This is a genomic window from Chryseolinea soli, from assembly GCF_003589925.1.
Taxonomy (GTDB): Bacteria; Bacteroidota; Bacteroidia; order Cytophagales; family Cyclobacteriaceae; genus Chryseolinea; species Chryseolinea soli.
In genome coordinates, this window is record NZ_CP032382.1 from 5,878,588 (window position 1) to 5,936,258 (window position 57,671).

Annotated in this window: 39 protein-coding genes (2 of these 39 only partly in view); 27 read left to right on the plus strand and 12 right to left on the minus strand. The window is 46.7% G+C overall.

The features are described from left to right. From D4L85_RS24700 to D4L85_RS24775, 16 genes are all read left to right on the plus strand, one after another. A protein-coding gene (locus D4L85_RS24700) for a hybrid sensor histidine kinase/response regulator transcription factor (RefSeq protein WP_160143980.1) crosses the window boundary here: on the plus strand, positions 1 to 550 show its end. It extends 3,614 nt beyond the left edge of the window; only the last 550 of its 4,164 coding nucleotides appear in the window; the start codon falls outside the window, past its left edge; it ends in the stop codon at positions 548 to 550. A 546-nt stretch (positions 551 to 1,096) separates the two neighbouring features. Then, a complete protein-coding gene (locus D4L85_RS24705) occupies positions 1,097 to 4,309 on the plus strand; it encodes a SusC/RagA family TonB-linked outer membrane protein (protein WP_119756822.1) in 3,213 nt (1,070 codons plus the stop codon). An 11-nt stretch (positions 4,310 to 4,320) separates the two neighbouring features. Next, positions 4,321 to 5,895: a RagB/SusD family nutrient uptake outer membrane protein gene (locus tag D4L85_RS24710; protein ID WP_119758932.1), complete on the plus strand. Its 1,575-nt coding sequence runs from the start codon at positions 4,321 to 4,323 to the stop codon at positions 5,893 to 5,895. 82 nt (positions 5,896 to 5,977) lie between these two features. Beyond that, positions 5,978 to 9,304, plus strand: coding sequence for a VCBS repeat-containing protein (locus D4L85_RS24715; protein ID WP_119756823.1), 3,327 nt, complete (start codon positions 5,978 to 5,980; stop codon positions 9,302 to 9,304). A gap of 151 nt (positions 9,305 to 9,455) precedes the next feature. Beyond that, the gene (locus D4L85_RS24720; RefSeq protein ID WP_228450960.1) at positions 9,456 to 10,376 is read left to right on the plus strand and encodes an alpha/beta hydrolase; all 921 of its coding nucleotides are present in this window, start codon (positions 9,456 to 9,458) and stop codon (positions 10,374 to 10,376) included. Positions 10,377 to 10,615: 239 nt separating this feature from the next. After that, positions 10,616 to 11,224, plus strand: a complete 609-nt coding sequence (locus D4L85_RS24725; RefSeq protein ID WP_236849088.1) for an NUDIX hydrolase — start codon at positions 10,616 to 10,618, stop codon at positions 11,222 to 11,224. 40 nt (positions 11,225 to 11,264) lie between these two features. Further along, entirely contained in the window at positions 11,265 to 13,814 is a 2,550-nt protein-coding gene (locus tag D4L85_RS24730) for a cellulase N-terminal Ig-like domain-containing protein (RefSeq protein WP_119758933.1), read from the plus strand. A 375-nt stretch (positions 13,815 to 14,189) separates the two neighbouring features. Further along, complete coding sequence (locus D4L85_RS24735; RefSeq protein WP_119756826.1) at positions 14,190 to 17,969, plus strand: InlB B-repeat-containing protein; 3,780 nt, start codon at positions 14,190 to 14,192, stop codon at positions 17,967 to 17,969. Further along, a complete protein-coding gene (locus D4L85_RS24740) occupies positions 17,966 to 19,378 on the plus strand; it encodes a PorP/SprF family type IX secretion system membrane protein (RefSeq protein WP_119756827.1) in 1,413 nt (470 codons plus the stop codon). Before D4L85_RS24735 ends, D4L85_RS24740 begins: the two co-directional genes overlap by 4 nt. Before the next feature lie 201 nt (positions 19,379 to 19,579). Continuing rightward, positions 19,580 to 23,713, plus strand: a complete 4,134-nt coding sequence (locus D4L85_RS24745; RefSeq protein WP_119756828.1) for a hybrid sensor histidine kinase/response regulator transcription factor — start codon at positions 19,580 to 19,582, stop codon at positions 23,711 to 23,713. A gap of 466 nt (positions 23,714 to 24,179) precedes the next feature. Further along, the gene (locus D4L85_RS24750) at positions 24,180 to 27,338 is read left to right on the plus strand and encodes a SusC/RagA family TonB-linked outer membrane protein (RefSeq protein WP_119756829.1); all 3,159 of its coding nucleotides are present in this window, start codon (positions 24,180 to 24,182) and stop codon (positions 27,336 to 27,338) included. 88 nt (positions 27,339 to 27,426) lie between these two features. Next, positions 27,427 to 28,995, plus strand: a complete 1,569-nt coding sequence (locus D4L85_RS24755) for a RagB/SusD family nutrient uptake outer membrane protein (RefSeq protein ID WP_119756830.1) — start codon at positions 27,427 to 27,429, stop codon at positions 28,993 to 28,995. A 32-nt stretch (positions 28,996 to 29,027) separates the two neighbouring features. After that, a complete protein-coding gene (locus D4L85_RS24760) occupies positions 29,028 to 30,230 on the plus strand; it encodes a glycan-binding surface protein (RefSeq protein ID WP_119756831.1) in 1,203 nt (400 codons plus the stop codon). Positions 30,231 to 30,360: 130 nt separating this feature from the next. Next, positions 30,361 to 31,800 carry a cellulase family glycosylhydrolase gene (locus D4L85_RS24765; RefSeq protein ID WP_119758934.1) on the plus strand — a complete coding sequence of 480 codons (1,440 nt, stop codon included), beginning with the start codon at positions 30,361 to 30,363 and terminating at the stop codon, positions 31,798 to 31,800. Between the two features lie 28 nt (positions 31,801 to 31,828). After that, complete coding sequence (locus D4L85_RS24770) at positions 31,829 to 33,406, plus strand: GH39 family glycosyl hydrolase (protein ID WP_119756832.1); 1,578 nt, start codon at positions 31,829 to 31,831, stop codon at positions 33,404 to 33,406. 96 nt (positions 33,407 to 33,502) lie between these two features. Next, positions 33,503 to 35,143 carry an alpha-L-fucosidase gene (locus tag D4L85_RS24775; RefSeq protein WP_119756833.1) on the plus strand — a complete coding sequence of 547 codons (1,641 nt, stop codon included), beginning with the start codon at positions 33,503 to 33,505 and terminating at the stop codon, positions 35,141 to 35,143. A gap of 68 nt (positions 35,144 to 35,211) precedes the next feature. Here the strand turns inward: D4L85_RS24775 and D4L85_RS24780 are convergent, their stop codons facing one another. Then, positions 35,212 to 38,430 carry a sensor histidine kinase gene (locus D4L85_RS24780; RefSeq protein WP_160143981.1) on the minus strand — a complete coding sequence of 1,073 codons (3,219 nt, stop codon included), beginning with the start codon at positions 38,428 to 38,430 and terminating at the stop codon, positions 35,212 to 35,214. Positions 38,431 to 39,320: 890 nt separating this feature from the next. On the opposite strand from D4L85_RS24780, the gene D4L85_RS24785 reads away from it, so the two are divergent. Together D4L85_RS24785 and D4L85_RS24790 are read left to right on the plus strand one after the other, a co-directional pair. Next, positions 39,321 to 40,190 (plus strand): helix-turn-helix domain-containing protein, encoded by an 870-nt coding sequence (locus tag D4L85_RS24785; RefSeq protein WP_119756835.1) that lies wholly within the window; start codon positions 39,321 to 39,323, stop codon positions 40,188 to 40,190. 200 nt (positions 40,191 to 40,390) lie between these two features. After that, positions 40,391 to 41,509: an epoxide hydrolase family protein gene (locus D4L85_RS24790; RefSeq protein WP_119758935.1), complete on the plus strand. Its 1,119-nt coding sequence runs from the start codon at positions 40,391 to 40,393 to the stop codon at positions 41,507 to 41,509. A gap of 263 nt (positions 41,510 to 41,772) precedes the next feature. Here D4L85_RS24790 and D4L85_RS24800 read toward each other — a convergent pair whose 3' ends face one another. Continuing rightward, positions 41,773 to 42,351, minus strand: coding sequence for a YdeI/OmpD-associated family protein (locus D4L85_RS24800; protein WP_119756836.1), 579 nt, complete (start codon positions 42,349 to 42,351; stop codon positions 41,773 to 41,775). Between the two features lie 260 nt (positions 42,352 to 42,611). On the opposite strand from D4L85_RS24800, the gene D4L85_RS24805 reads away from it, so the two are divergent. From D4L85_RS24805 to D4L85_RS24815, 3 genes are read left to right on the plus strand one after another with little or no spacing between them, the layout of a single operon-like run. Continuing rightward, positions 42,612 to 42,938: an ArsR/SmtB family transcription factor gene (locus D4L85_RS24805; protein ID WP_119756837.1), complete on the plus strand. Its 327-nt coding sequence runs from the start codon at positions 42,612 to 42,614 to the stop codon at positions 42,936 to 42,938. Further along, positions 42,935 to 43,423, plus strand: a complete 489-nt coding sequence (locus tag D4L85_RS24810; RefSeq protein ID WP_119756838.1) for an SRPBCC family protein — start codon at positions 42,935 to 42,937, stop codon at positions 43,421 to 43,423. The genes D4L85_RS24805 and D4L85_RS24810 overlap by 4 nt, the downstream gene beginning before the upstream one ends. After that, on the plus strand, positions 43,420 to 44,091 hold the full coding sequence (locus D4L85_RS24815; RefSeq protein WP_119756839.1) for a DUF998 domain-containing protein: 672 nt from the start codon (positions 43,420 to 43,422) through the stop codon (positions 44,089 to 44,091). The genes D4L85_RS24810 and D4L85_RS24815 overlap by 4 nt, the downstream gene beginning before the upstream one ends. 129 nt (positions 44,092 to 44,220) lie before the next feature. On the opposite strand, the gene D4L85_RS24820 is transcribed toward D4L85_RS24815, so the two are convergent. The 4 genes from D4L85_RS24820 to D4L85_RS24835 form a co-directional block, all read right to left on the minus strand. Further along, positions 44,221 to 45,150, minus strand: a complete 930-nt coding sequence (locus D4L85_RS24820) for a hypothetical protein (protein WP_119756840.1) — start codon at positions 45,148 to 45,150, stop codon at positions 44,221 to 44,223. Positions 45,151 to 45,449: 299 nt separating this feature from the next. Then, positions 45,450 to 45,875 carry a VOC family protein gene (locus D4L85_RS24825; protein WP_119756841.1) on the minus strand — a complete coding sequence of 142 codons (426 nt, stop codon included), beginning with the start codon at positions 45,873 to 45,875 and terminating at the stop codon, positions 45,450 to 45,452. Positions 45,876 to 45,948: 73 nt separating this feature from the next. Then, on the minus strand, positions 45,949 to 46,464 hold the full coding sequence (locus tag D4L85_RS24830; protein WP_119756842.1) for an SRPBCC family protein: 516 nt from the start codon (positions 46,462 to 46,464) through the stop codon (positions 45,949 to 45,951). Continuing rightward, positions 46,461 to 46,781 carry an ArsR/SmtB family transcription factor gene (locus D4L85_RS24835; protein WP_119756843.1) on the minus strand — a complete coding sequence of 107 codons (321 nt, stop codon included), beginning with the start codon at positions 46,779 to 46,781 and terminating at the stop codon, positions 46,461 to 46,463. Before D4L85_RS24835 ends, D4L85_RS24830 begins: the two co-directional genes overlap by 4 nt. Before the next feature lie 166 nt (positions 46,782 to 46,947). Here D4L85_RS24835 and D4L85_RS24840 point away from each other — a divergent pair, with 166 nt between their 5' ends. Further along, complete coding sequence (locus D4L85_RS24840) at positions 46,948 to 47,292, plus strand: ribose-5-phosphate isomerase (protein ID WP_119756844.1); 345 nt, start codon at positions 46,948 to 46,950, stop codon at positions 47,290 to 47,292. Here the strand turns inward: D4L85_RS24840 and D4L85_RS24845 are convergent. The 4 genes from D4L85_RS24845 to D4L85_RS24860 form a co-directional block, all read right to left on the minus strand. Then, complete coding sequence (locus D4L85_RS24845) at positions 47,289 to 47,879, minus strand: Crp/Fnr family transcriptional regulator (RefSeq protein ID WP_119756845.1); 591 nt, start codon at positions 47,877 to 47,879, stop codon at positions 47,289 to 47,291. The genes D4L85_RS24840 and D4L85_RS24845 overlap by 4 nt on opposite strands. Before the next feature lie 229 nt (positions 47,880 to 48,108). Beyond that, on the minus strand, positions 48,109 to 48,906 hold the full coding sequence (locus D4L85_RS24850; RefSeq protein WP_119756846.1) for an alpha/beta fold hydrolase: 798 nt from the start codon (positions 48,904 to 48,906) through the stop codon (positions 48,109 to 48,111). A 24-nt stretch (positions 48,907 to 48,930) separates the two neighbouring features. Beyond that, the gene (locus D4L85_RS24855; RefSeq protein ID WP_119756847.1) at positions 48,931 to 49,746 is read right to left on the minus strand and encodes an alpha/beta fold hydrolase; all 816 of its coding nucleotides are present in this window, start codon (positions 49,744 to 49,746) and stop codon (positions 48,931 to 48,933) included. A gap of 18 nt (positions 49,747 to 49,764) precedes the next feature. After that, a complete protein-coding gene (locus D4L85_RS24860; RefSeq protein WP_119756848.1) occupies positions 49,765 to 50,541 on the minus strand; it encodes an alpha/beta fold hydrolase in 777 nt (258 codons plus the stop codon). 296 nt (positions 50,542 to 50,837) lie between these two features. On the opposite strand from D4L85_RS24860, the gene D4L85_RS24865 reads away from it, so the two are divergent. The 5 genes from D4L85_RS24865 (at position 50,838) to D4L85_RS24885 (ending at position 55,425) form a co-directional block, all read left to right on the plus strand. Continuing rightward, positions 50,838 to 51,845: a family 43 glycosylhydrolase gene (locus tag D4L85_RS24865; protein WP_119756849.1), complete on the plus strand. Its 1,008-nt coding sequence runs from the start codon at positions 50,838 to 50,840 to the stop codon at positions 51,843 to 51,845. Positions 51,846 to 52,144: 299 nt separating this feature from the next. After that, positions 52,145 to 52,591 (plus strand): protein-disulfide reductase DsbD domain-containing protein, encoded by a 447-nt coding sequence (locus D4L85_RS24870; protein WP_119756850.1) that lies wholly within the window; start codon positions 52,145 to 52,147, stop codon positions 52,589 to 52,591. Between the two features lie 227 nt (positions 52,592 to 52,818). After that, positions 52,819 to 53,181 (plus strand): VOC family protein, encoded by a 363-nt coding sequence (locus D4L85_RS24875; protein WP_119756851.1) that lies wholly within the window; start codon positions 52,819 to 52,821, stop codon positions 53,179 to 53,181. A 114-nt stretch (positions 53,182 to 53,295) separates the two neighbouring features. Beyond that, complete coding sequence (locus D4L85_RS24880; RefSeq protein ID WP_160143982.1) at positions 53,296 to 54,750, plus strand: polysaccharide deacetylase family protein; 1,455 nt, start codon at positions 53,296 to 53,298, stop codon at positions 54,748 to 54,750. A 171-nt stretch (positions 54,751 to 54,921) separates the two neighbouring features. Continuing rightward, a complete protein-coding gene (locus tag D4L85_RS24885) occupies positions 54,922 to 55,425 on the plus strand; it encodes an RNA polymerase sigma factor (protein ID WP_119758936.1) in 504 nt (167 codons plus the stop codon). A gap of 679 nt (positions 55,426 to 56,104) precedes the next feature. Here D4L85_RS24885 and D4L85_RS24895 read toward each other — a convergent pair. Both D4L85_RS24895 and D4L85_RS24900 read right to left on the minus strand, forming a co-directional pair. After that, positions 56,105 to 56,674 (minus strand): major capsid protein, encoded by a 570-nt coding sequence (locus D4L85_RS24895; RefSeq protein ID WP_119756854.1) that lies wholly within the window; start codon positions 56,672 to 56,674, stop codon positions 56,105 to 56,107. Between the two features lie 188 nt (positions 56,675 to 56,862). After that, on the minus strand, positions 56,863 to 57,671 hold the 3' end of the coding sequence (locus D4L85_RS24900; RefSeq protein WP_160143983.1) for a hypothetical protein. 1,003 nt of this gene lie beyond the right edge of the window; only the last 809 of its 1,812 coding nucleotides appear in the window; its start codon lies off the right edge, out of view; it ends in the stop codon at positions 56,863 to 56,865.

A 57,671-nucleotide genomic window follows, 5' to 3' on the forward strand; every position in this document is an offset into this window, starting at 1 on the left:
CGACTTGAACACGAGCCATATTCCTTTTGTCCTCCTTACCGCAAAAGCAACCATAGAAGACCAGATCAACGGGATAAAGAACGGAGCTGATTTGTACTTGTCAAAGCCATTCAACATGCGGTGCCTGATCGAACACGTCCGCCAGATGATCAACTCCCGGCGAAAGTTGTATGCGCGATTCAGTCACGACGTTTATTTGACCCCCGGAAAAGCGACGACGAATTCTTTAGACCAGGCATTTCTGCAAAAGGCTATTGACTATGTCGCGGGCAACTTGCAGGATTCGCAACTCAGCGTCGATTCCATGGCGGCTGTTTTCAACTTGAGCAGGATGCAGGTTTACAGGAAAATCAAAGCGCTGACCGGAAAGTCTATCGTTGAATTCATCAAAATGGTACGAATGAAACAGGCCATCAAACTGATGGATGGACATAAACTCACCTTATCAGAAATTGCCTTTGAAGTGGGATTCAATTCAGCGTCTTATTTCACGCGTTGTTTTAAGGAGGAATACGGCAAAACTCCGTCAGAATATCTCGACCACGCTTAGATCAAGCAATTTCTGTATCTACTTTATTGTTTGCGCACACACATTATTGTCAGGCGCTTATCGCTTGTTGATTGCGGTCAAGTGATGTATCCAGTCACTCGTAACGCGTCACGATTCTCTTCTTAGCACAACCCAATTCATATTTTTTAAGGCAGGTCCACGCATTCGCTTTCTTGGATAAATGCGCCTATGCTGAGATCAGATTCCTTAATCTGTCAATTCCTCGCAATTATCGCTCAAAAACCGGCTCCGTTTCAAAGTTTCAAGCGAATGTTCATTTTTTGATACGTATGAGTGGGGCTCAAATCGGACTTTAGCAAACGTGTGCGGTGAATCTTGAAAACCTGATCCATGCGTTCAAGCTTGCAACATTCCCAGTCACGCATATAACGTGAAAAAATTTAAAACCCTAAACCTTAAAAAGCCAGAAGGAAGATCCATGTAGCACTGAACCGGGATCGTACTTCCCGGTTCAAACTCATGCAGTAACAGTTATTGGATGAGCGTTTCAACGAAACCTATTCTTAATCAACCCAAAAGAAAGTTATGAGTGAAATCTACTCGAATTTTTCAAGCCTCAGGCGACTGCTAAGGCTAAAGTTTAAGCTCTTGCCGCTTTTATCCGCGGTAGTTATACTGTGTCATGTTAACGTAAACACAGTTGAAGCAAAGTCCTCCTTGGTATTTCAGGAATTGAGTGTATCAGGACAGGTACTTGACGACACAAACGCTCCCATTCCTGGAGTAAATGTCGTGGTAAAGGGCACAACGAACGGAGCGACCACCGACGCCGACGGTAAGTACCGCATTACCCTGGCCAGTGGCAATGCCACACTGATCTTCAGCTTTATTGGATATGTTACGCAGGAGATCGCCGTAGGGGACCGGACCGCAATAAACGTTTCCCTGGTACCAGACGTGTCTACGCTGACGGAAATTGTTGTGGTGGGTTATGGTACGCAGACGAAGTCTTCGGTGACGGGGGCGATTTCTTCCGTCAATTCGAAAGAAATCTCAGCATTGCCTGTTCCCAGCGTTTCTGCGGCATTGCAAGGACGGGTTCCAGGCGTTATGGTTACCAATAACGGAGGTCCTGGTACCAGCGCAATCGTCCGGATACGCGGAATTGGTTCGATCACGCAAAATGCGGATCCTCTCTACGTTGTGGATGGTTTTCCCGCGCCAAACTTCAACCTGAATAGTGTGGATACAAAGGATATTGAGTCGGTTGAAATCTTAAAGGATGCGGCTGCAACGGCAGTCTATGGATCACGTGCGGCGAATGGTGTCGTTATTATTACCACCAAGAGCGGATCGAAGGATCAGAAAGTCCATGTAGATATTGAAGCCTACACGGGAACGCAAAGCGCCTGGAAGAAATTGGATCTGCTAAATCGCGATCAATACCTTGCTTATGGCACGGCGCTGGCAACGGGCGCAGGAGGCAACCCGCCTTCACGATTCTCCAGTATGGATCAGCCAATTTATGCAGGAACAACCCAAACATTTGCGCAAACGAACACCGATTGGCAAAATGAGATGTTCCGTGCGGCGCCTATTTCGCAAGTTCAGGCTTCTGTTTCAGGGTCAACCGAAAAGACGAAGATGTACTTATCGTTCGGGAGGTTCAAACAAGACGGCATCATGCTGGGAACTTCTTTTGACAGATACAATGGAAGACTTAGCGTGGAGACAAAGATCAGCAACCGATTCACGATTGGCGAGAACTTACAGGTTACGCAAAGCAACAATCAAAATCAGTTGGAGAGTGGTGGAAGAACGATGGTGATGCACATGCTCCGCTCCGTTCCCTATATCACGGTCCACAATCCGAATAATCCGGGTGGTTATAATGGAACTACATCGGCTGACGGTTCCGACCCGGAAAACCCTGTTCGGTTGGCACAGATGGATCTAAGAAAGAATCATAATCTTTACATCCTGAGTAATACATTCCTGCAGTTTAAGATCACCGATGCACTTAAATACAAGTTCACGTTCGGTGTGAATTCCTCGCAAGACCGCGCTTTACAAAATGATCCAATTTTCAGCGACGGCGGGTATCAGGGCAGAACTACGCACAATTTGACAGACAATAGGAACAGCTATTATTCTCTCTATTACTCCAACCAGTTGACGTATGATAAAACATTCGGTGCCCATGGTATAAATGCGGTTGTCGTTGCCGAGAGACAGGATGAGAAGAACAATTACCTGAATACCAGTGGAAAACTAGCGACAAATGACATCAATAATTTGACCGGAGGAACGAACCTGACGGTCGATAATCAAAGCTGGGAAATGTATTTGCTTTCCTTCCTGGGTCGTGTGAATTATGATTTCAAAGGAAAATATCTGCTGAGTGTTTCCATGCGCCGGGATGGTTTTTCAGGATTTGCGCCCGATCATAAATGGGGCAACTTCCCTGGAGCATCTGTGGGTTGGAAGCTGAGCGAAGAAGGTTTCATGCAAGGCATCCCCCAAGTCAGCGATCTTAAATTGAGAGCAAGTTATGGCAAGGTTGGAGCTAAACCTAACTCGGCATACAGTTATGTTTCCCCGATCTACACCAATACGTTTTATCCGTTTAATAATGTTCTCCAACAGGGATCATACTATGACAAACTCCCGAATCCTAATTATGGATGGGAAATCTCGACGATGAAAAACATCGGGCTTGATCTGGGAATGTTCAATAATCAATTCACGTTTACAGCCGAGTATTTCATAAAGGATACGGATCACCTGATTTTGGGCACCTCACCTCCGATTTCGACGGGCATTCTGGTTCCTACAGACTTGAACGCCGCAAAAATGAAAAATTCGGGAGTTGAATTAACACTCGGTTACAACAAGGTGGCGAAGGATTTCACCTTTAATGCTTCCGGAAATGTTTCTATCATTAAAAATGAGATACAAGCACTCTATACTGCGAATCAAGCATTCTTCGCCGGAGGTAGCCAGGATTATGGAGCAGGTAACATTACCCGAACGATCGCAGGATCCAGCATCCAGCATTTTTACCTTTCTGAAACGAATGGCATATTCCAAAATGAGGGAGAGATTGTCAACGGGGAAGGCAAACCCACACAAGACAACCTGGTCCTCCCGATAATGGCCGATGGCACCGTAGATCTTGCCACGTGGAGAGATCCGGCTAACTCGGGCAAATACACCCGGCCTGGAGATATCCGGTTTACAGGCAAAATGAAGGACATGGGAAGCTTTCTGCCGAAGTTTACGTACGGATTAAACCTGTCCGCTACGTTCAAAGGCTTTGATTTGACGATGTTTATTCAAGGTGTTCATGGCAACAAAATCTATAACGGTACCAGAGTAATAACCGAGGGTATGCAAAGGTTGTTCAATTCGGGTACTGAAGTAATGAATGCCTGGACGCCTTCTAATACCAACACAAATATTCCAAGAGCCGTAAGCGGTGATCCAAATTCAAACGCCAGACCAAGCGATCGATTCCTGGAGGACGGTTCATACCTTCGTATCAAGAATCTGAACCTTGGTTACACCTTACCTGCTTCGCTTTTAGGTTTCACGAACGGAGCGATCAAGAGATTCAGGATTTACGTCACCGCTCAGAATTTGGTGACGGTAACGAAGTACAAAGGATACGATCCTGAAGTGGGTAACCGAAACATCAACAATTTTGGTGACAATAACCGCTTCTTAGTCAATGGTATTGATTATGGACAGTTCCCGCAGCCGAGAACGTTCATAGGTGGTGTACAATTAGGATTTTAATCCATATGAATATGAAAAAGGTTTTAATATTAACCATTGTTTTAGTGTCGACGATTGTCATTTCATGCAATGAGAAATTGTTGGACACCAAAAATCCGAATCAGATCACGAACGATGTTTTCTATAAATCATTAGATCAGGTCGGGACTTCTGTGAATGCGATATATGCGGTGTTGCAAGGCAACCAAATGGTAGGAAGAGAATACTTCTTTGTTCATGATCTCAGATCAGATGAAATGAAAGCTGGTGGCGGACAATTGGAAGTTCCAAGAGCGCAGTTGCTGAATGGATCTCACACCTATACAAATTCGGTAATGACGGATGTCTATAAAGGTCTGTTCACCATCGTGCACCGGGCTAATGCTGTGATCACAAATGGCGGGTTGCTAAAAGTGTCGGCAGGCGACCAACCTTTATTAGACAGGTATATTGGCGAGGCCAAGTTTTTGAGAGGCTTTGCTTATTATACGTTGGGTGCTTTGTGGGGTGGCGTTCCGCTTTATGACCATCCTGCAGCGAATTTCGGTGATGCCTTGCCAAGGTCAACGCAAGCTGAAACATTCGATTTTGCCCTCGCAGACGCAAATGCAGCAAGTGCTGTTTTGCCCGCGACTTACGCCACTGCTGACTTGGGACGTGCATCGAAAGGTGCAGCACTAACCTTAGCCGGAAAAATTAATCTTTGCAAAGGCGACTACACAGCAGCAAAAACCGCTCTGGAGGCTGTAAAGAACCTCGGTATTTATAGCCTTGTTACCAATTACTTCGACAATTTCAAGGACGAAACGGAGTATAACAGCGAGTCGGTCTTTGAAGTTGGATTTTTGGATACAGGCTACGGCTGGGATGCATCAGGTAACGGCACGACAAATGACAGTTGGGTTCGTTCCCAGGAATATTCTGCAGTCGGGTGGGCAAACCTGATTCCATCAGACAAACTGATCGCCGAATATGAAGATGATGATCCCAGACTCACGGACTCTTTCTGGTTCCCGGGAGATACGTATGCCGGTGGATCCAGGACGTTGGTAACCAGTGGCGGTGATGGCAAGACCACCATTAACATTGCGGGTGACAATACGACTCTTTACGAGGGAAATCAATTGAAGGTCAGATGGAAAAAGTACTCCATCATGTATAAGGCTGACCCAGGCGGCTTCAATGTAAACGATGGTATTAACTACAGACTCTGGAGATATGCCGATGTGTTGATGTTGCTCGCGGAGTGCGAGAACGAACTCGGCACATCAGCAGGTGCTATCGGCTACCTTAACCAGATTAGAAACCGTGCCAGCGTGAGCATGCCGAATTATGGCACAGCCACTATGGATAATGCCGGATTTCCGGTGACGAACAAAGATGAGATCCTTAAGGCTATTCAGCACGAAAGATTCGTAGAGTTCGCTGGAGAGGAGATCAGAAATATTGATATTCTTCGTTGGAGAGCAAATGGAAAGATCAAGGGACCAGACCCTATTAGCTATTTTCAAGCAAATAAATATGAGCTCCTCCCCATTCCTCAAGACGAATTCAACACTAACCCCAAATTCACATCAGCATCTCAAAACCCTGGATACACGAATTAATTTAAGATAGACCCCATCTAATTTGATAATCCCGGAATGTTTCAATTCCGGGATTACTTTTTTGACAAACATGTCCTCATAAATGAAAATATTCGCACTTACCACGGTTGTCGCCGTTTTATTTCTATTCAATGGATGCGGACAAGATCGTAAACTATTTCAATTGGTCGAACCGGATGATTCAGGTATACACTTTTCAAATGTGTTACGGGAGAATGATACGTTGAATGCCCTGAAGTTCGAATACCTGTATAATGGTGCAGGTTTAGGTGTGGCAGATTTTAACAACGATGGCCGCGCAGATATCTTCTTTGCCGGGAACATCAATAGTTCTGCCCTTTATCTGAATAAGGGCAATTTGACTTTCGAGGATGTATCCGATGCTGCTGGCGTCAAGACAAGCCTTTGGTGTACAGGCGTCTCCATTGTTGATATTAACCAGGACGGGCTACTGGATATTTATGTTTCCACGGTTCATCCAAACAAGGACAAAAAAGTGCCCAATATCTTTTTTGTCAACCAAGGATTGGATGAAAAAGGGATTCCCCAGTTTAAAGATCTGGCTGCGCCGCTTGGACTTGCTGATTCAAGCTATTCAACGCAAGCGGTGTTTTTTGATTACGATCTGGACAGCGATCTGGATATGTTCCTGCTGACGAATTCCCTGGAGTCTTACCATCGTAATTCACCCATTGGCCAGCGCACCGATGGAAGTGGCAAAAGTGTTGATAAACTGTGCCGGCAAGATACGCTTGAAGACGGAACCGTTCACTTTACCGATGTATCGGCGAAGGCAGGTATTCTTGAAGAGGGGTGGGGCCTTGGAGTCATCGTAAACGATTTTAATCAGGACGGTTGGCCCGACATCTATTGTGCAAATGATTTTCTCTCATCCGATCAATTATACGTGAATCAACAAGATGGAACGTTCAGAAACGAAATTTCAACCTGGATGAATCACCAGGAGTTTAACGGAATGGGTACGGATATGGCCGACCTCAACAATGACGCGCTGAATGACTTGGTGGTGGTAGACATGATGCCCGACGATAACCTCAGGCAAAAGACGATGTTCTCCTGGATGGGTTATGAGCGCTTTATGAAGAGTTTGAAGTTGAATTATCGCCCTCAGTATATTCGAAATGTACTCCAGCGCAATAATGGAAATAACACCTTTAGTGATATCGGGTATCAAAGTGGAATTTATGCCACCGATTGGAGTTGGTCACCGCTTATCGCCGATTTTGACAATGATGGCCTTCGCGACATTTTTATCTCCAATGGCTATCTGAAAGATATTACGGACCTCGACTTTGTAACGTATAATCAGGATGTAACCATGTTTGGGACAGATTCTTTAAAGGTGAAAAATGCGGCGAAAGCCCTTAAGGAACTTGGTGGCGTATTTAAACCTGATTTTCTATTCCGGAACAAAGGTGACTTTCAATTTGAAAGTGTGGGAGACTTCTGGGGTCTTTCCGACCCCACGTATTCCAATGGGGCAGCTTACTCGGACTTTGACAATGATGGAGACCTTGATCTGATACTCAATAACCTTAACGGAGTGGCCCGGTTATACCAGAACACGATTGCCGACAATACCCGGGTTGACGCAAAATTCTTGCAACTACAATTGAAGGGGCCCCAGGGAAATCTTCAGGGAATTGGCACCCGGATCTGGGTGTATGGGGATGGACAACTCAGTTACGGTGAACAACAGTTGCAACGGGGTTATCTCTCCAGCGTCGATCCCGTAATGCACTTTGGGTTAGGATCGAAAAAAGTTGACTCCGTTATCGTCGTGTGGCCGAGAGGGCAAATGCAGGTCATGCGAAATGTAAGCGCCAATACACGTATTACGGCCTCCCACGATCAAGCTGGATTGACGTATCAACGTCCGAAGCCTAATTCAACGTGGTTGGAAAAAGAAGAATCTGCGATCGCCACGGTGATGCCTGAAGAGGCTTACGCAGACTACAAATTTGGGCAGGCTACGTTACCCCACAAATTCTCTCAACAAGGTCCACAACTTGCCGTGGGAGATATTAGCGGTGACGGCCTGGATGATTTTATCGTGGGTGGTACCGCTCATCATAGCGCCATGATCTATCAACAGGAGGCCGATGGGAAGTTTCATGTCGATTCGCTTGCCGTGAAAGCGTCAGAAGATGTTGGTATCCTACTATTTGATGCAGACAAGGATGGTGATCTGGATTTGTATTGTGTGAGCGGGAGCAGCGAGTTCGGTAAAGATGCATCCAAGTATCAGGACAGGCTATACAAGAATAATGGAAAAGGCAAGTTCCAGTTGGATAAAGACGCTTTGCCAAAAATAGAAAGTAGTGGAAGTTGTGTGACGGCGGCAGACGTAGATCATGATGGCGACCTTGACTTGTTTGTTGGAGGGCGTGTCGTGCCAGTCTCATATCCCTCCACGCCGAGGAGTTATCTCATGCGAAATAATGGTCAAGGAAAATTTGAGGATGTGACCAGGAGCATAGGGAGCGGGCTGGATTCGGTGGGTATGGTGACCGACGCATTGTTCACTGATTTTGATAATGATGGATGGCAGGATCTGATCGTCGTTGGTGAGTGGATGCCTGTGACCGTATTTGGCAATGACAAGGGGGTCTTTAAAAAAGTTACAGAACTTAAGACGGGGTGGTGGAGCAGCATAGCAGAAGGTGATTTCGATAACGATGGAGATCCCGATTACATCTTAGGTAATCTTGGCAAAAATTCAGTGCTCCGCGCAAGCGAGCAGGAACCCGTATCCATATACGCAAAAGACTTTGATGCAAATGGTTCAATGGACCCATTCATTTCACGCTATATACAAGGAAAGGAATATCCGGTACACTATCGTGAAACGATGACCGAACAGATCCCGGGATTGCGTCGCATGCTCCGGTCTTATTCGAAATACGGAAAGACGGAGATGAGTGAAATACTTAAATACTTGGGCGAACAGGACATGATCGTGAAGCGCGCGACATGTTTTGAGTCCTCGTACTTGGAAAACCAAGGTAAGGGAAAGTTTTCACTGCATGCCCTGCCCCTAAGTATTCAGGTTAGTCCCATGAATAGCATCACCGTCTGCCACCTCAACGACGATCCTTATCTCGATTTTCTTGCAGTCGGAAATTCGTTTGCAGAGGAAACTTTGTCGGGTTATCTCGATGCCGGTATCGGGGTGTATGCTTTGGGCAATGGTGATGGAACGTTTCAAATTATTCCTCCCTATCAAAGTGGCTTTTGTGTGATGACGGATGCCAAGGCGATCGGGGAGATAAAAATTGACAATAAACGCAAATGGATCGTCACATCTAATCAGGCGCCGTTGATGTGGTTTAGATATGCCGAGCGGGATAGTGCAATGCTATTAGCGTTGTCTCGTCAAAAACATTGAATTAGGCTAGGGACTGGAGCGGTTGAGTTTCTCGCAATGGGACTCATCGACCAATACTTGAAGCAAGATGACTCATGATCAATACAACGATAACCACTTATAAAACAAAGCTACGATGCTGAAATCTTTGACCAAACTGACAAAAATCTTCATGCTCGCCACGTTACTCTTTGAGGTGACCTTGGCAACAGCACAAGACGGAACAATCTATCCACTCGCAACGCCTGCGGAACCGAATGCAATCCCTCTCGGCACTGGCGGTGTCGAAGCACAACCTTCTGCTGAAACCTGGTTCAGGCAGTGGGGCGATCCAATGGCACGGAATATTTCAAAGGCGACCCTTACACCATTCTTGCCTAAACCCGGTAAAGCCAATGGCGCAGCAGTAATCGTGGCGCCAGGCGGAGGTTTCCGCTGGTTGTCTATGGGTAACGAAGGATGGGAAGTTGCTCAAGCGCTTGCCGATCAGGGCATCGCTGCCTTTGTACTTAAATATCGTCTCTTTCCCACGCCGGAGTCACTCGATGGTTTCAAGGAGTCCATGAATAGAACTTTCGCCGCAGCAACACCTCCCGCGGATGGTAAGAAGGATACACCTCCTCCTGCAGGTCCACCTCGCATGGATCTGTCCAACCAACTCGCGGATGCAGAAGCTGCTTATACGATGATTGTCAACCGGGCAAAGGAATGGGGCGTCGATACCAGTCGACTGGGAATGATTGGCTTCTCCGCCGGTGCCGGTCTCACGATGCACACCACACTGAACTCAAAAGTCGTGCAACTCGACTTTATTGGCCCAATATATGGCGGCATGGGACCGGTTGAGGTACCGAAGAACGCTCCGCCAATGTTTAACGTGATCGCCTCGGATGATTTTCTATTTCGCGGCCAGTTCGGCGTGATTGAGTCGTGGTTTAAAGCAGGCAGGCCTGTCGAGTTTCATCTTTACCAGAATGGCGGCCACGGCTTCGGTCTGGGCAATCCAAATCGGACCAGTAACAAATGGTTCGACGCCTTCATGCACTGGCTTGATGTTAATGGGTTCCTTGTTGCAAAGACCGCGAAGCAATAAGAGGATTAGTTTTGTTTAAGCATGCCTAAGGGTTGATCAATGAAAGTGGAACTGAATAGAAAAGCGACTTTGTTTGGGCGAAAAGGATCGTGGGTGCATTTAGCTGAATGGCTCACGTCCTTTTTTGTGTTGCTATAGTGAATTGTAAAAGGAAGCGGATGGACCTAAGCAGCTACCATAACCATTACAGAATTCTCGTGGCCGTTGACTGTATCATATTCGGTTTCGACGGAACGCAGTTGAAAGCGCTATTGATCAAAAGAGGTTTTGAACCTGAAAAAGGAAAATGGTCGTTGATGGGAGGTTTTGTCCGTGAAGATGAGGGGACTGATGAAGCAGCGAACAGAGTTCTACACCAACTGACCGGAATGAAAGGCATCTACATGGAACAGCTCTGCGCATTTGGCGATGTAGATCGCGATCCGGCAGGCAGGGTGATCTCTATTGCTTACTTTGCACTGATCAATATTACAGACTACAACAAACAACTTCAGCTTGAACACGAAGCGAAGTGGTTTCCGCTCTCGGAAAGTCCGGAGCTTATTTTCGATCACCAAAAATTGCTATTGAAAGCTCAGGAACGACTACGCGAAAAGGTAGCCTGTGATCCTATTGGTTTTGAACTCCTTCCTCCAAAATTCACGTTGCCGCGATTGCAAAGTCTGTATGAGGCCATCTACGAAATGCCGTTTGATCGGCGCAATTTCATAAAGAAAATGCGGTCGCTTGGAGTGCTGAATAAGCTGAATGAAAAGGAGAGAGGTTCATCCAGGAAAGGCGCATACTATTATGAATTCAATAATCAGCATTATAACCACGTTTATAAGAGCATCAAAAAATTTGTTTGAAGCCAATAGATTAATAAACAACACGCATAAACTTATTCCAATGATAGAAAGAGAGTTTTTTTTCAAGCGCTTAAAATCAATAATTTCGTTAACGGTCCTGCTTTTTTTGTTAAGTCACGCCTACGCACAGGAATTAAAGCTTAATGATCTCGAATATTTTGAAACGCAAGGCGTTAACGTCCTCGTTTACAATAACCTTTTTACAGGGGGATTTAACGACGAGAAGAATGCGGGTATTGAATTAATCCATCACGGCGTGAGGACTGCCCAAGGTGGTGCGGTGAGGCTCTCCAACACGCCTGAACAGTGGGATCTGGTTCCGGAAATACCCACCAGAAAGGTGGACCGGGCGTCGAAAAGTATAGAGAGCACATTGCGTTATAAAGATTACGATTTCGATTCGCGCGTGATGGTTACAGCGAAGGGTAGTGGTTTTGAAATATCGGTCTACCTGGACAAACCCATTCCTAAAGAACTTGAGGGAAGTGCAGGCTTTAATCTCGAATTTCTCCCTTCACAGTATTGGGGCAAAGCTTATCTGGCAGACGGACGTTATAATCGATTCCCACGTTACGTGGTGGGTAACAGTGTGGCAAGACCGAACAACGAAAAGCCAAAACAATTTAAAGGTTACAAAACATACGACGACAGGGGTACCGGTAAATTCATTGATCCACTTCCGCTGGAAAAAGGTCGTACGTTTGTTCTGGCACCCGATGAGCCTTCACGCCTTGTGAAAATCACTTCGCAGGATGCCGACCTGATGCTCTTCGATGGACGCGTGTTGGCCCAAAATGGTTGGTTTGTTGTTCGTAGTATTCTCCCTTCAGGAAAAACAGGAAAAGTGTTGACCTGGACGGTTGAGCCAAACGCCATCAAAGGGTGGGTGAGAGAGCCAAACATAGGTTTCTCCCAAGTCGGTTACATCCCCAAACAACAGAAAGTCGCCGTTATTGAACTTGACAAGAAAGACAAGCCACTGGCCACAGCCTCACTATACAGAATAGGCAACGACGGCGGTGCCAGCGAGGTGTTCAGCGGGAAGATAATTTCATGGGGCGATTACTATAAATATCACTATGTGAAATTTGATTTCACCTCCGTCACTACCCCAGGTATATATTACATCCAATATGGCAATTTCAAAACGAACGACTTCCTGATTGAAAATAACGTGTATGATAAGATCACGGACGCCACGAGCGACATATGGATTCCGATTCACATGAATCACATGTTTGTAAATGAGGCGTACAGGGTGTGGCATGGAGAACCTTTCAAGGAAGGCTATCTCCAGGCCCCGCCAAACACAGATCATTTCGATCTGCATGCTCAGGGACCGACAACGGATACGAAGTATAAAGCCCTCGAACCGATCCCGGGACTAAACGTCGGTGGATTTTTCGATGCAGGAGATTTTGATATTGAAACAGGCGCGAATATTAGTGTAGTACAAAACTTCGTTCAAACGTGGGAGTATTTTAAGCCACTACGGGATCAAACGTTTGTTGATCAGAAGCAACGCTATGTCGACCTTCATCGACCTGATGGAACACCCGATGTATTGCAGTTTATCGAGCACGGAACATTGAACCTTGTAGCGCAGGCAGAGATTGTTGGCCACATGACGCAAACGCTTTCAAACGCTGTGCTCGACAATTATCACCACCTGGGAGACGCAGCTTCATTAACCGATGGACTTCCTTATAACCCGGACCTTGGTCCTTACGAAAGAGCAAAAGACGGAAGGTCGAGCGGAGTCAAAGATGACATGTGGGCATTCACGAGTCGCAACCCTCGACTTGATCTTTACGCCGCTACCATGTTTGCTGCGGCGAGTAGGGCTTTGAAGGGCTATAATGATGATCTTTCTGCCAGAGCATTAGTGCAGTCAAAGAGACTTCTGAAAGAAGCAACCGACCTTCTCGCGGCGAAGCCAGAAGACAATTCGCCTTGGGGAGCGTCGGCTAATGTTGGCACCAATCTTCAACTCTATAGGGCGACCGGCGAAAAACAGTACCTCGATAAATTTCAGGAGCTCTTATGGCCAGCGCTTGATCGCAACGTTAATTCCACACTGCTGACGGCGCTGAATGCCGTCCCACATATGGATGCAGCCTTCAAAGAAAAGCTTCGTCCCTACGTTGTCAAGTATGCGGATTACATAAAAGGATTAGAAAAGGAAAATCCCTATGGCGTACCGATTGTGCTGGGCAACTGGGCTGGCAGTGGCGCAATTTTAAATTTCGGTACCACGATCTGTTTTGCAAGCCAGTATTTTCCAGACGTTGTTGCCCCGGGTGAAGCGTTCAAGGCAACGAACTGGCTATTTGGTTGTCATCCCTATCACAATTATTCACTCGTAGCCACAGTTGGTGCGACGCGTCCTAAAGCAGTCTTCTATGGCAATAACCGGGCTGACTTCTCTTTTATTCCCGGCAACGTAGCACCCGGTATTTTATTCAGAAAACCCGACCACTTTGAGAACTACGACGACTGGCCATTCCTCTGGGGACAAAACGAAGGTACCATCGCTGGCAATACGAATTATTTAATTTTCGGATCAGCGTTTAAGAATCTTGTGAGGTAATACTGGGTTCAAGATCTACTTTCTGCTCCGGCCCATCCTGATGTTTGACCCGCCGATGGCGTAGCCGCTGACTTGCCTGAGGTGGTTTTTGAAATCGTTGACCCACACGGTAGCTCGACCCCTACACCATTCGTCGACTCCTATTGCTTCTTGACGCGCAGCAAAAGTAACGTGCTCTTGTGTCGGTCAAGATATTGTTGATGCGAAGTACCCCTCCTTTGTAGCGCAGATTCCTGTGCCGTCCGCGTATTCGTCAGAATATATTTTTATGCAATCGTTGTAGGCCTTACGGTTCGCCTTGTGGTAGACTTTTTATGACCTAATCCGGGATTTTTGGAACCCCCACATGTACGCGCGAACAATTTACTTTCGCGGATGAAAACAGGGATAACCGGTGCGCAGCACAGCAGACGGGTCTTTTGGATCACCACGATCTTTAAGACCCTCTTTGTAACTTTTCTTTTCTTCATTCCTCCGATAGAGGGACGATCTCAAACGGAGACCTATACCTGGAGCAACGTATCGCTGGGGGGCGGCGGTTTCGTATCCGGTATCATAAGCCATAAGACATCCGGAGATGTTTACTGCCGTACGGATGTCGGTGGGGCTTACCGATGGAATGCCACAAATTCTAAATGGGTTCCTTTGCTCGACTGGTGTTCGGAGGACGAAGTTACCTACCAGGGCGTTGAGGCGATTGCTTTAGATCCACAAGATCCTAACAAGGTATATGTGTTAGCCGGTACCGACTATTTCAACGGAGGAAAGACTGCCATATTACGATCTTCCGACAAGGGCAATACTTTTTCTATTACCGATGTAACCGCCAGTTTTAAAGCACACGGCAATGGTATCGGAAGAGCAAATGGCGAACGGCTTGCTGTGGATCCGAACAATAGTAACATATTATTTTGCGGAACCAGGAGAAACGGATTATGGAAAAGCACAAATGCCGGTGCAACGTGGACATTGGCCTGGGATGGAGTCACGGCCACTCCCAACGACAATGGAATTTGTTTCGTCTTATTCGATCCTGGTAATGTCTCGGGAGGCATTACACAAACCATTTATATAGGAGTTTCCCAATACGCAAGCACGAATATTTATAGAAGTACCGATGGCGGTAATACTTTTTCAGCCCTGTCCAGTGCACTGCCTACAACCTACATGCCGCACAGAGCCGCGCTTTCCGGAAATATGTTATACATCACGTATGCAAATGGTTCAGGTCCACATGGACATTGGAAGACTGAACTGAACGAACCTTCGAACGACGGACAAGTATGGAAATTTAATACAAGTACATCGACGGCGACAAACATCACACCATCGACAGGAAAGGCATACAGCGGGGTAAGCGTGGATCCGGCAAATTCCAACAGGATTGTCGCATCAACCACGAATGCATACGGCAATAACCAATTCGGTACCGCCTATGGAGATTTTATTTATTTATCCACCGATGGCGGAAATACATGGACATTAAAATTATCCAGCACGAGTACCATGGACACCAATGGCTTGGGATGGATAGTCGGTTCAAGTATACACTGGGCTGGCTCCCTTGACTTTGATCCATTGAATACGGCGAGGGTAAGGGTTATTTCAGGGAATGGGATATTTACCTGCGACAATATAAACGCGGCAAACACGACCTGGAAATTTGATGTAAAGGGTATTGAAGAAACCGTAGTGCTGGATGCCACAAGCATTCCCGGTGGTAATTTTATCTCAGCGGTAGGAGACGTATACGGAGCAGTATATTCTGATATTTATACTTATCCGGCCAAGAATATTACTCCCACGGTGGTTTGTAATTCAGGTGTAACGTATGCCGCGAACAATACCAACAAAGTTGTTAGAGTTGCCGATAAAGTATATTACTCCACCAACCAGGGAGCAACCTGGACGCAATCGCCTTCCACGAATGGCACGTATGGGAAAGTAGCTTTATCCGCGGATGGGAATACGATCCTTCATTGTCCTAGTGGTGGAAGCACGACGTATTACTCAACAGACAATGGAGGAACATGGACAAGTACGGGAGTCACGGATGCTAAAGACGCCTTTCCGATTGCGGACCTCGTTAATACAAGCAAATTTTATCTTTATAATCCTAGTACGGGACAGCTACTGGTAAGCACAAATAAAGGCGTAAGTTTTTCGGCTTCAGCATCTAATCCAGGTCAATGGGGTTCGAGTGTGGCAAGGGCTGTTCCTGGTAAGGAAGGACATGTGTGGGTAGCTTTAAACGGGAGTGGATTAAAATACACCACGAGCAATGGAACTTCATGGACAACGGTCCCTAATGTTACCTATTGTGCGGCAGTAGGATTCGGGAAACTGGCTCCCGCTGCGACTTATCCAACGATCTATATATGGGGTACGATAGGAGGAGTGAGGGGGTTGTTCCGCTCGATTGATCAGGGAGCTCACTGGATAAGAATAAACGACGATGCCCATGAATGGGGTGGACCGGGAAACGGAAATTTTGTAATGGGCGACATGAATGTATATGGCCGGGTATACATGAGTAGTGTAGGAAGAGGTCTTATTGCCGGAGAAGCACCTAAATATACCCTTACGACAACGGCATTGCCATCTGCCGGCGGTACGGTGACAGGGGCAGGATCGTATACCGCCGGAAGTACAGCAACACCAACCGCTACACCTGCGGTCGGATACACTTTTACGGGTTGGAGTGGTGACGCCACCGGAACTTCTGCTTCCGTTGCCGTAGACATGACCAAAAACAAGTCTGTCACGGCAAACTTCCTGGCAACGAATTATACACTTGTCACGACGGCATCGCCCGCTGCAGGTGGTACCGTGAGCGGGGCTGGACCGTATGCAGCAGGTAGCACACCGACAATAACGGCAACGCCTGCAGCCGGATATGCCTTTACAGGCTGGAGTGGCGATGCATCGGGAGCAGCTTCGTCTACGACGGTAACGATGAACAGCAGCAAGTCGGTGACGGCAAATTTCCAGGTAATTAAATATACCCTTGCCACTACCGCATCACCCGCGGGGGGAGGTGCCGTGAGCGGAGCCGGATCCTATGATGCCGGTAGTGCAGCGTTGCTCACAGCGACCCCTGCAACAGGATATACTTTTATTGGCTGGAGTGGTGATGCAACAGGAAATGCTTCTTCGGTGACCATAACGATGAGCGGCAACAAGACCGTCACAGCAAATTTTCAGGCACAATCCAGCGCAACGAAATATACGCTGGCTACAATTGCCTCACCGTCTGCGGGTGGTAATATCAGTGGCGCGGGAACGTATGATGCCGGTAGTGTAACGGCACTCACAGCAACGCCTGCGGCTGGTTATACTTTTATAGGTTGGAGTGGTGATGCAACAGGAAGTGCTTCTTCCACAACCATAACGATGAGTGGCGACAAAACGGTCACAGCAAATTTTCAGATACAATCCAGCACAACGAAATATACGCTGGCCACAACAGCATCGCCGTCAGAGGGTGGGAGTGTAAGTGGCGCGGGAACGTATGATGCCGGTAGTGTAGCGGCACTCACGGCAACGCCTGCCGCGGGCTATACTTTTACAGGTTGGAGTGGCGATGTAACAGGAACTTCTGCGTCGACTACGGTAACCATGAACAGTAACAAAAATGTTACGGCAAACTTCAGCATTGCTGAAGTCACGATTACCGCTACCGTTGTGCCGGCAGCAGGTGGCTCTGTAACAGGAGCAGGTGAATATCCATCAGGCACCACAGTAATCATAGAAGCCCTAGCAGCGGCCGGATATAATTTTATTGGCTGGAGCGGCGATATTGCAGGCACCGCTACTTCACAAACCGTAACCGTGAGCAACGATATGGTGGTTCAGGCCAACTTTGAAAGTACTGAAGGGGTTGCTTTAAAAATTCCCAGGCTCTTTTCACCGGATAACCACGGTGATATCAGCACGGAAGCATGGAATATTGAAAACGCTTATTTGCTGGATGGATGTGAGATGGTGATCTATAACCGGCAAGGACAGAAAGTATATTCTTCTCTTGGGTACGCTACTCCCTGGGATGGAACCTCAAACGGCAAGCCGCTTCCGGATGGTGCCTACTTCTATATTATCCGGTATCCTGACAATAAAAAACAAGCTGGCAGCGTAACCATCGCCCGACTCAAATGAAAATTTCATTTAGAATTCTACTCTTCTGTACGGCATGGATGATAACCGGTCCGCTACAGGCGCAACAGAACCTGGTGTATAGCCACTACTTTCTTAATCCGTTCCTCTACAATCCATCGTTTGTGGCGCCCAACGGGTATAGCGAACTTTATTTGAACTACAGGAATCAATGGACTGGCATTGAGGGTGCACCCGTCACCGGGACGGTAAGCCTCCATTTGGCCTTGAACCATAAGACGGGTATAGCGTTCACGGGATACCAGGACAAGGCCGGCGCATTAAAAACAACCACGGGCCTGGCGACTTTTGCATACCAGGTATACCTGGGCAACAGCGTGAGCGACGATCACAAACTAGCTTTTGGATTATCGGCTGGTGCAACCAGCGTGTCTATCCATGGCGACAATAGTTTCGTCAACGAACCGGTGGTCGGTACGACATCGTCGTTCGAAGGGCAGTTTGGAATGCATTACCAACACAAGAACCTGAAGATCGCTTTTGCCATACCCCGTCTTTTCAATACGTATGTTGCCTCCGACCAGGACTTCAATAAAGTGGGCTTTAAGCAAGTGCGCACTACGCTGTCGTCGGTGAGTTACGCGATACCGATCGGCGAACGGATCGTATGGGAACCCATGGTGACGTATCGCACCTATGAAAATACGCCATCCCAGTTCGAAGGCTTGGGAGTTTTACGAATGGATAACATCGTATGGTTTGGCGGATCATACCGGCAGCGCTACGGCGCTTCCGCCTTTGCAGGATTCAACATCAAAGACAAATTGAAATTGGGCTATGCGTACGAGTTTGCAGCGAGCCAGGTGAACGCACTGGGGAATGGCACGCACGAAATACAATTGGTCGTGCGACTCGGGAAAAAGAAGTTGGGCAAGTCGCAGACAAAAGCAAAAACGCCACTCCAGCGACCACAGGCTGTTGCCGACACGGCATCGGTTGCAGACCTCCCCAATGAAGATGTAGCACAGCAAGAGAAAAGTGAAAGCGCTACACTCACCGGGCAATCGACAGCTTCAGCAGCGACCCGGCAAGACGAACCGGTGATCAAACCGCCTGAACCGGCGTCCGCTATACTGCCTGCTACGGTCATGCCAACCCATTCGGACGAAGAAAAGCAGGGATCGGTAAAATCACTTTCCGGAAATGGACTACCTCCAGGACATTATGTGGTCGTGGGAGCGTTCCGTTCGGTCGAAAATGCGAAGCGCTATGCCCGTAATCTGAAGCGCTCAGATTACCCGGCAGATGTGGCCTATCACCCGGGGCGACAGTATTATATCGTTCACATGAACCATGCCGCGACAATAGAAGAAGCGCGTCAACTGCGTGACAAATACAGACAGATGTCGCGCTATTCTTTCCGCGACACATGGATTCTCAGTATTGAATGACATTAAATTGTATCTTTACTTAGGCCAAAAAAATGGCCAGGCACTCATAAAGAAGTGTTTGGATACATATGGTGGACGGGTTTGTTTCCGCTTTGACGTAACATTCAGTTTGAGCGGGCATAAGCCTTTTGATCAACGATAGATGCGAGGAGCCGTCTTATTATTTTACATATATTTTGATTTAACTATTCAAGTGAAGTCGTGAGAGATCGTGCTTTTTTTTTGGCAGCTTGCCTTGCCTCTATATTTCTGGTGATCCAACCGGCTATTGAATCTTTTGGGCAAGAGCATCGCTTTGGCCACATCGATGACCGGAAGGGCTTGTCACACAACTATGTAAAAACATTCTATAAGGACAGGACCGGTTTTCTGTGGATAGGCACCGAGTCGGGTCTTAACCGTTTCGACGGCTACTCGCTAAAAATATATCGCAACGATCCATCCGACTCTACTTCTCTTTTTAACGATGATGTGGTGCGACTATACGAAGCACCCGGCGGAATGCTTGGCGTAGCGACATCGGTCGGACTCTGCTTTTATAATTCTGCAACAGAAACGTTCACAACGGATTTTCGATTCCTTAGAAAATATTCAATCGCAAACCCTGCAGATCTCGTCAATATTATTCATGACAAAGCGGGTAACTACTGGTTTCTCTTTAGAAATAATGGGCTTGTGCTCTACAATGAAGAAAAGATGACCACACAACAGTTCAGGCATCTTGATAACGATCCGACCACCATTTTCACCAACAACGTCACTTCAGTTGTGCCTCACCAGGATGGAAGTTACTGGATAGCGCATTCCAATGGCGTTGCAGAGAATATTGTCCTTGAAAACGGGAAACTCAAGGTGGTTAACCGGATCTCGTTTTCGCCAAAGGAGTCATCCTATAAGGACAGGTATCTTCAATGTGAATTGATGATCGACAACGATGGAGATCTCTGGTGTTACCGGTACAATTCAGACGAAGGAGTGTTTTATTACAATGCAAATAAACGTAGTGTAAGCCACTTCGAAAAGGAGTCCAAGGATGTGGCGCTAAGGGATGACTTGATATCGGGTCTCGTTCAAGACAACAAAGGCAATATCTGGATTTCTTATGGTAGGGCGGGAATTGATATTCTCAATAAAAAGAATTTCGAAATAGAAAGCATTTTGCATGATCCGGAGACGAATGAAGGGCTGAGCGAGAATTCGATTCCCGGCATGTTTAAAGACACTGACGGTGTCATCTGGGTGGGTACCTATAAAAAAGGATTGAACTTCTTTCATGAAAGCATGATGCGGTTCCCGGTTTATAGCCGACACTCAAAACCGTATGCTTTGCCTTTCGAGGACGTCAACCGTTTTGTAGAGGATAGGAAAGGCAACCTGTGGCTCGGCACAAACGGCGGAGGGTTGATCTACTTTGACCGGCAGAGTGGTCGCTTCACAACCTACAAACACAATCCGAAAGACCCCCATAGCCTGAGCAGCGATGTTGTTGTTAGTTTGTGTCTGGATCACGAGGACAAGCTTTGGATAGGGACTTTCTTTGGTGGATTGGACTGTTTTGATGGCAAGACATTCACCCGGTATCAACACGATGCAAAAGACGCTACAAGCCTCCCGGGTAAGAGTGTCTGGGAGATCTTTGAAGATTCTGAACACCGGCTTTGGATTGGGATGCTCGACGGGGGGCTTAACCTCTTTGACCGGAAAAATAAAACATTTGCCCGGTACACTCATCCCAAGCAAACAGCGCTTTACTCCTCATACATCTCAACGATCATGGAAGACTCGAAGGGCAACCTCTGGTTTGGAACGTCCGTGGGCATTGATGTGCTCATGAAGGAATCCGGAAGTATCACACATTTTGGATCGGAGCGGAATAATCCGGCATCCCTTCGAAGCGACGCCATTCTGGGGACCCTGGAAGATTCCGAGGGGCGGATCTGGATAGGAACACAAGGGGGACTTAGTCTGTGGCAAAAGGGAGCCAACCGGTTTATTAACTTCAGCGTGAAAGATGGATTGCCTCATAATGTCATCATGTCTATGAAAGAGGACGCAGCCGGGAGGCTTTGGCTGGGTACCCCGAATGGACTGTCGTGTGCAACGATCGTGACCGAAGACGGCCGCATTCGGCTTAAGCTCGCCAACTACTCAGAGGCCGACGGTCTGCAAGGGCAGCGGTTCAATGAAGATGCGGCCCTCCGAACGAGGAGTGGAGAGCTTGTCTTTGGCGGGGCCAATGGATTCAATATTTTCAAACCAGGCGATATCGGGCATAGCAAAACGATACCACGACTTGTGCTGACTGACTTTCAGTTGTTCAACCGAAGCGTCCGGCCGGGAAAAGCGGACGGCACGCACTTCGCGTTGTCGTCTTCCATCACGACCAACCCTTCCATCGTGTTGACCGCAAGTGATGATGTTTTTTCAATAGAGTTTGCCGCGCTCGACTTCATACAGCCTTTCAAAAACAGCTATAAATACAAACTGGAAGGATTTAACCAGGAATGGCTGGTAACCGACGCAAACAACCGGAAGGTTACGTTTACCAACCTGGATGCAGGAGACTACGTATTTCGCGTGATCACCTCAAACGATGATGGGCTCTGGAGTGAAGAAGGCATTTCACTTCCCATTAAAGTGCTTCCACCTTTCTGGAAATCTACAAAGGCCATTGTCGTTTACCTGCTCATCCTGTCATTGCTTCTGTTTATCGCGCGTAAACTCATCCAGCAACGCGAGCAAATGAAGTTTGCCATGAAACAACAACAGGAAGAGGCCATGCGGTCGCGCGAGTTGGATATGATCAAGACAAAGTTCTTCACCAATGTGAGTCATGAATTCAGGACCCCGCTTTCACTGATCATTTCTCCACTGGAAAAACTCAACGAACAGGTCGTTGATCCGGCGCAGCTGAAAAATATAGAACTCATTCAGAAGAATGCCAAGAGATTATTGAACCTTGTCAACCAACTGCTCGATTTTAGAAAAATGGAGGTTCATGACATTCGCTTTCATCCCTCGGAAGGTGATATCATCCGGTTTGTTCGTGAAACCGTTTCTTCCTTTGCCGATCTTTCGGAGAAAAAAAGTATCCGGCTCACATTCGAATCAAACACCTCTTCCCTGGAAGCCATCTTCGACCATGACAAAGTCGAGAAGATCTTGTTTAACCTGCTTTCGAACGCCTTCAAGTTTACCATGGACTCCGGGGTGATTTCAGTAATCGTAGAGGTTAACGACGCGGCTGAAAATAGTATTGTAGAGATCATGGTGAAGGATTCCGGGATCGGGATCCCTGCTGAAAAACACGAGCAGATCTTCGAGCGCTTCTTTCAAAACGACTTACCCAGTTCCCTTATGAACCAGGGGAGCGGTATAGGTCTTGCTATTACAAAAGAATTTGTACGCATCCATGGAGGCACGATTCGGGTGGAGAGTGAGGAAGGAAAAGGAAGTTCCTTTATCGTGGTGTTGCCGCTGAAGAAAATGGTTCACGCCGTACATGAAACCATCAATGAGCCCGTGAACACGGTGGTCGACGCTCCTATAGAAGAGGTACCGGCATCGGAAGAGAAGCCTTTGATTTTGTTGATAGAAGATAACGAGGATTTTCGTATTTATTTGAAGGATAATCTTAAGACATCGTATGCAGTTATCGAAGCTGCGAATGGAGAAGAGGGCTGGAAAAAGGCGATCTTGCAATACCCGGACCTTATCGTGACGGATGTGATGATGCCGGGTATGGATGGCATTGAGCTTTGTAAAAAAATAAAATCCGATCAGCGTGTATCGCATATACCCGTGATCCTGCTCACGGCCCGTTCGGGTGAAGAGCAGCGATTGGAAGGATTTGAAGTTGGCGCAGATGACTATATCCCGAAGCCTTTCAGCTTCCCCATGTTAGAGTCGAGGATCCGCAATCTGATCTCGTTGCGGAAAGATCTCCACGCGTTGTTCGCCAAGAAGAACGGGATCAAGGCAAGCGAAATCCAGGTCACCTCGCTCGACGAGCAATTTATCCATCGCGTTGTCCAGGCGATCGAAAATAATGTGTCCAACAGTGAGCTGACAGTAATGGATCTAAGTCATGAACTGGGCGTGAGCCGTGCCCAGTTTTTTAGAAAGGTGCAAGAGCTCACCAACAAATCGCCGCTGGAACTTATTCGCACCATTCGGTTGCAATATGCAGCGCAACTTCTCGAGAAAAGCCAGCTTTCGGTTTCTGAGGTCGCCTATCGGGTAGGCTTCAATAACCCCAAATACTTCGCTCGTCATTTCAAAGATCTGTATCACGTATTGCCATCGGCTTATGCCAACGGCAAGCGAAGAAGTTAGCCCGGACCCTTGTATTAGACGTTTGTTACCCACCTTTAGGATGATTTGTTACGCTGGCAGGAACGGCGTCTGCCTATTTTTGCGGAACAAATATTCCGTTTTGAAGCGAAAATTAAGAATCCTGCTTTTTATCGAAATGGTCATGTATGTGCTGATCATTTCCATTTTCACATGGCTCCTTTCCATGGTGTAAAATGAGTTGCGGAGCCGTTATTTGAGAGGATACGAATCCCACCCGGTAAAATCATACCTACTTTCGAGACTTTTTAATACCCCCTTAGACTCCATATCCCTGTCTCTAAGACGAATCAATACCGTCTGTAACCGGCATCCGCCCATACATTTACTGCAAACGATTACGGAATTGTAACTCAGAAATCGTCAGCGCTCTAGGGACCCAAACGGGTTCGATAGGCTGGATTTTAAGGGTAAGTCGGTAAAAGTTTAACCTCTAAACCTCAATTATATGAAAAAGAAGCTCTACAGATGTTTCGGCATTTCTGTATTGATCCTGATGCTAGGTTACCTCCAGGTTCCGGCGCAACAGCGATCGATCACGGGAACCGTAAAGGACGTATCTGGAAGTACCATACCAGGCGTCAGTGTAGTTGTAAAAGGTACGAGCATTGGGACGGTAACGGATGCTGATGGAGCATTTTCCATTAATGCCAACTCCAATGAGACGCTCGTATTCACGTTTATCGGCTATAAGCGCGAAGAAATCCTGATCACCCAACAGACCAGGCTCGACATGACATTAAGTGAAGACGTGAAGACACTTGATGAGATCGTAGTGGTGGGGTATGGTGAGTCAAAGAGAAAGGATGTCACGGGCGCGATCTCTTCCATTACCGGCGATGAGATCCGAAAAACAAATCCCGTCACGTTCGACCAGGCGTTGCAGGGGAAAGTAGCCGGCATGGTTGTGCAGCAGATCTCCGGTCAGCCGGGAGGAGCTGTTTCTATACAGATCCGTGGGATCTCCTCTTTTAGCGGCGCTTCGCCTTTATTTGTGATCGATGGCGTGATCATCGGCGGCGGTGCGAATACCGCAGTCGGTTCCAACCCGTTGGCGGGTATCAACCCATCGGAGATCGAGTCCATCGATGTTTTAAAAGACGCATCAGCGACCGCCATCTATGGCTCACAGGCCACGAATGGCGTGGTGATCATCAAGACGAAAAGAGGTCAGGTATCGCCACCCAAAATAACCTACGATTTCTATACCGGCTATCAGCAAGTGAGGAAGATGCTTCCTACCATGAACCTGCGGGAGTTTGCCACTTTTATAAACGACAGAAATACAGGCTTAGGCTGGGGATTCGATACCAGGCCTCAGTTCGCCAATCCCCAATACCTGGGCGAGGGCACCAATTGGCAAAAAGAGTTATTCCGTAACGCGCCGATGAGCAATCACTCGGTGACGGTGAGCGGAGGTGACGAACGGACGCAGTACTTATTTTCAGGCGCTTACTTCAAGCAAGAGGGAATTGCCCTGGGCTCCGGATTCCAGCGCGTCTCCGTGCGACTCAACCTGGATAACAAAACCACCCGTTGGTTGAAAATTGGAACCAGCCTGCAGCTCGTCAATATTAAAGAGAACGTCAACTCCACAAACTCAAATGTCATTTCGACGGCACTCAGTCAAACACCCGACATCGCCGTAAAAAATCCGGATGGTAGCTGGGGCGGTGGTATAGATCCAAACGGCTGGGTGAACGCCAGCAGAATGGCAAACCCCTATGCCCTTGCCCTGATCAATACCGATCTGGCAAAACGCAACCAGCTCTTCGGCAATGTTTACGCTGAAATAGAATTTACCAAGAACCTGATGCTGCGAAATGAAGTGTCGGGAAGCTTCGCCATGGGTACGGAAGATAAATTCAATCCCACCTATACGATGGGACTTAATGTGAATAAAACAAATTCTGCCACGTACTCCTATACACAAAACTATTACACGATCGTCCGGAACTATCTCACCTATTCCAAGTTGTTCAACTCCGCCTATAACCTCAACGTTATGGCGGGACATGAAGCGCAGTTGAGCACCAGTGAAAGCGTTTCGGCGACGCGCATAAATTTCCCGTCAAACAACGTTCACGCCATCAACAGTGGCGATGCCACGACGGCCACCAACTCGGGCACCAAAGGACAGAATGCCCTGGAGTCGTATTTCGGTCGTGTCAATTTTATGTGGAACGATAAATATCTGATTACCGGCAATGTGCGCGCAGACGGTTCTTCAAAATTTGCGTCGGGCAACCGGTGGGTAACAACCTACTCTGGTGCATTGGCGTGGAAAATTCAAAATGAGAATTTTCTTAGAAACACGCCAGTTAATGAGTTGAAGCTCCGTGTAGGCTATGGACTCACCAACAACCAAAATATAAAAGACTATGCCTATGCAGCCACACTAAACACCATTTCCAATGGTCTGTCAGGTGTTGCTCAACTTACCGGCAATCTGGCGAATCCGTTGGTGCAATGGGAAAAAACCAAATACGCCAACATCGGCCTGGATGGAGCCATCTTAAACTCACGCCTCAATTTCTCCGTGGATTTTTATGACCGCACAACCGATGGCCTTTTGCTAAGTCTCCCGTTGCCTTTCTATTCAGGCACAACCACAGGCTATTTACCGGGCGCCCTGGAAGCACCGTATGTAAATGTTGGGTCGGTGAGCAACAAAGGGTTTGATTTCAGGATCAGTTCAACGAACCTGACCACAAGAAGTTTCTCCTGGAGAACGGATGTTACCGTATCGCACAACACCAATAAAATAGAAAAGCTGAATACGGATGGGGCTTCGTTGCCGAGTTACTATGGGGCCAATGTTGCGGCCATGTCGGTAGTGGGCAGATCGATGGGACAATTTTATGGTTATCAAACCGATGGCATATTTGCAACCGCTAACGATTTTGAAACCCATCCCTTACCCATTAACCCTACAACGGGTGCAAAATTGCCGATCGGACCATCATCGGGGTCGATCTGGTATGGCGACTACAAATTCAAGGATGTCAATGGCGATGGCGTTATTGATGAACATGACCAAACGTTCCTGGGTTCGCCCATTCCTAAATTCCAGATTGGTTTCAATAACACATTTACCTACAAGAATTTTGATCTGAATGTTTTCTTCAGCGCGAACGTGGGTAACAAAGTATTGAATGGATTGCGCATACAAAGCGACAACCCGTTGACAAGCTTTGGTTATTTTAAATCACTGTCAAACCACGCGCAACTGGCATTGATCGACCCCAATGGATCGGCTTCGGACATCAACAACGTCTACGTTACCAATCCAAACACCGATATCGTAGGGCTCCGGAATGACGATACGAATAACAACAATCGTATCTCCAACCGGTATATCGAAGACGGTTCTTTTGTTCGATGCAAAACCATTTCGCTGGGCTACACGATCCCCGAAAAGATCATGTCGAAATTGCGCATCCATTCCTTGCGGATCTATGGTAATGTATCCAACGCTTTTCTCATCACGAAATACAAAGGGATGGATCCTGAAATCGGTTCGTGGAATCCGCTGTCCGCAGGCATGGATAACGGTTTTTATCCCCAGCCCCGGGTATTTACGATCGGCGCTAACCTGCAGTTATAATGAGATTGAAAACAGTGATGTATAAACTGCGTGCGAAGAGCGTATTAAAAAATTACCGTAGGTTCTTTAAATACTAAAATATCAGGCAATGAAATCAATATCTATCATACTCGCCCTGTTCGTTATCGTATCCATAACGGGCTGCGAAAAAGATTTTCTTGAACGTCCTTCTTTATCACAGATAAGTTCTGATAATTTTTATCAGACAACGGCAGATTTAAGACTTGCTACCGCTGCACTCTACGGCGGTTCTCCATGGTGGCAATGGAACACGCAGCCCTACATGATGCTGGGTGATGTCATGAGCGGTAACCTGATCTCGCAATGGTGGGGCGATGCCGTGCAGCTGAACACGTTCTCCATTACAGGACAAAACGCCATCATGCAGCAAGCCTGGACGGGCTTGTACATTGTGGTGGCGCATTGTAACGCAACCATTAATGCGATAAAGGCAAAAGCACCCGCTTCCATTTCGGAATCGGATAAAAATGCGGCCATTGCAGAAGCCCGGTTTATTCGTGCCGTGGCCTATTATCACCTGGTCATGCTCTGGGGCGATGTGCCGATCATTGAAGACAACACCAAACTCATCAGCTCACCGCTGGTGAACCGGAATACCAAGGCGGACGTCTACAGGTTTATCACGGCCGATCTGGCCTATGCCTCGCGAAACCTCCCTGCCACAGACGCCGCCGGGAGAGCCACCACGTGGTCGGCACAAGGGATGGCCGGTAAAGTATACCTGACGATGGCCGGTTTATCGCAGGAGGGGGGCTCACGCAATCAGACCTATTTAGATAGCGCAAAATTTTTTGCCGGCAATGTGTGTAAGAACAGTGGACGGTCTCTGTTTCCCAGTTACTATGATCTGTTCAAAACGCAATTCAATGACAACCCGGAATCCTTATTTGCGCTGCAATGGGCGCCCGGCGTAACGTATGGCTTTGGCAACATGTTGCAGACATACTCTCCCAGCTCCGACATCACGCCCAACAATCAAGGGGCCTGGCTTTTCCTGCAGCCAACCTACGATCTATACAAACTATATTCCAAGAAAGACACGATCCGGCGCAAGGCCAGCTTCATGCTTCCCGGCGATAAGTATCCTGAACTGAACGCCGCAGGGGGTGGCTACACCTCCAATTCTGTAACCTTGAAAAAGCACATGGTCGGAACGCAAACGGATAATAATTCCCCAAACATGACACTCGTTTCGTCTGTAGAACACAATGCCCTGCTCAGGCTGGCCGATGTGTACCTCGTATACGCCGAAGCTATCCTGGGCAACAACGCATCCACAGCCGATGGCGAGGCATTGCAATATTTTAACGCCGTGCGCAAAAGAGCAGGCGTTGACCCGGCAACGATGCTGAATATGGATACATTGATCCAGGAGCGGCGAAAAGAGCTGGCATATGAGGGACATTACTGGTTCGACCTCGTTCGTCTTTCTTACTACGATCCTCAAAAAGCCGTGAGCCTTCTCAATGATCAGCAACGCGTGACCTTTGCGTATAGCAGCGGAATCGCCACACCGAATGCCCCGATCGGAAGCATTACGCCTGCAACTCCTGCCACATTTACCTTGCAGCTGCCGTCGGCGGAACTAACGGCAAACCCCAAGTTGGCGGATGCCCCGGTGCCTTATTACCATTGATGTATTTACGCTCAGACTTAAAAAAATCAAATATGAAAAAGATACTGTATAACTATACGCGACAGCTTTTTTTCCTGTCAGTGACTTTGATATGGCTGCAGGCTTGCGAAAAAGATGAGGTGAGTGCCCCGGTGATCACCGGCATCATAAATTACGCACCGTCGCCGGATGATACGGTTTTGCAAAGCCTGACGCCCGGCCAGTGGGTGGTGGTGAACGGACATAATTTACAAGACGCCCTCCAGATTTCCTTCAATGGCGTGCCGGCGAATTTCAACAATGGCTTGTTTTCAGATTCGTATGCTGTCGTACAGGTGCCGGCGGTGATACCGTTCCCATCCATACCTGCTGAAAAGCTCAATACCATCCAATACTTCACATCGCATGGGTCAGCAACCTTTGAGTTTAATATTGTTGCACCGGCACCCACCATAGCCAGCATCTCAAATGAGAATGCTAACACGGGAGACTCGGTATATATTTATGGAACAAATTTATTTCTGCTTACCAAAATAAGTTTTGCAGGCGTGCCGATCACCGCCTACACCTCTTCCGTAAATGGAACTTCTGTAGGCTTCGTTTTGCCAGAGCTTAGCCAGAGCGGGCCGGTAATCGTAGCGAACCAGTCGGGCGCAGATTCTACTGCATTTAATGTGAATGATGCATCGACCGGGGTCCTCTGTGATTTTGATAACATCAATACGCTTAGTTGGGGCACGGGTACAGATAACAGCAGCACCAATTTTCCGGGCAACAAGGGATCCTATGCCGTTCTCAATAATACTGTCCTAAGTGGTGGCGACGCGTCATGGTGGAATTGGCAACGCAGCATCAATACCAACGCGGTGCAATGGGTTCCGGCCAATAACATGAGCGACCCGGTTGGCGACTATGCATTTAAATTCGAGATCAATGTTCCGGATGCATGGAAGGGGACGTCTATTGTTGTCCTGAAGGATTACACCTGGACGTATGTTGCCCCCTATGAGCCCTGGAAAGATGCCAACGGAAATACTTTTTCATACTCCACGAAAGGTTGGCGAACCGTAACCCTTCCGTTATCCGGATTTAGAAAGGATAACGGTACCGGCGTTGCCGTTACAAGCTTGACCGATTTGTTGGGAAGCACGGGCAATGGAAGCGTAAACATCTATACGATCAACAGTGCCGGCACCCCTACAGCGACAGGGTTGGTCGCGGCCATTGATAACATCAGGGTGGTGAAAATCAAATAGCCGTCATTCACCCGCGGAGCATTTCGTTCTGGATTACTTTAAAGGCCCTCTCGGCGAAGGAATCATACGGTATAAACGGTATCGTATGATTCTTTTCGTTGGAAATAGTATACAATGAAAAATGAAACCCATGAAGATCAAATGTCCTTTTAAAATTTCTCTGTTTCTCGTGATGATCATTTCCTTTTCCTCTTGTGGAAAAGAAGGTGTTGAGCCGCAGCTATTGGTTTCCGAAACGGAGCTTTCCTTGTCCATGGCGGGCGCTACGTCGGAAATAACGGTGACCAGCAACGACAGCTGGAATATCAATAACAATGCTTCAGCATGGTTACAGTTAAGTCAAACAGGGGGTAACAGTGGCAGTGCCACCGTTCAAATAACCGCGGGACCCAATGCTACCGGTTCCACGCGTTCTGCCGTGTTGGTGGTGACCGCTGCCAACGGCCAGTCCAGACGCGTCAGCGTTTCCCAGGCGAGTCAGATGTATCCGTCCTACAATACATCTCCCAAACCACCGGATGCCAGTGGAATGAGCAGCACAGCCGTGCAACTCGCCGACAAGATAACATTGGGTTGGAACCTTGGAAATACCATGGAAGCCCCGGGTGGCGAAACAGGGTGGGGCAGCCCGGTCATCACGGAAGACTATATCAAGTTTGTAAAACAAAATGGTTTTAATGCTATTCGCATTCCATGTGCCTGGAATTGGTATCACGTGGATAACCAGGCGACCGCGCACATCGATCAAAATTGGCTCAACCGGGTTAAGGAAGTGGTGGGCTATTGTGTGAAAAATGACATGTACGTTTTGCTGAACATTCATTGGGATGGTGGATGGCTTGAAAACAACTGTACCCCGGTGAAAAAGGATTCGGTCAATGCCAAGCAAAAAGCATTATGGGAACAGATCGCCACGACGATGCGTGATTTTGACGAACACCTCATGTTTGCCAGCGCCAACGAGCCCAACGCAGACGATGCCACGAAAATGGGTGTATTGCACTCCTATCATCAGACCTTTATTGATGCCGTTCGCTCAACCGGAGGCCGCAACACGTATCGCGCCCTGGTGCTGCAAGGCGCACCCGAACTATTTGCCGTAAGCTCATTTCCCACCGACCCCACGCCCAACCGTCTCATGTACGAGCCGCATAATTATACACCTTTTCAATTTACAACCTTGGATGGAGACGCGAGCTGGGGTAAAATGTTTTACTACTGGGGTGCCGGCCATCATTCTACGATCGAACCCGATCGCAATCCAACCTGGGGAGAAGAAGACGAGCAGCTAAAAGGCTTTAAACTGTTGAAGGAGAATTATGTCGATAAGGGCATTCCTGTCCTGATGGGAGAATATGGAGCATACCGGCGAGATGGCACTAAAAACATTCCTTTGGACTTAGCCACCCACAACGACGCGGTTGACTACTGGCTGACCTACGTCACCCGGCAGGCGATAGCGCACGGGATCAAGCCATTTTACTGGGACATAGGCGGCGCGTTGGATAGAGCAAATTATACGGTAAAAGATCAGCGTACGATCGATGCTATTCTGGAGGGTGCGAAATAGAAGCTTTATGAATTGTAATCATTCAAGGATGAACCGGATCTACACCGCAGTGTTTGTTTGCCTGTTGGCAAGTTGTGCCATGGCTCAAAGTAAGAAAAAAGTAGCGCCCGAACGTGTGATCAACATTGATTTCAATGTTGAAAAAGGGCCACTGAATACCATGTTCAAGGAATGTGTAGGAGCGGGACGCGCCAACGAAGGCTTGCGTGCGGACTGGCAGCAACAACTCACTTACGTCAGAAAGGAATGTGGTTTCAAATACATTCGCATGCACGGGCTGCTGACAGATGATATGGCCGTTTACTCGCAGGATAAAAATGGAAATCCTCAATACAACTATATGTACGTTGATGTGTTGTTCGATTTTCTCCATTCCATCGGGATGAAACCCTTTGTGGAGTTAGGCTTTATGCCATCGCAGCTTGCCAGCGGAAACAAAACGATTTTCTGGTGGCGGGGTAATGTAACACCACCGAAAGACTATGAGAAATGGGCGGCATTGGTCACGAACCTCGTGCAACATTTTACAGCGCGATATGGCGAAGAGGAAGTAAAAACATGGTATTTTGAAGTATGGAATGAACCCAATCTCGATGGCTTTTGGGCCGGTAGCCAGGAAGAGTATTTCAAACTTTATAAATATAGTGCCGACGCCATAAAAAAAGTGAACGCATCTTACCGGGTTGGCGGACCGGGAACGGCAGGCGCTGCCTGGGAAAGCGAAATGATTGACTACTGCACGAGGAACGCTGCGCCTATCGATTTCATCAGCACACATGCGTACGGCGTAAAGCAAGGATACCTCGATGAGTTTGGCAATTCCGGTACGGTGCTGGACAAGAATCCAATGAGTGTAAGCGGCGATGTACTGGATTCACGTAAAGAGATCTCCGCTTCATCCAAACCCAACCTGGAGTTGCACTATACGGAGTGGAGTGCGTCTTATACCCCGGCAGACCCGGTACACGACAGTTACCACGAAGCAGCCTATGTCCTGCAAAAACTCAAGCAGGTAGGCCATGCCGCCAATTCAATGTCATACTGGGTCTTCACGGACATTTTCGAGGAAGCGGGTCCAAGGTCCACACCCTTTCACGGAGGGTTTGGTATGCTGACTATCCAGGGGATCAACAAGCCCGTGTTCTATGCCTATCAGTTTATGAACCGGTTGGGAAATACGGAATTGACAAATAGCGATAATTCATCCTGGGTGTGCAAGGATGCGCAAGGAAATGTCCAGGCCGTCCTATGGGATTTTACAAACACCCACCCCGGGGACTCGGTCAACAACCAGCGATACTATATCCGGGATTTGCCTTCAAAGACAAAACCCAAGATAAAGCTGGAGATTGCAAATATACCGGAGGGTATATATGCGCTGGAAATATATAAAGTTGGGTATCGCAATAATGACGCATACTCAACCTATCTTTCTATGGGGAAGCCAGCGCAGCTTACAAAGCTACAGGTGGAGCACATCAAGAAACAAAATGACGGTTCGCCATTTTTGAAAGAGATTGTATCCGTAAAGGCGGGATCTGTTTTTTCGCGTGAACTTGACGCCAGAGAAAACGATGTATTCTTCCTTAGCCTTGTAAAGCTCTGAGGGTTTTCCGATAAGACTATGGCAGACCCGGCGAGACCGGCGTCTGTAAACCTCGATGTACATTCAACACCATAATTTCTTTTTATACTTTGTATCATGAAAATTGTTTCAACCGTATTTTTTGTTTCCGCATGTATCGGATTTTGTCAAGTAGCATTCAGCCAGACTCCTGGACAGACACCAGCATCCCCGGCCAAGCAAGCAGGGGTGGGGGGTAAGTTCGAGCCGACGTGGCAGTCATTAAAAGAATACCAGGTTCCGGAATGGTTTCGCAACGCCAAGTTCGGAATCTGGGCACATTGGGGACCGCAGTGTCAACCCGAGCAAGGCGACTGGTATGCCAGGCTGATGTATGATGAAGGGAGTGAACAGTATAAATGGCACGTGGCCAACTACGGGCATCCCTCCAAGGCCGGGTTCAAGGAAGTTGTCAACGACTGGAAAGCACAAAACTGGGACCCCGAGAAGCTGGTGGCACTGTATAAACGGGCCGGTGCTCAGTACTTCTTCGCGATGGCCAACCATCATGATAACCTGGACCTGTGGGACAGTAAATATCAATCGTGGAACACCGTACGCGTTGGACCGAAGAAAGATATTGTCGCCGGTTGGGCCCGTGCAGCAAAAAATAATAACCTTCCATTTGGCCTGAGTGTGCATGCTTCACATGCCTGGTCCTGGCTGGAGACCTCACAGCGTTCCGATAAGAGTGGACCCCTTGCCGGCGTGCCCTACGATGGTCGGCTCACCAAGTCAGATGGAAAGGGAACATGGTGGGAAGGGCTCGATCCGCAGGAACTCTATGCGCAAGATCACGCGTTGAGCGAGGGAAGTGATAACATAACCTCCTTGTTCAAGCAGTGGGAGTGGGGCAATGGCGCGGCCACGCCTTCCCCGGAATACTGCAATAAGTTTTATAACAGAGTGGTCGATCTCATTGACCAATTTAATCCTGACTTGCTTTATTTCGACGATTCTGTTCTCCCGCTTTACCCTGTAAGCGACGTGGGTTTGAAAATTGCAGCACATTATTACAACCACAACCAGGCAACCCACCAGGGTAAACTTGAAGGGGTGCTATTCGGAAAAGTCCTAAACGAAGAACAAAAGAAATGCATTGTTTGGGATGTCGAGCGGGGAGCGCCCGAAAATATCCAACCGCTGGCATGGCAGACCTGTACTTGCATTGGCGACTGGCACTATAAAAGATCGATCTACGAAAAAGGAGAGTATAAATCGGCAAAAGATGTCATTCACATGCTGGTAGATATCGTAAGCAAGAACGGAAACCTGCTTTTGAACATCCCGGTTCGTGGCGACGGAACGATAGATGAAAAAGAGATCGCCGTACTGGAAGACATTGCATCGTGGATGAAAGTGAATAGTGAAAGCATTTTCGATACACGTCCGTGGGAAATATTTGGCGAAGGACCCTCGACAGAAGCGGCCAACCCGGTGAAGGCGCAGGGTTTTAATGAAGGAAAGGTCAAGTACACGGCGAATGATATACGCTTCAATAAAAAAGGAAATATTCTTTATGCTACTGTATTGGGCAGGCCGGTCGATAACATAAATATCAGGTCGCTGGGTAAGGGGAAGGCCAAGATCAAAAATATTGAAATGCTGGGCAGCACCGGGAAACTTTCCTGGAAGCAAAACCCGGACAACCTGGTGATCGAAAAGCCCAAGGCCGCGTCAAGTGACATCGCCGTGGTCTATAAAATATATTTGCAATAACGAAAAGCGTCAAAGCGATAGCGTAGGGAGAACGCATTGACATATTTCGTTCGATCGTTCTCCAAATTCTAGTTCATTTGCGTTTGATGGTATTTTTTGAAGAAGAGATGGAAAGTCGTGCCCTCATTGACCCTGCTCTCTACTTCAATTTTGCCGCCTATTGCGGTCATCTGGGTTTTTACCAGGTACAGACCCATGCCCTTTCCTTCAATATGAAGATGGAAACGACTGTATAGGTTGAAGAGCTTGTCTTTGCATAATGCCATATCCATACCGAGTCCATTGTCTTGTACGGTGAGGTGAAAATGTTCATTCACCAGCTCTGAACATATGCGGATCACGGGCCTCCTGTTGGGATGACGATATTTGATGGCGTTGCTGACCAGGTTTAATAGAATACTATCGAGATAGGGCTTCACGGTCCAAAGTGTCCCGCCTTTTGAAAAGTCTTCGTATAGCGTTGCTTTTCTGTCTTCTATTTCTTTCTGAAGGTTTATTTTGACGAGGCGCAGTTCTTCTTCAAGGTTTATCTGGACAATCTCAGACGTGGAATCCCTGCGTAATTCCAACACGGTATTCAGGTCCCTGACGACATGATCGAGTTCCTGTGTAGTGACCATCATTTTATCAATGATCGCGCGGGATTCTTGCAGATCATTTTTGCTGATGTCCAATATATGACCAAGTCCGAGGATCCGGGCTACGGGCGCGCGAAGGTTGTGCGCGGAAATGAATGCGAATTGCTCCAGTTGCTGGTTATATTCCACGAGATCGTGCGTACGTTCTTCAACCTCGGCTTCAAGCGTTTCGTTGCGTTTTATGATCTCGTTGTTTTGTTCCTCAATGATCTGTCGGGCCTTTTGCAATTCAAAATTCTGTGCCGACACGATATCGCGCTGGGCCGATATTTCCTCCTGGCTCTGGATAAGTTCTTCGTTTTGGTGCGCCAGCTCCTCGGTTCGTTTGTGTACCTGCAACTCCAGCATTTTGTTCTGCTTTTTCATGCTACTCACGCGGAGTCTATAGACGGACACAGCGACACCGGTCAGCAGCAGAACGCCCGCTAGTTTTGCCCACCATGTGCGCCACCACGGTGGTAAGACGCGGATGATCAGCGTTGCCGCTTGCTTGCTCCACACGCCATCATTATTGGTGCCTTTCACTTTGAACGTATAGGTGCCGGGATCAAGATTGGTAAACATAACCGAGCGCTGGTCGCCTACATAATTCCAGTCGGTATGAAATCCCTCCAATTTATAGGCGTATTGATTTTTAGACGTAGCGGTAAAGTTCAATGCAGCATATTTCAGGGAGAAGAAAGTGTATTCAGAAGGAAGGGTGATCATGCTGGTTTCGCTGATCTGACGCTGCAGGATGCCACCGAAATCGCCGGGCTTTGCGGGCTGATTGAGGATCCGAAGTTCACTAATGTAAATGCTGGGCGCGAAAGGATTGTCTCGCACGCTGTCGGGGTTAAAAATACTGATTCCCTTGCCGCCAAAAAGGAGTTGCCCGCTTTGGTTACGAAAGCACACATTGGGATTAAAGGTGTCGTCGGAAAGCCCATCGGCGACATCATAGTTGCGGAATGCACCCGTCGTCGGATTGAACCGGGAGATGCCATGCGCGGTGCTCAGCCAGAGGTTGCCGGCGTCGTCTTCCAGGATGCCCTGTATGACATCGTTGGGTAGTCCATCGTGCGTGGTATACCTTTTTTTAAACGCCCCGTCGACGAGCAGATGCAGACCGTTCCGGGTGCCAATCCACAGTTGGCCATGACGGTCTTCCAACAGGCTGTTACACATGCCGCCGACTTGTATGGAGTCGGGATGGGTTGCTGTTTCAAACCTGGTCAACTCCTTTTGAAGGGGATCATAACATAAAACCTCTTCGATCGTACCAATCCAGATCTTCCCTTTTTTATCCACATAGATCGTCCGCATGTAATTATTGAACTCGAAATGGTTTTCGCGAACGTGGTCAAACGTGCCCGCGCGTTCATCGGAGAGTACGTTCAAACCATCATAAGTAGCCACCAGCAGTTGCTGTGTTTTTCCGGACTGCGATATGGAAAATACATTGGGATTGGAAAGACTCCCTTTGCGTTTTTCATCGGGCAGATAGTGAATGAAATTATCATGGGCCTCGTCAAACCGATGGAGGCCGCCGCCCCAGGTGCCTACCCAAATGCGCTGTTGCCGGTCCTCGTAGATGGCGAGTATTGGATTGGTCTGCAAACTCTCTTTTGCTGCTGTATGTTTGTAGTGCTTTATGCCTTGGGATGACTTCACGATCAGGCCGTCTTCGGTGCCCACCCAGAGGCGGTTCTTTGAATCCAGAACGATCGCAGTTACATTTTCATTTTCCAGGGGGATATTCAGTTCCAAGAACTTTTCCTGTAACCGGTCAATCACCGCTATCCCATTCGAAAATGTGCCGGCCCATATTCGTTCCTGCCGGTCTTTGTAAAGCGAGTGGATAGAGTTGCCGGGCAATGACTCAGGGTCATTCTTGTTGGCTTGAAACGTTAACAGTTCATTCGTAAGGGTATTCAACCTGCAAAGACCACCGTTCTCCGTGCCAACCCAAAGGTAATTTCCATCCGCACAAAGATTCAGTACATTATCGACCGGCAATGCCGGATTTGAATGGGTGTTATAGAGGGTGTTGTCGTCTGTTGCCGGGTTATACTTTTGCAGGCCTTCACCGGTAGCAATCCACAGATTGCCTTCCCGGTCTTTTACGACGCGGTGAAGCCCCCGGGAGGAACCCTGCCGGTGGATGGTTTTTTCTTTCAAATCCCAACGAAAGAGACCCGTCTCGCGAACGCCCACCCAAAACTCATGATCAGATGCCGGGATGAGGGCGTGCACCGGGTTACGCGAGTTGAAAAGTTCATAGTACCGGTGCTGGTTCGTTTTCTTATTGATTTGGTTTACAAAAGCTTTGCCATGGCGTATACCTCCAATCCATACGCACGTGTCATCTTCATGGAACTCGCTCACCTCACAGTCAAATGAATATTGCGATAGCCGTTTGAAATTGTCTTGCTTGCGATTATAAATATGAAGTCCGCCGCTGCTGGTGCTCACCCAGAGCACACCACGGCTGTCTTCAAATATCTGTAGAATAACATTTTTTAAAAGGCTGGTGGAATCGTTTGCGTCACTGCGATATACGGTTGCTTCATAACCATCGAACCGGTTGAGTCCGTCTTCGGTGCCCACCCATAAAAAGCCACGCGAATCTTGCAAAATGCATGACACATGTGGATTGGACAGTGTCATGGAGGTCTTTGAGAATTTGACCTTCTCCAATGGAGCTTGTGCAAAAGCCTCCCACGTCAAAAAAACGAGAAATGACAATCCATATAGAGAGCTTGTCTTCATCATATTGGTACGTCAACGCGAGTTAATGAATATACACATTTTCAGGTAAAATATGGGGGTTTTAAGCTCAGGAAACCGTCGGTGACCGAGCCTGATCCGCTGGATATAGGCAGCATGACAACAGTGAATTCTTTTCGAAATGAAGGCCGAAGGCGGACGAAATGGCTACCCATAGCGATGAGACCAAATGTACTAGGTGTGCATAATTTTTTGGCTGCGTTTTTCGCAATTGAGACGAATAGCACACGTTTTTGAGACATTTAGATAGGGGTGGGAACATTTAATTTAGGGTGTTCCCGTGTAAAGGAGATTTTTGGTTACTATTCTCCTTATGGAGTCACGGTCAAGAATTAAAATTTCGTACGGCTGACCGCCACGGTTACGACGCCGGCTTCTTTGGATTTTACGTTTGATCACGTTGCCTTGAAAATAAAGACGACACGCGTAGAGGTTTCGATGTACCGGGTTAGACTCCTTAGGCACCTGGTCGGGAACGAATCGATACCACGCACACATACCATTGGCTATAATTTCAATGGCGAACGATAACTTTGCCATTTAAAACGACGTTAGATGGTCATATTAGTTCAAAACAAATGAATCGTGAGCGTCTATGGTTTTTGGCAAATCCCTGAAGCATCTTTTCCTGATGGCCATCACGATACAAGCATTGCGCCCATCTTACGCCGGACGAGCAGCATCTCTTTTATAGCACGGACCACGATGTGAAATGGATCCACGCCCGGCACTTGCCCTGATGTTACCTTGAAAACCCCCGCCCCCAAAACATGCAGAAAAAATTCAATCTGAAATCTTTCAACCTGTATGAATTTTTAAAGCACCAAAACACGGATGGTTGTAACGTACCATTTTTCTTAGCGGATCGGCACACCTACAGGAACGCACACGTCAATTTTCCCTTCCGGACATTTGCCTATGGGCTGGGCATCACCTACACGGGCGAGGGCGATGTGTTTAAGATCGGCAGCACGGATTATTCTCTAAAAGCGCGAAGCCTCACGACCGTCGGGCCTGGGATGGTTTGTCAATGGGCGGGTAATTACACGGCAGAACACGATACGGTTTATTTTACGGAAGAACTCTTTGAAGGAATACAGGCAAAATCATTTTTACATTCGCTGTCCTTCTTCTTTCACGGAGGCAATCATGTGATCCAGCTGACCGACGAACAAGTAAAAAAGATACAATCTTTGTTCGGATTGCTCAAGGAATTAAAAGACGAGAAAGACGCCATTCCGGGTATTGTTCATGCTCTCCTCGCGCTGTCAAATTCATTTCATTCCACGCAAAATGGAAAACGCAAGCATCCACAGCGCTCCAGAAGCGAAGAGATCGCCCGGGAGTTTAGAAAATTGGTGGGCCACCATTTTGCTCAGCATAAAGGGGTGGCATTTTATGCCCGAAGCCTGAACATCACACCCAAATACCTGAGCGAAGTCCTGCAGGCTGAGGTCGGCAAGTCAGCAAAAACCTTCATCGACGAATTTGTGACGCTGGAAGCCAAGAGCCTGTTGAAGCAAACTGCGATGTCGATACAGGAGATATGTCACTGGCTCGGTTTTGAAGATGCATCTCATTTTACAAAGTCATTTAAAAAGCTGGCAAAAATTACCCCTACGGAATACCGCAAGGGATAGGCGCCACTCGGAGCCAGAAGAACAGAAGGAAACCGAAATTTCTACCATTACTCCCGACAATTCATCTAACAGCCAACGGGTTTGAAACATAGCTTTGTTTGTAAAACAGCACCCTTATGAACAAGCTATGCGCTTTCATTTTTGCCCTGCTCGTGTCGGGCAGCATGAGTTGTTATTCACAGACAAAAAAAACATCCCCAATGAAAAACGTAAAAGAATTCAAAGTGGCCGTCCCTCAACAGACATTGGACGATTTGAAAAAACGGTTGGAGAATACCCGCTGGCCTGGTGAAGCCGAGGGCTCCGGCTGGAATTTTGGCACCAGCGAAGCGTATCTGCGCGGTCTGGTTCATTATTGGCAAACCGGATACGACTGGCGCAAACAAGAATCCTTGCTCAACAAATACCCGCAGTACATAGCCGAGGTGAACGGTGTGAAAGTACATTTTCAATATATCAAGGGCAAAGGCAAAAATCCAAAGCCCCTTATTTTGACACACGGCTGGCCGGACAGCTACTACCGTTTTCATAAGATCATTCCGCTGCTCACCGAAGGCGAACAAAGCTTTGATCTGGTAATTCCATCCATCCCTGGTTTTGGTTTTTCTGATAAAATTGCTGTGACCAGCGAGGCGGTGGCTGACCTATGGAAAGTGCTGATGACAGAAAACCTGGGGTATGAAAAATTCTATGCTGCAGGCGGTGACATCGGCATGGGCGTTACCAAAGCCCTGGCGTCGAAATATCCCGGAGTAGTGGCGGGGGTTCATTTTACCGACTTGGGTTATCCCATGGGACAGGAAGACCCGACCACCATGACCGAGGCCGAAAAACAATTTGCACAGTTCGTGCAGCAATGGTGGTATGCCGAAGGGGCATATGCCATGGTGCAGGCCACCAAGCCGCAATCATTGGCCTACGGTTTGAACGATTCACCCGTGGCGCTTGCCGGTTGGATGCTGAGTTTCGCCAACGCCGGTGCAACCCCCGAACTCATAGAGCCGGCATTCGGCGGCAAGGATGAATTGCTCACCAACGTCATGATCTACTGGGTGACGCAAACGGTCGCCACCTCAGTCAGAATGTATAAGGCAGATGCGATTGCCCAATGGGGTGGTGCGCAACCCTTGCAGAAAAGCAACGTGCCGGCAGGGGTGTCCGTATTTCCGAGAGAAGCGCAATTTCCCAAAGAGTGGGCGGAGCGTTTTGTAAATGTAGTCAGCTATAAAAAAATGAAAGAAGGCGGACATTTTGCGGCGCTCGAAGTGCCCAACGACTTTGCGGAGGAACTGAAGAGTTTCTTTTATAGCATCAAATGATTCGGCTGTTATTTAATAAACCTGGCAACCCCGGTAGAGCATCTTAATCACTTCTTAGCGTTGGAGGCGAGAAAGTTATTAACCTCAGCCAATACATGAAGACATCGAACCAGCGATTGCTGGTTCGATTCGGATTCCCGAGACCGAAGCCATGGTCGCCATTCTGGTAAGGATGAGACTCGACAGGCCGTTAGCCAAATGACTTGTAGACTTTGTTAGCGGCTGGCAATTCCAAATAATTGTCGCCACTTAGCTGAATTATTTTAATGGAATTTCTCACCTTTTGCCAGCATTTCAATAATTTCTTTGATGCGTTTTTCTCTTGTCTCTTGTTTTTTTGCGGTCTGAAGGCGAAACCCAATAGAGAAAAGATTGGTCTTATTGAGACCCTTAAAAAATGCTTCTGCCTTTTTGTTTTTGCTAAGTTCTTTTAGAAAGTCTTCCGGTATAGTCATTTTGCTCGAGGAAGCGTATGCCTTTTCCCAACTACCGTCTGCTTTGGCTTTTTCGGCAGCTTTTAATCCTGCAGGTTTCATTCTACCTTCTTTGATTAATCTTTCGACGTGTTCAGTATTTATTTTTGACCAAATACTTTTTGCGCCTCGGGGACAAAACCTTTGCAGCCAGGCTTGTTCATCATGTGCTTGTTTTTGACCATCGATCCACCCGTAGCAAAGCGCTACTTCAAGTGCTTCTGCATAGCTGACGGTCTTTTTCCCCGAATCCTTCTTGAATATTTTGAGCCAAAGCCCATCTGAGTTATCGTGATGCTTTATGAGCCAGGTTTCAAATGCCTTGGCTGTTTTAAATTCCATTATTGGAGCAGCATTTAATTTAGTCATATACCGATGGCTTTTTTTATTCTATGCGCTTGCCGCTAACCATTGGCTAACGGCAGTTGTTCTTTACTTTCTACGGATAAAGATAAGTTGCTTTACATTCATTTTTAAATACACCCTGACTAATGTGCTTTGATATTACGGTTCGTCACTTCCGAATACAAAAGGTGCCCAATACTGCATATTTGCAACGGCAAAAAAAAATTCATTTTTATTTGTGTCGTTATTTGACGACGTATATATTTGTCGTCAAATAACGACATATGGATTTACGACGAGACGTTTTCCAGGCGCTGGCTGATCCCACCAGGCGTGGGATACTCATGCTTTTAGCAAGCCAGGCAATGTCTGCAGGCGCGATTGCAGCCGAGTTTGACACCGCTAGATCTACGGTATCGAAACATTTGCAAATTCTCACCGAATGTGAACTGTTAAAACAGGAACATCAAGGACGCGAGATCTATTATCACTTTAACCCTAGAAAAATGAAAGAAGTCGATGACTTTATTCAACCCTTCAGACAAATGTGGGAAGAACGCCATAACCGACTTGATAATTTATTAACGAAACTTAAATCAAAGAAAAAATGAACAAGACAAAAATTATTGCAGACCCGGGGAAACAGGAATTATTTATCATCCGGGAATTTGATGCATCACGGGATTTGGTCTTCAGAGCGTATTCGGAGGAGGAGCTACTGGTTCAATGGCTTGGCCCACGCGAGTTGGTAACACGTTATGAGAAGTTTGAACCACGTGCCGGTGGTATGTACCGCTACGTTCAATCGCTGCCAAACGGAATGGAGGTTGCTTTTTGTGGTGTATGCCATGAGCATACAGCCCCTGAGCGTATAATCAACACATTTGAGTTTGAAGGGCTTCCTGAAAAGGGTCATGTGGTATTGGAGACTTTAAGGTTCGAGGTGGTGACCGGCAATAGAACCCGGGTGATTGGCCAGTCCGTGTTTCAATCTGTGGAAGATCGTGATGGAATGATTCACTCGGGCATGGAGCATGGGGTTATTGACTCGCATAACAGACTTGATGAACTGATCAACGCAAATAGACTAAAATGACACCCACAAATTGGTCAATCGTTCTCTTAGGTTATGCCAAGTGGTTTGCATTGGCGTTTATGGTGATACTCACCGGCCTGCATTTTATCAAGCCGGAACTGGATCCATCATGGAATTTCATAAGCGAGTATGAAGTGGGGAAACTGGGATGGTTAATGCAGCTGGCTTTTATTTCCCTTGGCTTAAGTTGTTTGCTGTTCGCAATGGGTATGTGGACAGAATTAAATATTCTTGGCAAAATAGGGGCGGGGTTACTCTTGGTCACTGCCGGTGGAATGTTTATCGGCGGAATATTTAAAACAGACGCCTTGAACACCAGTCAGGAGGCGCTGACGATGTCAGGAAGGTTACATCAGTTTGGCGCGATGTTGGATCAGCTTCCATTCGCATCGCTGCTGATCACCATCGCACTGTTTAAAAGGAATAACTGGAAAGCAGATCGATGGCTTTTGATCGTATTACTAGCTGCCGTGTGGTTTGGATTTGTTTATTTCGTTAGAGCAATTCAGGTACAATTTCCGGCTGACGGCAAGTTTGGTCCACACGTGGTGGTTGGCTGGCAGAATAGGTTGATGATCATCACCCAGGCGTTATGGGTCGCCTTGATTGCTTTCCGGGCGCAACAAAGAACAAATACATCAGTTGCCACGCCACTGAAATCAATTTGACTGTTTGGTGGCTTGGCTTTAAAACGAACTGTGTAAAGATAAAACTGAAAAGGGCCCCTAAAGGCCCTTTTACTGGAAGTGTCGGACTCGCTGTGGCTTCGCCCGATAGTGATCGGGCCGCCAACCCGGTTAATAATAAGAAAACTGATACGTCCCCAGGTTCAGTTGGCTGTTGCCATGTACCTCGTCAACTGTAGCCTGAACGATACCTACCTTGGTAGGATAGTTCAGCACATCATAGGTGTACGTAAACGTAGATGTGATCGTCACAAAGCTGTTGGCCGTATCCGTGCCCTTAAACACCATGGACGTGGGGTTGTTCTGATCTCTGCAGATCGTCTCGTAAAATTCTTCGTCCGGATAGGAGGTAAGCGACAGGTAATACAGGATACCACCCTGGATATTGAACGGGTTGTTACGCGTGTCAAAAACGTTGGTAAGGTTGTACCCCGCCTGTTCTTTCCACGTCACCACTTTGGTAATGTTGCTGCCGGTATACGTATACGAGTTCTCGTTCCCGTACGGATTCGGATATACGAGAACGCCATAGTCGTTGCCTTTACGGGTCAGCACTTGCCCCGAAGCATTGTTCGTATAGTCGATGTCAGCAGTCTTGTCCACCACCAGGAAATTCTCGTCGGGATAGAACGCCAGGTGCTTGTTGATGATGCCCGATCCGCCATACGTGAAGAAGGCTTTCTCCACCGACACCGGGGCACCCGTGGCATAGGTCTTCGCCACATACGACGACGGCAGGCAATCGCCGCCATAGTAAACCTTGAGGCGGGTAACCGTACTATCGCCCCGCGCCACCGCGCCGGAATAGCTCACTTTGACAATGCTGTCGATCAGATTGCTCTGGTAATAGAATCTGAACCGTTCCTGTACAACAAGCGATGCGTCGGTGTGGACGATCTGCTTTACTTTTCGCTGGCGCGCGAACGCGATATCGCATCTCTTGCAGGGCGGGTTGTCCTCGCACCCGGAGAAAATAATGGAACATAACGCAAGGCAGATCATCAGACCGCCTGAGAGGAGAGGGTTTTTGGTCTTTTTCATCTTTCTACATATTAAATGAAACTGTTTTAAATGTATCTGGAAGTTAAAGAGTTTTTTGGTGGGACGGTGAAATAAAAAACCGCATAAAATTAAATTTATGCGGTTTAATGTTGAAATGCGAACGCAATTTGTCCCGGATTTCCGGGAGTATTAGGGACGCTCGCTATTTTTTTGAGGGCAGAGCATCGTCGTAGAAAGGGCGTAGCTATGCTCTAAGAGGGTTATGTGTTTTGAATAAATTTTTCATAACGATGTTTAGATTTTTTTATTGATAATAAAAAGTCGCAAGTTACTTGCCCCTAGTTTTGAGCAAACTCCACAATCCATTCAATACCGTATTTGTCTCTAAAACAACCAAAATATGAACCCCAACCACTGTCGCCGATAGGTCCCTCTATTTGCCCTCCTGCTGAAAGCCCATTAAATAATTTGTCTGCTTCTTCTTTACTTTCTGCACGTACTACAATTTTACTTCTGTTCTCATTTTCGTTTGTTCTTCCCATAGCTTCCGGAACATCATTTGCCATCAGCATACTATTTTTGCCGATTGGCAAAACAATATGCATAATTTTGTCTTCCTCCTTTTTTGCAACTTTGAATTCGGGGCCTGCAAGATCTTTGAAGCGAATAATCTTAGCAAACGCTCCGCCAAATACGGATTTGTAAAAGGTAAATGCTTCTTCGGCATTTCCATTGAAGTTAATGTGAGGATTGATGAGTGCCATAATTTTTAAGTTTTTAAGTTTTTGAATTCGTTACTTTCTTATTTGTTGACTACCGTCCCGATAGCTATCAGGATCATTTTTGCGATAAACTTGCCAGCAGATTTTCCAGATTAGTCATGATCATTTTAAATCCTTCCGTGAAGCCCATTTCAATCATCTTTTCCATACGGGCAAGTGATTCATTATAAATAGTAATATTCACTTTTGTCACGGGATAGCCATCGGGTCCGTTTTGTTCGCTGAACGTGTAATCCCATTCAGAACCCGGCAATTCAGGGTTCTCATCTTTGTCTGCAAAAGCATTAAACATTTTGAAGTTGGTTTTTGGACTGATCGAAGTGTATCGCTGAATTGCCCAACGCTCATTCCCCTCCGGACTTATCATGGCATAGAATCTTCGACCACCGACCCTGAAGTCCATCGCTTTTGTTTTTGCAGTAAAAGGTGCCGGGGCATTCCATTGGTCGAGGAACTCTGCTTTGGTAAAGGCGTCCCATACCAGGTCGAGATCAGCATCAAATTCTCTTGTGATGAATACCGTTTTCGCTGCTTTGTCAACGGTAAAATCGAATAGCAAATTGTTGTTCATTTTTTTTGTTTTTTCATGGTTGACAATACTTGATCAAGTCGATTAAATTGGCTTTCCCAAATTTTCCTTAATTGATCCAGCCATCTATCGATCTCTTTCATCTTTTCAATTTCAAGTGAGTAGTAGATCTCCCTTCCTTGTTGTTCCTGTTTTAGCAGTTCGCATTCGGTGAGTACGCGCAGGTGTTTGGAAACCGCCTGTCGCGTAATATTGAAGTTGTCGGCAATGGCGTTCGGTGTCATGGCCTGCAATGCAATTAAGGTTATGATGGCCCGGCGTGTAGGGTCAGCAATGGCCTGAAAAATGTCTCTTCTCATTTTGCTGTCGTTTAAATTGAGCAACTGATCGGTTGCAAATATATGTGCAACTGATCAGTTGCGCAAAGTAAATCTGAATTTTTTATTACGAATTGTCGTAAATACTCTAAAATTGGGTCTGGAGAACAAAAAGGGGGGCTTTCGCCATTTTTAGGGCCAGAATCGTATGAGGTATCGCGTGTATGTAGTGGAGCTTTCGAAAAAGGTTTTTACCGAAAATAGAAAATTTCGGGAAGCCAATCCGCAATTCAATGGTGTGCTCGAGTGTCTTTATGTTGGGATGACGAGCAAAACTCCCCAGGAAAGGTTTATACAGCACCGGACCGGATATGTGAATAAAAAAGGGCACAAGTTGTCAGCCAATATCGTCCAGAAATACGGACGGTATTTACGTCCCAGTCTTTATGACCATATTAATTTGAAGTCGATGACAAGAGCAGAGGCATTAGCCATGGAAGAAAAACTTGCTTGGGATTTAAGACGGCAAGGCTATGCTGTATGGTTTAATTAATGTTCAATTTTTTTTGAAAACTCACGCCTGATCCTGCTTAATGAAGTATCTGTAATGTTTAGATACGATGCAATTTGTTTCAACTGGGCATGCTGAAAGATCTCTTTATTGGAAGTGATAAAGTTTTTATACCGGGCTTCGCCGCTAAGGTTGATTAATTCCAATGATCTCTTTTTAAAGAGTACATATTCTTTGGCCAACATGGCTACACCATAAGCCCTGAATTCAGGGATAGCATGCAGCAGCATGTTTAATTGCTCATAGGTAATGGAATAACCTGTACAATCGGTTACGGCCTGTATGCTTTCTGTGGATTTTGTCTTTAAATAAAACGATGAAACTTCAAGCACCACACTATCTCTTTGGTAAAAATTAGTGGTTATCTCGTTGCCTTTACTGTCAAAGGTGAAGGCGCGCATGAAACCGCTCTGTAAAAAGAAATAGCGGTCATTTACCTTTCCCTCCCTAAGAAAGAAGTCATTTTTGGCAATGGTCATCTCTTCGAAGTACTCGACCACATGGTCTAAAGTGTGGTCCGGGAATGTTAGATTTCGTAAGATATAATTTTTCAGCCCCTGTTTATCCATTTGTATTATATCGTGTTATACGTATACTGTTTAAACGCTGTTAAAAATTACCACGCAGCGAAAATTGTTTCAAATTTTGATTGATCGCCCAGAGAAGCGATCAATCAAAATTAGTTGATCCTCAAGTTAATAAAAAATGCACTTACGTCTATAGCAAATCCCGGCTGTTCTGGAGCAGGCCTCTATGACCTGAGTTCCTTGTTTGTTAAATTTTCCAGTGAATGATCTTTTATTTGGCTTCCAAGGCTATGATTTGCGCCAGTACATGTGGAAACATAATAAAAGGCGTATGACTGGAAGGAAGGGAATACAATCTCTGTATACCGGCATCTTTGACCATTTTCTGTTGGAGTGAGTATCCGATGGTATGATCATTTAGACTGTGAACAAAAACTTTATTGATTTTCCCAAACTTTCCGTCGGTCAGCGTAACGGGTGTTGCCAACGGGGCCAGCGGTTCAGGTTTTGTGTTATTGCTTACATAGTCGGCCACCGGTGCGGGGGCGTCGGCCATGAAAACATCTGCAACTCCTTCTTTACGTACGGTGGCAATCCCTGCCTTTTCATCTACGATAAGACTTTTTCCAATGTGACTTTCTGCGTCAGTTTGTGCAAGGGATAGCAGGCTCTCTCCATTCTTAGGCACGTAAGCTGCGATATAAATTATCTTCTTTATCTGTGGTGCAATTTGTTCTGCTACCTGGCTTGCTACAATACCTCCGAAACTATGGGCTACCAATACAACATTTTGTTTGTCGCCAATGGCTTTTTTAACCTCGTCAATATAAAGTTTTAGGCTAATCCCCGTAATAGCGGTATTGTCGCTTCCATGTCCAGGAAGATTAATGGAAATAACCGGGTTGCCTGCTGCAACTAGATCTTCGGTAACATGTATCCAGTCACTCGCCGATGACCATGCACCGTGAATAATTACAATTGTACTGGTGCTCTGGGCTTTATTAACCTGTGAGAGGGCAGTAAACGTTGTTGCCAATAGCACGGCTATGGATAAAATCAAATTCTTCATTACTCTATAGATTAAAATGGATAATTAGTTATGGGATATTTTGATCAAAAGTGCTGACAGTGAATCGGGCTGGGAAAGGAATGGGCTATGGCCTGTATTGATCTTGTATATGGACTTAACGCCACCGGATGTAATCATCCTATCTTGTAAGGACGGAGACACCACATGGTCTTTTAGTGTCCTGATATAGACTTTTTCGACAGCCCCAAAATTTTCGGCAGTGAGTGATACAGGATTTATAAATGGAATTAAGGGTTCCGAACGGTAATTTTTCAACACGAGGTTTTGAACCTCCGGAGTGCCATCCTGGATGAAAAGGTTGACAAGTTGATCTTGCTTTACGTCTACAGTGACACCGTCATTGTTGAAGATCAGGACACCATCGCCACCAAGTTGTGAGTCGGGATCGGTATGTGCCAATTCATTCAATGTCTGGCCAGTGGCTGGTAAATAGGCGGCAACGTAAACCAGTTTCTCGGTTTTTTCAGGTACCGCTTCTGCTACTGAGGAAATGATCATACCCCCAAGGCTATGACCTACTAAAATAACTTTGCCATCGATTGTCGAAAGGGCGTCAATTACCTTTTCTTTATAGCGATCCAGTGTTATTTCGCCAGGAGGCGTCTGATCGCTTCCATGTCCCGGCAATTCGATAACTGTAACTTTATGACCTTGTTTTTCAAGATTGGCTTTTACAGAATTCCAGACATACGGAGCCTGCCATGCGCCATGAACAAGTACATAATTTTTGGATGGTGCTGGCCCTGCATCATCTGAGCAGGATGTTAAGATAAAGATACAAGCAACAACAAGCAGTTGGATTAATCTAATATGTTTCATGATGGGTTTAGTTACATTTTAATTTCTGCTCGCTTCCAAGGATATGATAGTGGATAATACCTGGGCAAAGACTATGAATGGAGTATGGCTTGACGGCAGTGAATACGTTCTTGTGATGCCAGCTTCTTCAACCATCTTTTGCTGAAGTGAATAGCTTACTGTACAGTCGTGCTGACTGTGGATATACACCTTTGCGATTTGTCCGAAGTTAATGTTCGTTAAAGTGACTGGCGTAGCAAGAGGAGCCAAAGGTTCTGGCCTCATGTTGTTGGTTACATATTCGACTACAGGGGTGGGAGCATCCGCCATAAAGGTCTCTGCAATGGCTTCTTTTGCTATACTGGCAACGCCGGCCTTTTCATCCACGATAAGATTTTTGCCGGCAAGGCTTTCTGAATCAGTCTTTGCCAGGGATAATAAGCTGTCCCCATTTTTCGGGACAAAGGCCGCGACATAAATTACTTTTTTGATCTGGGGAGCAATGAGTTCTGCTACTTCGCTGGCCACGAGACCGCCAAAACTGTGGCTGACCAGTGTGATGTCCGTTTCATCGCCAATCGCCTTTAAGACCTCAAATACGTAGAGCTGTAGACTAATGGATGAAACGGGTGTTTCATCACTGCCATGGCCCGGAAGATTCACGGTGATCACGTTACTCCCGGCGGAGATAAGATGTCCGGCCACATGGCTCCAATCCTTTGCAGACGACCACGCCCCGTGGATCACTACGACGGTGGTGCCTTTAAGTGATAAGGGACTTTTGTCCGTTTCTTTATTTCTTCCTCCGTTTTCCATATAGATTATTTAGTACGACTACGCAAAGGAAGTGGGAATAAAGCTGGCGCCACTTGTCTTATGGCAAGTAATGATCCTGAGTCTTTTTTTTGCTGCTGCCAGACCGTTGGATATGAAGTAATTCAAATTCAGTTGATCCTCCCGCAAAACAGTGCAGAAGAATTCATTGCGTTTGAACAATATGCTTTGAGTCTTATGCCAACGATTGAAATAATGCTAAATTAATTCAGGTTATTTTCTTTGCCGAATGATAAGAAAAAGTAAACTGCTTATCCTGTATTAACTATCTTGGTCTCATGAAGACACATTTCTTTGGATGCCTGGTCTTGGTTCTGGCGATATGCTCCTGTAAGGAAGAAAAGAAAAAAACAAGCATCACGTTTGTTAAAGGGAATAATTCCATTTGGGAGGGTGAATTCACAGCGGCTGATCCCGATGTAGTCCGGGATGGCGATACGCTCAGAATGTACTACTCAAGTCTGGTCATAGACGGCAATGAGAAACTGATCATAGCGAGTGCTAAATCCATTGATGGGAAGCAGTGGATCCCATCGGATAACAACCCATCAGGAAAAGAAAGCATTTCGCTTGACGCAAGTCCGGGTAAATGGAATAATCATCTTGAAGCCAATTCAGTGATAGTACAAGATAATAAAGTGTGGATGTATTATTGCGGCTACAAAGAAGAAGCGGAAGTGTCGGGAACAATTGTAGCAAAGGGCCAGATCGGTCTGGCTACCGCTGATGATAAGATTCATTTTACGCCTTCTCCATCCGACCCAATACTCGAAATGGGTGGCGAAAACACAAAAGATGCAAACGCTTTGTTCTCTCCCACTGTATTGAAAGAGGGTAATACCTATTATATGTTGTATGTTGGCTATTGCATCGAAAATTGTTCACCCGCTTTTATAGGTATTCTTGGTGCGACATCTACAGATGGAATTAACTGGACAAAGCTTTCCAATCCTGTATTGGCAGGAACTGATAAAAATCTCCCGTGGGCAGAAGTTATCAAAGAACCTGATTTAGTAAAGGGGCCTGACGGATTATACTATCTCTTCATTTCGGGCGATCATAGCATCGGTGTTGCCAGAAGTGAAAATATACTTGGCCCTTACGAGGTTTACCCTGACCCGATCATTCAACCCACGTTGGATTGGGAAGGCACAGATGTAATTGCTCCGTCGGTAATCATTGAAAACAATAAAGTCCGCATTTGGTATACGGGCGTAACGATCACAGGCGGTGGAGCAGACTTCGCTATTGGGTATGCTGAATCTGACTTTCCGTTGAACTGGTAAAAATTCTTATCATGTATCCCCCTCGGGAGACAAAGGCTTGTGTTCTATCCTTAGGGATGTTGAGGGATCTCATTTCGAGAAAGTGAAAGAGATCTAGCACTCCTCTCCGTCCTGGGCGGAATTTGCCTCGAGGGCGGGGGGCGGCTGAGCAGCCTTCCGGAGGTTCCAGAATCTCGAATCGTCAATCTTTCAAGGCCACTTTTTTTGAATTCACTCACAGAAGGAGCAGTGAGTCAAAATGCGTATATTGGCATTAAACCTGGATGAACATAATTAATCACAAACGAATTTTGATCAACATGAAGAAGATAGTCTTGATGGTAGCAGTATTCCTTATATGCGCTACTTCATTCGCACAAATTTTAAAACCTGTGAAATGGTCTTATGCCTCCAAACGGATCAATGATAAAGAAGCGATCGTGTTTATAAAGGCAACGATGGAAAAGGGTTGGCACATCTATTCACAAACGGTTCCTGCTGGCGGTCCAGAGGCTACGAGTTTTTCATTCAGTGCCTCAAACGATTATAAACTAAAGGGTAAGACAAGCGAGCCTGAACCCATTACCAGGTTTGAGAACGCATTTAAGATGAAGCTAAGCTATTTTGAAAATGCTGTTGTATTCCAACAGCGGATTACCCAGGTTGGAGGTTCTCCAACAGTTAAAGGCACAGTTGTCTACATGGTCTGTAACAACATGCAATGTTTGTCGCCCGATGAGGTAGAGTTCAGCCTTCCCGTAAAGTAGCCAGTGAATAGGAGATTCATTTCAAGATTATTAACAATAATTTTCTCTTCGGGTTGATGGCTACTACTGCGAATGTGCAGGACAGCCTCCGCGGTTTGTGCGATTAGTCAAGGTAGATAGTCGCTAGCAGAACGTCAATTCGAATTTCAATATTTGAAAATTGTATTGAAAAAGGACATCTTTGTGAAAAGCCAGGTTACGAAAATCAGCCGAAAATTAAATCAATTATGAACTTTGCCAAGTTGGTTCCTAACGTCTATTATTTAGATATTAAAGACGGATTAAAGCTATTTGTTGATTGTCTTGAATTTAATATCGGGCATGATGAATTGAAATCAAAAAATCCGTTTTGCGTGCTCGAAAGGGACGGCTTGCAAATGTATCTTTTCGAAGATAAGGACCTGGCAAAGGAGCATAATCCTGAATTTAGGCTCGTAACGAATAATATCGATGAAGTATATAAAAAAGTAAGTTCATCACATCCCGATTTTCTGCATCCCAATCTCAGTAAAGTCACGCTTCGTCCCTGGGGAGCAAAAGAATTTGCTTTGAGGGATAACCAGGTATGTATCATTATCCAGCAATGGTGAATCTTTAAACGGAATTTGGTCCGTTGCAGCGAAAGCCATAAGACATTGCCCTCATCGAGAGGGGGGAGTGCCTGAGGGGAGAAGGCGTGTAGATTCTTTATAAGCGGCAATTTTTTGATCCAAAGTCTTCTCATCACCGAGAAACAAACCTTATTTTTGATTTCTTCGCAGGTCCATACACTTGCCCGAAAAATGCCTTTGTTTTATAAATTACCTTACCAAATGGTAAAATCAACTCACTCCATGAACCGCACGGTTATCTTTTCTCTTTGTGTAATGGTAGCACTGGCATCTTGCTCAAAGGATACCGATCAATCTTTCGGAGAAACGCGGATCACCAAATGGCAAGACGACAAAACCGCAGCCATCTCCATCACCTACGATGATGCCACCATCAATCAATTTCGAAAAGTACTTCCGATCATGGATTCGTTGGGGCTTAAGGCAACGTTCTACATTAATACCACAGATATCCCAGGCTCACAATTTGCACCCAAGTATTTTGGAAGGCCCCTGATCGATATCATTAAGGAAAGCGCGAAAACTCCAACAACGCTGGATAACCTTTTTGAACGTGCTTCAGCGTTGCGTTTTCTCGATATCGAAAATGCCATTGAAGCGCACAACAGTGCAGGCTCCCTCTTTGAACAAGGAAAAAAAGATGAAGCTTTTAAGGTTGTCGACGAGGCTTTCGCGAAAGCGAGAAGGAAAAACTCAGGTCGTGAAGTGCGGCCGGTATTACTGACCGGAGAAATGATCACCTGGGACGAGATCAGGAATTTTGCCAAGAATGGACACGAGTTTGGAAATCATACCATCTCGCATCCTCGCCTCGCCGTTTTGAGTGAGGCCAACTTGTTGTATGAGTTGGAAAAAGGAAAGGAAGAGATCTTCAATCAACTTGGCCCGGAGCATACATTCTCGGCAGAGTGTCCATTCGGAACGGAAGATGAACGCGTTATGGCGTATGCCCATAAAATTCACCCCGCACTGCGAAACCGTATGCCCGAGCCTTTTCTCGTCGAACTGAATCGAGCAAGTACGGAGCTTCCGGGAATAGACCATGGAAAAGAATATGTTCAATGGCAACGTGGTCCATTGAAAAGACACGGTGTGCCTGAAATGAAATCGTGGGTGGATACATTGCTAACACATAATAACGTTTGGCTGGTACTTACCTTTCACGGAGTCGATGGTGTAGGTTGGGAGGCAAAACCTCACCAGGAGCATAGAGAATATTTTGCCTACATGAAACTACACGAAACTAAACTTTGGATTGCTACTTTTAAGGACGTAACAAAATATATGCGTGAACGTATGAATGCTTCCTTGAAAGCGGAAAAACAGGGCGACAGGATTAGCGTAACATTGTCTCATTCACTGGACAAAAACCTGTATGACGTTCCGCTCACCTTGAAGACCTATGTGAAGAGCGATTGGAAAGAGGTAAAGATAACGCAGGGCAATCAATCTTTAACGCGTAAGCCGCAGACAGATCAAGAAGGTACTTATATTTTATATCCGGCAATGCCTGGAGATACGGCCATTGAAATAGCGTCGGTTGACTAGAAGTATCGAGGTCCGGATATTACTAGTGCTGCCCATGTTACCCCTCTAACCTTATGTTCTCACCCAGGTAGTGCGACGATTGTCGGATATCCATGGCCAAAATAAATTTACTTTGTTCCGTTATATTCCAGCCATTGTCCCGACTAGTTGTTTTGGACGCTAATGATCTACATGGAGCCAGGGCATGAACAGTCATTTCTTTCTTTTGTCGAAAAGCACAAAGGCATTTTATATAAGGTCATAAACGCATATGCAAAATCCCGGGATGATAAGAAAGATTTGTTTCAAGAAATCATGACGAATTTATGGAAGGCATATCCGTCATTTAAAGGGGATGCAAAAATAAGCACATGGATGTATAGAGTTGCGTTATATACGTCCATCACAAGATTCAGAGACGAAAGAAAGCAAATTAAGTATGAGCAAATCCATCAAGATGTCCCCCAAAGCGGAATAGATTCTTTTGTAGATGACCCTGAAGAGCCAGTTAAATTTTTGTACGAGGCTATTTCAAAGCTAACATCGGTTGACAAGGCTATTATTCTATTGCTCCTGGATGAAAAAAGTTATAAGGAAATTGCTCAAATTATTGGGTTGCGACCAACCGCAGTAGGAATGAGAATTAACCGTGCTAAGGACAAACTGATGAATCTGTTAAAACCTATTAAACCTTAATGTGATGAGTCTGGATGAAATGATAATTAATTGGAGGAACCAAACCGCTTACAAAGAAGTGCAGATTCGGCAGGAGACTTTGCATTTTCTATTCAAAGAAAAATCTAAGAACGTGTTGAGCAGGATCCATGTGTATTTGAAGCGAGAGTTAGGGCTGATAATACTTGCCACTATTTCCTTTGATGCGCTATTCTTTATGGTAGAAATGCCCTTTACCTCTCTAAGGTTGATTTGTTTTGCTGTATTCAATGTAATAACATTTGTGTGTATCTTTTCATATCTAAAAACTTTGAATAAAAGTAAATTAAAATACAGCGATGATTTGGAGACTAACCTTCGTACAATCATCCAGGGACTTACACAGTTTCGTAATCGATACAAACTAATTAACATCCCAGTAGTATTCGTGTGTATTTTGATGTTCGCTGGATCACATGATCTGTTGACATTAGTTCCGTGGATGATATTGGAGGTGCTGCTCTGGAGATCGATTTTATTACCTAAAATGCGTGCACGTTTTCAGGCCTATAAAACGGATTTGGAGTGCACCTTAAGGCTACTTCAGGAGAGCGCCTGAGATAAAGTAAGTGCTATTGATAATCAGGTAATTGAATCGGCTATTTCCCGATACAAAATGTGCCCTTCTCTCATAATCAAAGCGTCGACTGGTGAGAGGCGGCTAATGTAGCAGCTCCCGGATGGTGGTATCGGCATTAAACCGACGTAACGCCTTCGTTACCTGATCCAGCCTTTTAACGACATCGGGTTCTGAACTGGCGATGCGCAAAAGCGAATCACATTCGAACTGCAACGCCAGGTACTTCGTTAACCGCTCGCGCGCAACACTGTCGGCATTGAGGTTGAGGCCACGGAGAAGGTAAGGGGCCATGATTATTTCGATGTTGTCGCTTACAAGGGTTAAATAACGGTCGATATCATCGTGGTGCATAGATTGGGTACGGGCTATGGAATCTAGATCCAGCGTCGCTACTTCGTTGATGAGGTTGCGCGTGCCGCGGCGTTGCAGGTCGGAGATGCTCTTGGCGGCACGCAAGGTTAGCTCCATCAGTTTTCTATTTTTAACGATCGTCGATTTCAAAGAATCAAAACGGGCCAGTTGTTGTGCCGACGGGGACTTGTCTTCGACCTGGGGATCCGGCTTGGCACGGTGACATTGGGTGAAGAGCAAAAACAGTATGGTGAAAAAAGCGCCCGTCAGGAGGGCGTGTTTTTTTTTGAGGAGGTTCATGTTGACGTGATGCGGTTTTTTTTCAGCGAACGACGGCTCAATTTAGCCAGAATATCAATCTCATCCACACCGTTACCTAAGCCGGGGCACCATAAAAGATTTTTCCCAACGCTAACACAGGCCGGGACTATTATCCCAGCGTTACCAAACGTTGGCCAAAACATTTCTCGATTGCGCCGCTGGGTTCGTCAGTGTGGATCGACCGTCATCGACGAACGATGCCCCGTCGTGATGGCCCAGTAATCGATCCACTGCCGTCGGATGCCGTTGGCTCGATTGATGAGTTCCGCACTTGGCTTTCGACCGTGCTCCACGATCACCACGATCCCGGTGTTGAATTGTCGCTGGGAATGATTGACGTCGGGTAAGCGCGGACCCTCCGCGGCGATGACGTCTTGAATCGTAATCCTCATGCGTTGGCCCTTGAAGATCGGGCGTTCGTTTGCATCCGTGCCGATCCGCACAAGCGGCCTCACGATGTAGAAGTCGGGCACTTCAGCCGCGGCGATCAATCCCATCAAGTAGAGTTCGAGATAGGAGTACCCCGAGGCGGGTACGAAAAAGCCATTGCGCAATGGGGTGAACGTGCCGTCGAGATTGTCTTGCCACGCGCTTCCACCTTGGGTGGAAGACTCGAGAGGCAACGAGTATGGGTACGCCACGCGCGCCTCCAACCCGGTATCCCAATGGGGCCACGCTCCGAGCGAGATCGTCTCGCCATTCACGCGGGCGGTAGCATATGCCGACCAGCGGTGTCCGATCTCGTGACCGAGATGCCCGACGGCGTAATTGTACGGACGGGGCTTCCCGTCGGGTGTCGCCTGCGCGAGCAGGGGTGTATAGAACGCAATATTTTTCGGGTTTCCGCCTGGCGCATTGTCGGGCGGGCGCTCTTGCATTTCGTTCGCACCAACAAAGATTGGCTGATACAGGCCGAGCTGAAATCGCCCGTCTGTGCAGCGGCTCTCGAGGATCGGTTTCGTTTGAGCGTGTTTGG

What these genes read in the sequence shown, in the direction of transcription:
- D4L85_RS24875 (WP_119756851.1), top strand. Translation starts at nt 52,819, where the DNA reads ATGAACTTTGCCAAGTTGGTTCCTAACGTCTATTATTTAGATATTAAA.
- D4L85_RS24865 (WP_119756849.1), top strand. Translation starts at nt 50,838, where the DNA reads ATGAAGACACATTTCTTTGGATGCCTGGTCTTGGTTCTGGCGATATGC.
- D4L85_RS24800 (WP_119756836.1), bottom strand. Translation starts at nt 42,351, where the DNA reads ATGACTAAATTAAATGCTGCTCCAATAATGGAATTTAAAACAGCCAAG.
- D4L85_RS24750 (WP_119756829.1), top strand. Translation starts at nt 24,180, where the DNA reads ATGAAAAAGAAGCTCTACAGATGTTTCGGCATTTCTGTATTGATCCTG.
- D4L85_RS24815 (WP_119756839.1), top strand. Translation starts at nt 43,420, where the DNA reads ATGACACCCACAAATTGGTCAATCGTTCTCTTAGGTTATGCCAAGTGG.
- D4L85_RS24735 (WP_119756826.1), top strand. Translation starts at nt 14,190, where the DNA reads ATGAAAACAGGGATAACCGGTGCGCAGCACAGCAGACGGGTCTTTTGG.
- D4L85_RS24805 (WP_119756837.1), top strand. Translation starts at nt 42,612, where the DNA reads ATGGATTTACGACGAGACGTTTTCCAGGCGCTGGCTGATCCCACCAGG.
- D4L85_RS24740 (WP_119756827.1), top strand. Translation starts at nt 17,966, where the DNA reads ATGAAAATTTCATTTAGAATTCTACTCTTCTGTACGGCATGGATGATA.
- D4L85_RS24820 (WP_119756840.1), bottom strand. Translation starts at nt 45,150, where the DNA reads ATGAAAAAGACCAAAAACCCTCTCCTCTCAGGCGGTCTGATGATCTGC.
- D4L85_RS24730 (WP_119758933.1), top strand. Translation starts at nt 11,265, where the DNA reads ATGATAGAAAGAGAGTTTTTTTTCAAGCGCTTAAAATCAATAATTTCG.
- D4L85_RS24870 (WP_119756850.1), top strand. Translation starts at nt 52,145, where the DNA reads ATGAAGAAGATAGTCTTGATGGTAGCAGTATTCCTTATATGCGCTACT.
- D4L85_RS24885 (WP_119758936.1), top strand. Translation starts at nt 54,922, where the DNA reads ATGGAGCCAGGGCATGAACAGTCATTTCTTTCTTTTGTCGAAAAGCAC.
- D4L85_RS24850 (WP_119756846.1), bottom strand. Translation starts at nt 48,906, where the DNA reads ATGAAGAATTTGATTTTATCCATAGCCGTGCTATTGGCAACAACGTTT.
- D4L85_RS24835 (WP_119756843.1), bottom strand. Translation starts at nt 46,781, where the DNA reads ATGAGAAGAGACATTTTTCAGGCCATTGCTGACCCTACACGCCGGGCC.
- D4L85_RS24810 (WP_119756838.1), top strand. Translation starts at nt 42,935, where the DNA reads ATGAACAAGACAAAAATTATTGCAGACCCGGGGAAACAGGAATTATTT.
- D4L85_RS24840 (WP_119756844.1), top strand. Translation starts at nt 46,948, where the DNA reads ATGAGGTATCGCGTGTATGTAGTGGAGCTTTCGAAAAAGGTTTTTACC.
- D4L85_RS24705 (WP_119756822.1), top strand. Translation starts at nt 1,097, where the DNA reads ATGAGTGAAATCTACTCGAATTTTTCAAGCCTCAGGCGACTGCTAAGG.
- D4L85_RS24790 (WP_119758935.1), top strand. Translation starts at nt 40,391, where the DNA reads ATGAAAAACGTAAAAGAATTCAAAGTGGCCGTCCCTCAACAGACATTG.
- D4L85_RS24720 (WP_228450960.1), top strand. Translation starts at nt 9,456, where the DNA reads ATGCTCGCCACGTTACTCTTTGAGGTGACCTTGGCAACAGCACAAGAC.
- D4L85_RS24895 (WP_119756854.1), bottom strand. Translation starts at nt 56,674, where the DNA reads ATGAACCTCCTCAAAAAAAAACACGCCCTCCTGACGGGCGCTTTTTTC.
- D4L85_RS24760 (WP_119756831.1), top strand. Translation starts at nt 29,028, where the DNA reads ATGAAAAAGATACTGTATAACTATACGCGACAGCTTTTTTTCCTGTCA.
- D4L85_RS24780 (WP_160143981.1), bottom strand. Translation starts at nt 38,430, where the DNA reads ATGACACTGTCCAATCCACATGTGTCATGCATTTTGCAAGATTCGCGT.
- D4L85_RS24845 (WP_119756845.1), bottom strand. Translation starts at nt 47,879, where the DNA reads ATGGATAAACAGGGGCTGAAAAATTATATCTTACGAAATCTAACATTC.
- D4L85_RS24825 (WP_119756841.1), bottom strand. Translation starts at nt 45,875, where the DNA reads ATGGCACTCATCAATCCTCACATTAACTTCAATGGAAATGCCGAAGAA.
- D4L85_RS24830 (WP_119756842.1), bottom strand. Translation starts at nt 46,464, where the DNA reads ATGAACAACAATTTGCTATTCGATTTTACCGTTGACAAAGCAGCGAAA.
- D4L85_RS24710 (WP_119758932.1), top strand. Translation starts at nt 4,321, where the DNA reads ATGAAAAAGGTTTTAATATTAACCATTGTTTTAGTGTCGACGATTGTC.
- D4L85_RS24775 (WP_119756833.1), top strand. Translation starts at nt 33,503, where the DNA reads ATGAAAATTGTTTCAACCGTATTTTTTGTTTCCGCATGTATCGGATTT.
- D4L85_RS24785 (WP_119756835.1), top strand. Translation starts at nt 39,321, where the DNA reads ATGCAGAAAAAATTCAATCTGAAATCTTTCAACCTGTATGAATTTTTA.
- D4L85_RS24855 (WP_119756847.1), bottom strand. Translation starts at nt 49,746, where the DNA reads ATGAAACATATTAGATTAATCCAACTGCTTGTTGTTGCTTGTATCTTT.
- D4L85_RS24765 (WP_119758934.1), top strand. Translation starts at nt 30,361, where the DNA reads ATGAAGATCAAATGTCCTTTTAAAATTTCTCTGTTTCTCGTGATGATC.
- D4L85_RS24755 (WP_119756830.1), top strand. Translation starts at nt 27,427, where the DNA reads ATGAAATCAATATCTATCATACTCGCCCTGTTCGTTATCGTATCCATA.
- D4L85_RS24770 (WP_119756832.1), top strand. Translation starts at nt 31,829, where the DNA reads ATGAACCGGATCTACACCGCAGTGTTTGTTTGCCTGTTGGCAAGTTGT.
- D4L85_RS24860 (WP_119756848.1), bottom strand. Translation starts at nt 50,541, where the DNA reads ATGGAAAACGGAGGAAGAAATAAAGAAACGGACAAAAGTCCCTTATCA.
- D4L85_RS24715 (WP_119756823.1), top strand. Translation starts at nt 5,978, where the DNA reads ATGAAAATATTCGCACTTACCACGGTTGTCGCCGTTTTATTTCTATTC.